This window comes from Streptomyces sp. PKA51 (genome assembly GCF_057552455.1).
The window spans coordinates 1-55992 of sequence record NZ_BAAJPZ010000007.1; the positions used below are offsets into that span (position 1 = coordinate 1).

Annotated in this window: 54 protein-coding genes (1 of these 54 only partly in view); 35 read left to right on the forward strand and 19 right to left on the reverse strand. The window is 71.4% G+C overall.

Going from position 1 to position 55992, the window contains the following annotated elements:
- The 6 genes from AC27L3_RS13040 to AC27L3_RS13065 all read left to right on the forward strand — a co-directional run.
- Nucleotides 1-1163, forward strand: a 1163-nt coding sequence (locus AC27L3_RS13040) for an acetoin utilization protein AcuC (protein WP_487234199.1), incomplete at its 5' end; no start/stop codon positions are given.
- A 107-nt stretch (nt 1164-1270) separates the two neighbouring features.
- A complete protein-coding gene (locus AC27L3_RS13045) occupies nt 1271-2089 on the forward strand; it encodes a phosphatase (RefSeq protein ID WP_487234200.1) in 819 nt (272 codons plus the stop codon).
- A gap of 128 nt (nt 2090-2217) precedes the next feature.
- Entirely contained in the window at nt 2218-2427 is a 210-nt protein-coding gene (locus tag AC27L3_RS13050) for a helix-turn-helix domain-containing protein (protein WP_154080489.1), read from the forward strand.
- A gap of 110 nt (nt 2428-2537) precedes the next feature.
- Nucleotides 2538-2636 carry a 30S ribosomal protein bS22 gene (locus AC27L3_RS13055; RefSeq protein ID WP_003948845.1) on the forward strand — a complete coding sequence of 33 codons (99 nt, stop codon included), beginning with the start codon at nt 2538-2540 and terminating at the stop codon, nt 2634-2636.
- 251 nt (nt 2637-2887) lie between these two features.
- A complete protein-coding gene (locus tag AC27L3_RS13060; RefSeq protein WP_487234201.1) occupies nt 2888-3934 on the forward strand; it encodes an NAD-dependent epimerase/dehydratase family protein in 1047 nt (348 codons plus the stop codon).
- Nucleotides 3935-3948: 14 nt separating this feature from the next.
- Complete coding sequence (locus AC27L3_RS13065; protein WP_487234202.1) at nt 3949-5028, forward strand: lysophospholipid acyltransferase family protein; 1080 nt, start codon at nt 3949-3951, stop codon at nt 5026-5028.
- 64 nt (nt 5029-5092) lie between these two features.
- Here AC27L3_RS13065 and AC27L3_RS13070 read toward each other — a convergent pair whose 3' ends face one another.
- The 4 genes from AC27L3_RS13070 to AC27L3_RS13085 all read right to left on the reverse strand — a co-directional run bounded on the left by AC27L3_RS13070 (nt 5093) and on the right by AC27L3_RS13085 (nt 9118).
- A complete protein-coding gene (locus tag AC27L3_RS13070; protein WP_487234203.1) occupies nt 5093-6268 on the reverse strand; it encodes a DUF5667 domain-containing protein in 1176 nt (391 codons plus the stop codon).
- Nucleotides 6269-6538: 270 nt separating this feature from the next.
- Entirely contained in the window at nt 6539-7333 is a 795-nt protein-coding gene (locus tag AC27L3_RS13075; RefSeq protein ID WP_344438440.1) for an ECF subfamily RNA polymerase sigma factor, BldN family, read from the reverse strand.
- A 451-nt stretch (nt 7334-7784) separates the two neighbouring features.
- Complete coding sequence (locus AC27L3_RS13080) at nt 7785-8732, reverse strand: HAD family hydrolase (RefSeq protein WP_487234204.1); 948 nt, start codon at nt 8730-8732, stop codon at nt 7785-7787.
- Between the two features lie 107 nt (nt 8733-8839).
- Nucleotides 8840-9118, reverse strand: a complete 279-nt coding sequence (locus tag AC27L3_RS13085) for a glutaredoxin family protein (protein ID WP_487234205.1) — start codon at nt 9116-9118, stop codon at nt 8840-8842.
- A gap of 357 nt (nt 9119-9475) precedes the next feature.
- Between AC27L3_RS13085 and AC27L3_RS13090 the strand changes: the two genes are divergently transcribed.
- The 6 genes from AC27L3_RS13090 (at nt 9476) to AC27L3_RS13115 (ending at nt 15944) form a co-directional block, all read left to right on the forward strand.
- The gene (locus AC27L3_RS13090; protein ID WP_487234206.1) at nt 9476-10261 is read left to right on the forward strand and encodes a redox-sensing transcriptional repressor Rex; all 786 of its coding nucleotides are present in this window, start codon (nt 9476-9478) and stop codon (nt 10259-10261) included.
- Entirely contained in the window at nt 10258-11637 is a 1380-nt protein-coding gene (locus tag AC27L3_RS13095) for a glutamyl-tRNA reductase (protein ID WP_487234207.1), read from the forward strand. Before AC27L3_RS13090 ends, AC27L3_RS13095 begins: the two co-directional genes overlap by 4 nt.
- Nucleotides 11634-12608 carry a hydroxymethylbilane synthase gene (hemC, locus tag AC27L3_RS13100; protein ID WP_487234208.1) on the forward strand — a complete coding sequence of 325 codons (975 nt, stop codon included), beginning with the start codon at nt 11634-11636 and terminating at the stop codon, nt 12606-12608. The genes AC27L3_RS13095 and hemC overlap by 4 nt, the downstream gene beginning before the upstream one ends.
- Nucleotides 12605-14254: a bifunctional uroporphyrinogen-III C-methyltransferase/uroporphyrinogen-III synthase gene (locus AC27L3_RS13105; RefSeq protein WP_487234209.1), complete on the forward strand. Its 1650-nt coding sequence runs from the start codon at nt 12605-12607 to the stop codon at nt 14252-14254. Before hemC ends, AC27L3_RS13105 begins: the two co-directional genes overlap by 4 nt.
- On the forward strand, nt 14251-15243 hold the full coding sequence (hemB, locus tag AC27L3_RS13110) for a porphobilinogen synthase (RefSeq protein WP_487234210.1): 993 nt from the start codon (nt 14251-14253) through the stop codon (nt 15241-15243). The genes AC27L3_RS13105 and hemB overlap by 4 nt, the downstream gene beginning before the upstream one ends.
- A 260-nt stretch (nt 15244-15503) precedes the next feature.
- A complete protein-coding gene (locus tag AC27L3_RS13115; protein ID WP_344438422.1) occupies nt 15504-15944 on the forward strand; it encodes an ATP-binding protein in 441 nt (146 codons plus the stop codon).
- A 4-nt stretch (nt 15945-15948) separates the two neighbouring features.
- Here AC27L3_RS13115 and argS read toward each other — a convergent pair whose 3' ends face one another.
- Nucleotides 15949-17706 (reverse strand): arginine--tRNA ligase, encoded by a 1758-nt coding sequence (gene argS, locus AC27L3_RS13120; protein ID WP_487234211.1) that lies wholly within the window; start codon nt 17704-17706, stop codon nt 15949-15951.
- A gap of 157 nt (nt 17707-17863) precedes the next feature.
- Here argS and lysS point away from each other — a divergent pair, with 157 nt between their 5' ends.
- Entirely contained in the window at nt 17864-19585 is a 1722-nt protein-coding gene (lysS, locus tag AC27L3_RS13125; RefSeq protein WP_487234212.1) for a lysine--tRNA ligase, read from the forward strand.
- 87 nt (nt 19586-19672) lie between these two features.
- Here the strand turns inward: lysS and AC27L3_RS13130 are convergent, their stop codons facing one another.
- Both AC27L3_RS13130 and AC27L3_RS13135 read right to left on the reverse strand, forming a co-directional pair.
- Nucleotides 19673-20410, reverse strand: coding sequence for a hypothetical protein (locus AC27L3_RS13130; protein WP_487234213.1), 738 nt, complete (start codon nt 20408-20410; stop codon nt 19673-19675).
- A gap of 137 nt (nt 20411-20547) precedes the next feature.
- Entirely contained in the window at nt 20548-21417 is an 870-nt protein-coding gene (locus AC27L3_RS13135; RefSeq protein WP_487234214.1) for a hypothetical protein, read from the reverse strand.
- A gap of 162 nt (nt 21418-21579) precedes the next feature.
- On the opposite strand from AC27L3_RS13135, the gene AC27L3_RS13140 reads away from it, so the two are divergent.
- A complete protein-coding gene (locus AC27L3_RS13140) occupies nt 21580-22773 on the forward strand; it encodes an RtcB family protein (protein WP_487234215.1) in 1194 nt (397 codons plus the stop codon).
- A gap of 64 nt (nt 22774-22837) precedes the next feature.
- Here AC27L3_RS13140 and AC27L3_RS13145 read toward each other — a convergent pair whose 3' ends face one another.
- The 4 genes from AC27L3_RS13145 to AC27L3_RS13160 all read right to left on the reverse strand — a co-directional run bounded on the left by AC27L3_RS13145 (nt 22838) and on the right by AC27L3_RS13160 (nt 25101).
- Nucleotides 22838-23218 (reverse strand): VOC family protein, encoded by a 381-nt coding sequence (locus tag AC27L3_RS13145; protein ID WP_487234216.1) that lies wholly within the window; start codon nt 23216-23218, stop codon nt 22838-22840.
- A 113-nt stretch (nt 23219-23331) separates the two neighbouring features.
- Nucleotides 23332-24093 (reverse strand): SDR family NAD(P)-dependent oxidoreductase, encoded by a 762-nt coding sequence (locus AC27L3_RS13150; protein WP_487234217.1) that lies wholly within the window; start codon nt 24091-24093, stop codon nt 23332-23334.
- A 61-nt stretch (nt 24094-24154) separates the two neighbouring features.
- On the reverse strand, nt 24155-24490 hold the full coding sequence (locus tag AC27L3_RS13155) for a YnfA family protein (protein ID WP_487234218.1): 336 nt from the start codon (nt 24488-24490) through the stop codon (nt 24155-24157).
- 32 nt (nt 24491-24522) lie between these two features.
- A complete protein-coding gene (locus AC27L3_RS13160) occupies nt 24523-25101 on the reverse strand; it encodes a hypothetical protein (RefSeq protein ID WP_344438402.1) in 579 nt (192 codons plus the stop codon).
- 127 nt (nt 25102-25228) lie between these two features.
- Between AC27L3_RS13160 and hemL the strand changes: the two genes are divergently transcribed.
- The 8 genes from hemL (at nt 25229) to AC27L3_RS13200 (ending at nt 33704) form a co-directional block, all read left to right on the forward strand.
- Nucleotides 25229-26554 carry a glutamate-1-semialdehyde 2,1-aminomutase gene (hemL, locus tag AC27L3_RS13165; RefSeq protein ID WP_487234219.1) on the forward strand — a complete coding sequence of 442 codons (1326 nt, stop codon included), beginning with the start codon at nt 25229-25231 and terminating at the stop codon, nt 26552-26554.
- Between the two features lie 38 nt (nt 26555-26592).
- A complete protein-coding gene (locus AC27L3_RS13170) occupies nt 26593-27240 on the forward strand; it encodes a histidine phosphatase family protein (RefSeq protein WP_487234394.1) in 648 nt (215 codons plus the stop codon).
- A gap of 194 nt (nt 27241-27434) precedes the next feature.
- Nucleotides 27435-28784 carry a polysaccharide deacetylase family protein gene (locus tag AC27L3_RS13175; protein ID WP_487234220.1) on the forward strand — a complete coding sequence of 450 codons (1350 nt, stop codon included), beginning with the start codon at nt 27435-27437 and terminating at the stop codon, nt 28782-28784.
- A 23-nt stretch (nt 28785-28807) separates the two neighbouring features.
- Complete coding sequence (locus tag AC27L3_RS13180; protein ID WP_487234221.1) at nt 28808-29431, forward strand: TlpA family protein disulfide reductase; 624 nt, start codon at nt 28808-28810, stop codon at nt 29429-29431.
- Between the two features lie 88 nt (nt 29432-29519).
- Nucleotides 29520-30224, forward strand: a complete 705-nt coding sequence (locus AC27L3_RS13185) for a cytochrome c biogenesis CcdA family protein (RefSeq protein WP_344438508.1) — start codon at nt 29520-29522, stop codon at nt 30222-30224.
- A gap of 3 nt (nt 30225-30227) precedes the next feature.
- The gene (gene resB, locus AC27L3_RS13190; protein WP_487234222.1) at nt 30228-32012 is read left to right on the forward strand and encodes a cytochrome c biogenesis protein ResB; all 1785 of its coding nucleotides are present in this window, start codon (nt 30228-30230) and stop codon (nt 32010-32012) included.
- On the forward strand, nt 32009-33088 hold the full coding sequence (gene ccsB, locus AC27L3_RS13195) for a c-type cytochrome biogenesis protein CcsB (RefSeq protein WP_487234223.1): 1080 nt from the start codon (nt 32009-32011) through the stop codon (nt 33086-33088). The genes resB and ccsB overlap by 4 nt, the downstream gene beginning before the upstream one ends.
- Nucleotides 33089-33182: 94 nt before the next feature.
- On the forward strand, nt 33183-33704 hold the full coding sequence (locus AC27L3_RS13200; RefSeq protein WP_487234224.1) for an SRPBCC domain-containing protein: 522 nt from the start codon (nt 33183-33185) through the stop codon (nt 33702-33704).
- 179 nt (nt 33705-33883) lie between these two features.
- On the opposite strand, the gene AC27L3_RS13205 is transcribed toward AC27L3_RS13200, so the two are convergent.
- Nucleotides 33884-34174, reverse strand: coding sequence for a PLD nuclease N-terminal domain-containing protein (locus AC27L3_RS13205; protein WP_487234225.1), 291 nt, complete (start codon nt 34172-34174; stop codon nt 33884-33886).
- Nucleotides 34175-34284: 110 nt separating this feature from the next.
- Here AC27L3_RS13205 and AC27L3_RS13210 point away from each other — a divergent pair, with 110 nt between their 5' ends.
- Complete coding sequence (locus tag AC27L3_RS13210; protein WP_487234226.1) at nt 34285-35736, forward strand: menaquinone biosynthesis decarboxylase; 1452 nt, start codon at nt 34285-34287, stop codon at nt 35734-35736.
- Nucleotides 35733-36638, forward strand: coding sequence for a menaquinone biosynthesis prenyltransferase MqnP (mqnP, locus tag AC27L3_RS13215; RefSeq protein WP_487234227.1), 906 nt, complete (start codon nt 35733-35735; stop codon nt 36636-36638). The genes AC27L3_RS13210 and mqnP overlap by 4 nt, the downstream gene beginning before the upstream one ends.
- 74 nt (nt 36639-36712) lie before the next feature.
- Here the strand turns inward: mqnP and AC27L3_RS13220 are convergent, their stop codons facing one another.
- Nucleotides 36713-37792: a hypothetical protein gene (locus AC27L3_RS13220; RefSeq protein ID WP_487234228.1), complete on the reverse strand. Its 1080-nt coding sequence runs from the start codon at nt 37790-37792 to the stop codon at nt 36713-36715.
- Between the two features lie 228 nt (nt 37793-38020).
- Between AC27L3_RS13220 and AC27L3_RS13225 the strand changes: the two genes are divergently transcribed.
- On the forward strand, nt 38021-38710 hold the full coding sequence (locus AC27L3_RS13225; RefSeq protein ID WP_487234229.1) for a UbiX family flavin prenyltransferase: 690 nt from the start codon (nt 38021-38023) through the stop codon (nt 38708-38710).
- On the opposite strand, the gene AC27L3_RS13230 is transcribed toward AC27L3_RS13225, so the two are convergent.
- Nucleotides 38707-38838, reverse strand: a complete 132-nt coding sequence (locus tag AC27L3_RS13230; RefSeq protein ID WP_344438516.1) for a hypothetical protein — start codon at nt 38836-38838, stop codon at nt 38707-38709. The genes AC27L3_RS13225 and AC27L3_RS13230 overlap by 4 nt on opposite strands.
- A 141-nt stretch (nt 38839-38979) precedes the next feature.
- Here AC27L3_RS13230 and AC27L3_RS13235 point away from each other — a divergent pair, with 141 nt between their 5' ends.
- From AC27L3_RS13235 to AC27L3_RS13250, 4 genes are all read left to right on the forward strand, one after another.
- Nucleotides 38980-39435: an Lrp/AsnC family transcriptional regulator gene (locus AC27L3_RS13235; protein ID WP_126914801.1), complete on the forward strand. Its 456-nt coding sequence runs from the start codon at nt 38980-38982 to the stop codon at nt 39433-39435.
- A gap of 80 nt (nt 39436-39515) precedes the next feature.
- Nucleotides 39516-40679 (forward strand): aminofutalosine synthase MqnE, encoded by a 1164-nt coding sequence (gene mqnE, locus AC27L3_RS13240; protein ID WP_487234230.1) that lies wholly within the window; start codon nt 39516-39518, stop codon nt 40677-40679.
- A gap of 80 nt (nt 40680-40759) precedes the next feature.
- Nucleotides 40760-41041, forward strand: a complete 282-nt coding sequence (locus AC27L3_RS13245) for a DUF4229 domain-containing protein (protein WP_487234231.1) — start codon at nt 40760-40762, stop codon at nt 41039-41041.
- Between the two features lie 197 nt (nt 41042-41238).
- A complete protein-coding gene (locus AC27L3_RS13250) occupies nt 41239-42567 on the forward strand; it encodes a dicarboxylate/amino acid:cation symporter (RefSeq protein WP_487234232.1) in 1329 nt (442 codons plus the stop codon).
- Between the two features lie 66 nt (nt 42568-42633).
- Here AC27L3_RS13250 and AC27L3_RS13255 read toward each other — a convergent pair whose 3' ends face one another.
- Nucleotides 42634-43668 carry an ETX/MTX2 family pore-forming toxin gene (locus AC27L3_RS13255; protein ID WP_487234233.1) on the reverse strand — a complete coding sequence of 345 codons (1035 nt, stop codon included), beginning with the start codon at nt 43666-43668 and terminating at the stop codon, nt 42634-42636.
- A gap of 352 nt (nt 43669-44020) precedes the next feature.
- Between AC27L3_RS13255 and AC27L3_RS13260 the strand changes: the two genes are divergently transcribed.
- Both AC27L3_RS13260 and AC27L3_RS13265 read left to right on the forward strand, forming a co-directional pair.
- Entirely contained in the window at nt 44021-44665 is a 645-nt protein-coding gene (locus AC27L3_RS13260; protein ID WP_487234234.1) for a TetR/AcrR family transcriptional regulator, read from the forward strand.
- A gap of 303 nt (nt 44666-44968) precedes the next feature.
- Nucleotides 44969-46843, forward strand: a complete 1875-nt coding sequence (locus AC27L3_RS13265) for an AMP-dependent synthetase/ligase (RefSeq protein WP_487234235.1) — start codon at nt 44969-44971, stop codon at nt 46841-46843.
- 28 nt (nt 46844-46871) lie between these two features.
- On the opposite strand, the gene AC27L3_RS13270 is transcribed toward AC27L3_RS13265, so the two are convergent.
- Complete coding sequence (locus tag AC27L3_RS13270; RefSeq protein ID WP_487234236.1) at nt 46872-48023, reverse strand: lipase family protein; 1152 nt, start codon at nt 48021-48023, stop codon at nt 46872-46874.
- Nucleotides 48024-48109: 86 nt separating this feature from the next.
- Nucleotides 48110-49198, reverse strand: coding sequence for an AraC family transcriptional regulator (locus AC27L3_RS13275; RefSeq protein ID WP_487234237.1), 1089 nt, complete (start codon nt 49196-49198; stop codon nt 48110-48112).
- Nucleotides 49199-49344: 146 nt separating this feature from the next.
- Between AC27L3_RS13275 and AC27L3_RS13280 the strand changes: the two genes are divergently transcribed.
- Entirely contained in the window at nt 49345-51126 is a 1782-nt protein-coding gene (locus tag AC27L3_RS13280) for an AMP-dependent synthetase/ligase (RefSeq protein WP_487234238.1), read from the forward strand.
- A 103-nt stretch (nt 51127-51229) separates the two neighbouring features.
- Here the strand turns inward: AC27L3_RS13280 and AC27L3_RS13285 are convergent, their stop codons facing one another.
- The gene (locus tag AC27L3_RS13285) at nt 51230-51433 is read right to left on the reverse strand and encodes a cold-shock protein (protein ID WP_182313849.1); all 204 of its coding nucleotides are present in this window, start codon (nt 51431-51433) and stop codon (nt 51230-51232) included.
- 282 nt (nt 51434-51715) lie between these two features.
- On the opposite strand from AC27L3_RS13285, the gene AC27L3_RS13290 reads away from it, so the two are divergent.
- Complete coding sequence (locus AC27L3_RS13290; protein ID WP_487234239.1) at nt 51716-52570, forward strand: menaquinone biosynthetic enzyme MqnA/MqnD family protein; 855 nt, start codon at nt 51716-51718, stop codon at nt 52568-52570.
- A 71-nt stretch (nt 52571-52641) separates the two neighbouring features.
- Here AC27L3_RS13290 and AC27L3_RS13295 read toward each other — a convergent pair whose 3' ends face one another.
- The gene (locus AC27L3_RS13295; RefSeq protein ID WP_487234395.1) at nt 52642-53610 is read right to left on the reverse strand and encodes an alpha/beta hydrolase; all 969 of its coding nucleotides are present in this window, start codon (nt 53608-53610) and stop codon (nt 52642-52644) included.
- A gap of 598 nt (nt 53611-54208) precedes the next feature.
- Here AC27L3_RS13295 and mqnC point away from each other — a divergent pair.
- Nucleotides 54209-55405 carry a cyclic dehypoxanthinyl futalosine synthase gene (gene mqnC / locus AC27L3_RS13300; protein ID WP_487234240.1) on the forward strand — a complete coding sequence of 399 codons (1197 nt, stop codon included), beginning with the start codon at nt 54209-54211 and terminating at the stop codon, nt 55403-55405.
- 4 nt (nt 55406-55409) lie between these two features.
- Nucleotides 55410-55992: the 5' portion of an amidohydrolase family protein gene (locus AC27L3_RS13305; protein ID WP_487234241.1), read on the forward strand. 50 nt of this gene lie beyond the right edge of the window; the window shows 583 of its 633 coding nt (coding positions 1-583); it begins with the start codon at nt 55410-55412; the stop codon falls past the right edge of the window.

A 55992-nucleotide genomic window follows, 5' to 3' on the forward strand; every position in this document is an offset into this window, starting at 1 on the left:
AGGCGCACGTGATGTGGGACGAGGCGGTCACGGGATACGACTTCGGGTCGGGACATCCCATGGATCCCGTGCGGCTTTTCCTCACCATGCGCCTGGTCGAGGCATATGGGTTGGACAAGGCGGCCCGGGTGGTCGCCGCGCCGGCGGCGGGGGAGTCGACGCTCGGGCTGGTGCACCGCGCCGACTACATCGACGCCGTGCGGCGGGCTTCCGCCGATCCGCGGTCGGCCGACACCGCGTACGGGCTCGGTACCCCGGACGATCCGGCCTTCGCCGGCATGCACGACGCCGCCGCGCTGATCGCGGGGCAGTCGGTGGCCGCAGCCGAGGCCGTGTGGCGCGGGGAGGCCGTGCACGCGGTCAACTTCAGTGGTGGGCTGCACCATGCGATGCCGGGGTCCGCGTCGGGTTTCTGCGTCTACAACGACGCCGCCCTCGCCGTGGCCCGGCTGCTGGAGCTGGGGGCGCAGCGCGTGGCGTACGTGGACGTGGACGTCCATCACGGCGACGGCGTCCAGGCGGCCTTCTGGGAGGATCCCCGCGTCCTGACGATCTCGCTGCACGAGCATCCGCGCACGCTCTTCCCCCAGACGGGCTGGCCCGAGGAGACGGGCGCCCCGGGGGCCGAGGGCAGTGCGGTCAATGTGGCCCTGCCGGCGGGCACGGGGGACGCCGGCTGGCTGCGGGCCTTCCATGCCGTCGTACCGGAGCTCCTGGCGGCCTTCCGGCCGCAGGTGCTGGTGACGCAGCACGGGGCCGACACGCACTTCGAGGACCCGCTGGCGCATCTGGCGGTCTCGCTGGACGCCCAGCGCCTGGTGGCCGAGGCCTGCCACGACCTGGCCCACCGTCACGCCGACGGGCGCTGGGTGGCACTCGGGGGCGGCGGGTACGCCGTGGTGGACGTGGTGCCGAGGTCCTGGGCGCATCTGGTGGGCATCGCCGCGGGCCGGCCGGTGGATCCCGCGTCGCCGGTGCCGGAGGACTGGCGCCGGGAGGTCTTCCGGCGGACGCAGCAGCTGGGGCCGCTGCGGATGACGGACGGTCTGCGGCCGTCGTGGCGGGACTTCGCGGAGTCGGGGTACGACCCGGCGGACCGGCTGGACCAGGCGGTCCTGGCGACGCGCCGGGCCGTCTTCCCCTCCCACGGCCTGTTGCCCTAGCCCCACGCACGACCCTGGCCCCTCCTGCCCCGGCGCGCGGTCACCACATGGGCTGATTCGCCGTCGTTCGGTCGCCGGAGCCGCCGGCCTTCGGCCAGCATCGGGCCGTGTCCTGCGCGCGCGACGACCTGATCGCCCATCTGCTCGCCACCGGGATCGCGGGCCGTGTCGCCACGTCCCGGGAGGGCAGTCTGGCGCGGTACCGGCGGTTCGCCGCGCGGGATCCCCGGGTGCTGATCGGTCTGGAGCCGGAATACGACTGGCGCTTCGCGGATTTGTTGCGTCTGATGGGCCAGAGGTGTGGTGTTTCGGTCGATCCCAGGGAAACTTCCGGGCAGGATGTGATTGATCCGGACCGGACGATGGTGGCACTCGATGCCTTCGCGGACCGGCTCGCCACGGTGGCCGCGACGGGGGCGCCGGTGCTCATCGGCACGGGTCACCCGCACCGTCTCCTGGGCTTCTACGCCGGTTTGGCCGCCGGTCTGTCGGCGGCGGGATGTGCTGTCCTCACCCCGGCGCAGGGTCGAAGTGTCGACATGACGACCCGGTTCGGCGTACGCACATACAACCTTCACTACGCCGGAGGAGTCGCGATGGTGCGCGAACCCGGCGCACGGCCGTCTGCGAGTGAGCCGGGCGCACATACGCATTCGCCCCTCCCGCTTCGGGCTGCGCTGGCCGGCGTCGCGGAGGGCGGCGGACCCTTGCCGGCCCTGGTCGTCGGGGACCACGGATGGCTCTGCGGAGCAGGTCAGCTGGGCATTGAGGCCATCGGCCTGGCGGACTCGGACGACCCCGCGCCGTTCGTCGGCGAGGCCGAGGGGCGGGTGTCCGTGGCCGTTCCGCTTGATGACACTGTGCGGTCTGATTACTACCGACCGCTTACTCGCTATGTACTCAATCGAGCGTGTCTGTCACAGTAGGCGGCCGATGGCTGCTCCTCTTCCCCACTCGCATCACCCGCCCCTAACCTGGGGAGTGAGCGCGCAGCGACGAGGAGTCACCGGAGGGGAAGCCGGTGCGCGTCATGTGCGGAAGGTTCAGGTGTGTCATGGCTGCTGGCGAAAGGCCTCTCAACGAGGTCGTGTTCCTGACCGTGGCGGAAGTCGCCGCGGTGATGCGAGTCTCCAAGATGACCGTGTACCGGCTGGTGCACAGCGGTCATCTGCCGGCGATCCGGGTGGGCAGGTCCTTCCGGGTCCCAGAACAAGCGGTGCACGAGTACCTCCGAGAGTCCTTCGTGGGGGTGGAAACGGCCTGACGGGGACCCCGGATTACGCTGTTCGCCCGGTGGCGGGTACGCTGACCCGATGTAGGTCGTGTGGGCTCGGACGCCCCGCACCGAGTGAATCGATGTAAGCGAGGGTAGTCGTGGGCTCTGTTATCAAGAAGCGGCGCAAGCGGATGGCCAAGAAGAAGCACCGCAAGCTGCTCAAGCGCACGCGCGTTCAGCGTCGCAACAAGAAGTAAGCACGCCGCTGTGCTCGTCCCGCAGCCCTCCCGCCTCACGGCGGGAGGGCTGCGGTGCATTCGGCCCCATCCTCCGCCGCCCCGCCCCGTCGCTCCTCGCCGCCGCCCCTCAGCTGACGTAGCAGTAAGTGAAACCGTCGCTACGGCTTGAAATGACGGTCCGCCCCACCGGTGGTCATCACAGTGCAACAACGACCCGCTACGGTGGCCGCGACAGGGCTTGGAGCTCGGTGGGAAGGAAGGCGCTGATCTTGGGCAAGGTCGTGCTCGTCACCGGAGTCGCACGGCAACTGGGCGGCCGCTTCGTCCGCCGCATCCAGCGCGAGCCCGACGTCGACCGCGTCATCGGGGTGGACGCAGTGCCACCCGAGCACCGTCTGGGCGGGGCCGATTTCATACGGGCGGACATCCGCCATCCCACGATCGGCAGGGTCCTCGCGGAGCACTCCGTCGACACGGTCGTCCATATGGACGTCAACGGCACGCCCCTGGGCAAGCGCGGCAGCCGGGCGACGGTCAAGGAGACCAACGTCATCGGCACGATGCAGCTGCTCGGCGCCTGCCAGAAGACGCCCTCCGTCAAGCGGCTCGTGATCAAGTCGAGCACCACGGTGTACGGTTCGGCGCCCCGCGACCCGGCCGTCTTCACCGAGTCCACGCCGCCGAAGTCGCTGCCGAGCGGGGGCTTCGCCAAGGACGTGGTGGAGGTCGAGGGCTATGTGCGCGGCTTCGCCCGGCGCCGGCCCGACGTGGCCGTGTGCGTCCTGCGCTTCGCGAACGTGCTCGGGCCCTGCGCGGACTCGCCGCTCGCCGAGTACTTCTCGCTGCCCGTGCTGCCCACCGTCCTGGGCTTCGACCCCCGGCTGCAGTTCGTCCACGAGGACGACGCGATCGAGGTGCTGCGCATCGCGGCCGGCGAGCCGGTCCGCGGCACGCTCAACAGCGGCACCTTCAACGTCGCGGGCGACGGCGTGCTGCTGCTCTCGCAGGCCGCACGGCGCCTCGGGCGCCCCACGCTCCCCTTCTTCCTGCCGACGGTGACCTGGGTCGGCTCCGCGCTGCGTTCGGTGGGGGCGCTGGACTTCTCGCCCGAGCAGATCCGGCTGCTCACCCACGGCCGGGTCGTGGACACCGCGCAGCTGCGCGACACGCTGGGGTTCCACCCCCGCTACTCCACGCCCGCGGCCTTCGCGGACTTCGCCCGCAGCCGCGGCCCGGGGCTGCTGCCGCCCGACTCCCTCGCCCGTACCGTCGACCGGATCGCCGCGCTGATGCCTGCGGGCAGCGGCCAGAACTGAGGAGCGCACGCACGATGGCCGATGCGAAGGTGATTCCGTTCGGCGAGGAGCCGCGGTCCAAGCGGCGGCCCAAGCGCGCCGGCCTGGCCCGTACGGAGCGGGCCGCGCTGGCGCCCGTACCGGCCCAGCGCGAGGACGACGGGCCCGGACCGGGCACCCGGCCCCGGCGGGGCCCCGTGGGCGGCGCTGCGGGCGCCGAGGAGGCGGCGAAGGACGGCGGCGAGGCCGGGGCGGCCGAGGAGCGGCAGGGCGCGGACGGCTGGGAGCGGAAGGTGGCCCACGGGCTGAACTTCCTGCGCCGGCGGATCACGGGCGAGTACGAGGTCGACGACTTCGGCTACGACCAGGAGCTCACCGATCAGCTGATCATGTCGGTGCTGCGGCCGTTCAAGGAGAAGTACTTCCGGGTCGAGGTGAAGGGCATCGAGAACATCCCGGAGAAGGGCTCGGCGCTCATCGTCGCCAACCACTCCGGCACGCTGCCCGTGGACGGCCTGATGCTGCAGGTGGCGGTGCACGACCACCACCCGGCCGGGCGCAATGTGCGGATGCTCGCGGCGGACCTGGTCTTCGTGCTGCCGCTGATCAACGAGCTGTCGCGCAAGCTCGGGCACACCCTGGCCTGCGCGGAGGACGCGCAGATGCTGCTGGAGCGCGGGGAGCTGGTCGGGGTGATGCCGGAGGGCTTCAAGGGGATCGGGAAGCCCTTCTCCGAGCGGTACAAGCTGCAGCGCTTCGGGCGGGGCGGCTTCGTGCAGACGGCACTGCGTGCCGGGGCACCGATCGTGCCGTGCTCGATCGTCGGGGCCGAGGAGATCTACCCGATGATCGGCAACTCCAGGACGGTGGCGCGACTGCTGGGCATCCCGTACTTCCCGGTGACGCCGACGTTCCCCTGGCTCGGGCCGCTGGGGCTGGTGCCGCTGCCGACGAAGTGGACGATCCAGTTCGGTGAGCCGATCCCGACCGACGGCTATTCGCCGGAGGCGGCGGACGACCCGATGCTGATGTTCAACCTGACCGACCAGGTGCGCGAGACGATCCAGCACACGCTCTACAAGCTGCTGGTGCAGAGGCGGTCGGTGTTCTTCTGAAGCGGTGTTCTTCTGAAGAACCTTCTTCGGAAGAATCTTCAGAAGAACACCGACCGCCGGATGCCTACTTCTCGTCCTCGCCGTGGATGCCCAGACCCGGGAGGATGTTGGGCAGCAGCGGCGGGATGGTGACGTCCGGCTGCTTGGACGGCCTGCCGTCCTTGCCGTGCGCCTGCCGGTCCGCACCGGTGCCCTCGGACGGCGGCTGCAGCAGCCCCGTACCGCCGAGGAGCCCCTCGTGCTCCTCCGGACCGCTCGGCGAGGACTGGGCGGGCTTGCCGCCGGAGCGCTTGCCGTCGGCCGACGAGGAGGCCTTCGCGGACGGCGAGGACTGGCTGCCGGCATTGCCGGGCGTGCCGTGGTGCGAGGCGGTGCCGCCCGTGGGCGAGCCGTGCTTGCCCTGGTTGTTGTGCAGCAGCGACCGCAGCGGCTCGACCTCTTCGTCTATGGCGGCGAAGACCGAGGTGACGCCGTTGCCGACGTCGCTGAGCTGGACGGGCAGCTTCTCGCGCAGCTGGCTCCAGCTCTCCCGGTGGGACGAGGCGAACGAGGACAGCCGCTGGATGGCGCCGAGCGAGCCGTCCCGCTGGTAGACGCCGTGCAGCAGCCGGTGGCCCTCGGCGACGTCGTGCTGCATGCCCGCGAGGGTGCGGCGGATCTCGGTGAGCGACTCGTGGTCCAGCGCGCCGGCGCGGCCGCGCTCCATCAGCCGGCGGGCCTCCTGCATGCGCGTCGACGCCTGGTCGAGGAACAGGCCGCCGCGTGCGGCATCGCCGTCCGCCATGCCGAGCTTGAGGTCCTCCATGCCGCGCTTGAGGCCGTAGAGCGTGTCGCCGGGCAGGGCATTGGTGCTCGCGGCCGCCACGCCGCCGAACGCGCCCGCTGCCACGCCCACGGTGAGCCCGCCGGCGGCGAGCCCCTTGGACCAGCGGGAGCGGGGGCGCAGCCGGGAGAGCCGGCCGGCCCGGTGCGCTCCGCGGCCCGGGCGCTGTGCGGGGATGCCGCCGGCGAACTGCGCCTCCATGGCGGCGATCAGCTGCGCCCGCTGCACGGTTTTGACCTCGGGGTCCAGCTCGGGGCCGGGCAGTGCGCCGAGCCCGCCCGCCAGGGCCAACAGCTTTGCCTGCTCGGTGTCTTCCACCGACGGGCCGGACTGTGCGGCCGCAGCACCCTGGGCATCCTGGTCCAGGGCCTGGGCGAAGGCGTTCGCCCGCCGGTGCGCCGATACATTCGCGATCACAGGCGGCACCTCCTCTCGTCATGACGGTCGACTCCCCTGGGCACATGAAGGGTTGCACGCCGGGGGAGCATCCACTCGATCGAGTGAGTGAATACCGGCATGACGTGGCATCGGGAAGTCTGCACCCCGGACAACGAGCGGCGCGGCAGTCGGGTTACGCGGCCGCGGTGAGGTGGCCGCCGGTGAGTGATTGCGGACATCACATCGAAAATCGGGGGTTCGGGGGTCGGAAGGATGCTCGGCCGTGGGGCCGGGCGGGGCCGGGCACGATCAGCGGGCGTCGTCCGGCAGGAGCCGGGCGAGGGTGCGCACGGCCCGGTACTGCAGGGTCTTGATGGCGCCCTCGTTCTTCCCCATGACGCGGGCGGTCTCGGCGACCGACAGGCCCTGGAGGAAGCGCAGGGTGACGCACTCCTGCTGCTGGGGGTTGAGCTTGCGCACCGCCTCCAACAGGGCGGCGTTGGAGAGGGATTCGAGGACGGAGTCCTCGGGGCTGCGCTCGACCTCGTTGGCGTCGAGCATCTCGCCGGTGGTGACCTCCAGCCGGAACCGGGACGACTTGAAGTGGTCGGCCACCAGGTTGCGGGCGATGGTCACCAGCCAGGCGCCGAAGTCGCGGCCCTGCCAGGTGAAGGTGCCGATGCGGCGCAGGGCGCGCAGGAACGTCTCGCTGGTCAGGTCCTCGGCCGTGGCCCGGCCGCCGACGCGGTAGTAGATGTAGCGGTAGACGGTGTCGGCGTACTGGTCGTAGAGCCGGCCGAAGGCCTCGGCCTCGCCGGCCTGGGCCCGTTCGACGAGGTCGAGCATGCGGGCGCTGTCGCTGTCCGCGCTCGGACGGCGGGTCGTCGTGGCGGCGCCGGCCGCCCGGCGGGTGCGTCTGCCGACGGCCGCGCTGCTCTCGGCGAGGGCGTAGCAGGGGCCGGCAGGGCCGCCCACCCCCGCGAGGGCGGGCGTGGCGAAGGCGGGGACGGCGTACGCGGTGGGGACGAAGCCGCGCAGACGGTCGAGGACCGCTGCGCGCAGCGTAGCCAGGCCCGAGGCGTCAACCCCGACGTGTGGGTACACGGGACTCCCAGAGGCAGAGCTTCCATCACGTGCAGCGCGGGACCGTTCACTCGTCGTAGGGACAAGCGGGTACCGGCTTGCGTTTGAGGAGAATAACCCTTCGTACAGGCAGCGCTACACCGAGTTGCCTAAATCATCGTTTCCGTTCGTTATGGGCGCGGTTCATGCCCGTTCAAATATCGAACTACGAACGGAAGTTGACAGGAATTGGCGAAGGTGTGGCCGATTGGGCAGCGTGTTGTGGCAATCCGGACACGTAAGGAGTGTCGAACCCTTCACATGGGTACGACAAAAAGATTGCCTGTTCGGGCAGTCCGATTACGGCGCGTGGCGAGGAGGCGCGCCGCGGCGTCGCCCGTTCCGGTGATGGGCGGCAGGTGGACGGCGCCGCGGACGGCACGGTCGGTGAGCACCTGACGGAAACGGCCACGGGCGCCCCCGCGGCCGGGCTTCAGCGACGGCGGCGGTGCAGGGCGATGCCCGCGGCGGCGCCGCCCGCGAGGGCGCCCAGGCCGGCCGCGGCGGGAATGCCGATCTTGGCGGCCTTGCGGCCCGTGCGGTAGTCGCGCAGCCGCCAGCCGTGCTCGCGCGCGTGCTTGCGCAGCCGGCCGTCGGGGTTGATCGCGTAGGGGTGCCCGACGAGCGAGAGCATCGGGATGTCGTTGGCGGAGTCGCTGTACGCCGCGCAGCGGGCGAGGTCCAGACCCTCGGCGGCGGCCAGCGCCCGGACGGCCTCGGCCTTGGCCGGGCCGTGCAGCAGCTCGCCGACCAGCTTGCCGGTGTAGACCCCGCCGACGGACTCGGCGACGGTGCCCAGCGCGCCGGTCAGCCCCAGCCGGCGGGCGATGATCGTCGCCGTCTCCACGGGGGCGGCGGTGACCAGCCAGACCTTCTGCCCGGCGTCCAGGTGGGCCTGGGCCAGGGCGCGGGTGCCGGGCCAGATGCGCTCGGCCATGTACTCGTCGTAGATCTCCTCGCCGATGGTCATCAGCTCGGAGACGCGGTGGCCCTTGACGATCGACAGGACGCTGTCGCGGGCGTCCTGCATGTGCTCGGGGTCCTCGATGCCGGCCAGCCGGAACCACGCCTGCTGCCAGGCGAAGCGCGCGAGCTCGCGCTTGCCGAAGAAGTGCCGCTTGTACAGCCCGCGGCCGAAGTGGAAGATGGCCGCGCCCTGCATGACGGTGTTGTCCAGGTCGAAGAACGCGGCCGCCCGCTCGTCGCCCGCGACCGGGAATTCCGGCTCGCCCGGCGCCTGGGCGGACGCCGCCGACGCCTCCTGCTCCTGGGCGTTCTCCTGCGCGGACTTGCGGGCTGCCTCCGCCGCCGCTTCGCCTGCCAGCACGCTGCGTGCCGTGGCGGAGCGCCTGCGCGGGGTGAGCCATCCGAGTGCGGCCATGCCGCGAGCATAGCCAGTTTGTTCGGGGTAACCGGAGCCCCGAGTGATGCGATGGCGTGAACTCTGCGCGGCGGGGCGGTTACTCAGCGGCCCCTTCGGCCCGGGCCTCAGGCGCCCAGGGCCTTGCGCAGGCGGTCGGGGTTCACCCGCCAGAAGTCGTGCTGCGCCCCGTCGACGAGGACGACCGGGATCTGCTCCCAGTACTTGCGGTGCAGCTCCTCGTCCTGGGTGATGTCCTTCTTCTCCCAGCGCGCCCCGAGTTCCGCGCAGACCTGCGCGATCACCGCTTCGGCGGCGTCGCACAGGTGGCAGCCGGGCTTGCCGACCAGGGTGACGACGCGGTCGGCGGGGTTCTTGCGGGCGCTGCGGCGCAGGAGCGGGCTCATGGCGGCCATTGTGCCCCGTTCGCTCCCGTTCGCGGCGCCCGATTGGGTGCCTGAGTCGACTAACATCGTGGGCGTTTTGTTCGAGTCCGCAAGGAGTGAGCGCCCGTGTCCCGGTGGGTCTGCGCGTGGCGCTCCTGTGGCAGGTGTGGTGGACAGTCGGGGTACCCGACCGGCCTTCGGGGCACCCGGCCGAACGGTTCCCGGAAGGGGCCGAATCGCCGCGTGACACCCATCACGTTGGCCGGGCAAATCGGACACCATCTTTGTGCACGCGTTCACAAAGGCATAGCCTGCGTTCAACAGGGCGGTTCTGGGACAAGGCGCTGCCCGCAGCCCCGCTCTACCCGCAGGAGCACCGTGGCAACTGGCCGAACTCACCGACCGGCGACCCGAAGCCGAGGGATCCCCGAGGCCACCGTCGCCCGGCTACCGCTGTATCTGCGCGCGCTGACCGCGCTCTCCGAGCGCTCGGTCCCCACCGTCTCCTCCGAGGAGCTGGCCAGTGCGGCCGGCGTGAACTCCGCCAAGCTGCGCAAGGACTTCAGCTACCTGGGCTCGTACGGCACCCGCGGCGTGGGCTACGACGTCGAGTACCTCGTGTACCAGATCTCCCGCGAGCTGGGCCTGACCCAGGACTGGCCCGTCGTCATCGTCGGCATCGGCAACCTCGGCGCCGCCCTGGCCAACTACGGCGGCTTCGCCTCCCGCGGCTTCCGCGTCGCGGCCCTCATCGACGCCGACCCCGCCATGACCGGCCGGCCGGTCGCCGGGCTGCCCGTGCGCCACACCGACGAACTCGAGTCGATCATCCGGGACAACGGGGTGTCCATCGGCGTCATCGCCACCCCCGCCGGCGCCGCCCAGCAGGTCTGCGACCGCCTCGTGACCGCCGGCGTCACCTCGATCCTGAACTTCGCGCCGACCGTGCTCGCCGTGCCCGACGGCGTCGACGTGCGCAAGGTCGACCTGTCCATCGAGCTGCAGATCCTCGCCTTCCACGAGCAGCGCAAGGCCGGCGAGGAGCCCGGTCAGGGCCCCGCGGCCGTCGCCGCCGCCGGCGGTGCCCCGCAGGCTCCGGGCCGTGCGACCCCGGGCGGCCGGAAGGGACCGGAGGGGGACGTCCCCGCCGTGATGCCGGCATGAGCCTCCTCGTCGTCGGTCTCAGCCACCGCAGCGCCCCGGTCAGCGTGCTGGAGCGGGCCGCGCTCACCCGCGAGAGCCGGGCCCGGCTCGCGCACGACGTGCTGGCCGCCGAGCCCGCCACCGAGGCGGCGGTGCTCGCCACCTGCAACCGCATCGAGGTGTACGCCGACGTGGACAAGTTCCACGCGGGCGTCGCCGAGCTGTCCACGCTGCTCGCCCGGCACTCGGGCGTGGCGCTGGAGGAGCTCACCCCCTACCTGTACGTGCACTACGAGGACCGGGCCGTCCACCACCTGTTCTCGGTGGCCTGCGGGCTGGACTCGATGGTCGTCGGCGAGGGCCAGATCCTTGGCCAGATCAAGGACGCCCTCGCCCTCGGCCAGGAGCTGCACACCGCCGGCCGACTGCTGAACGACCTGTTCCAGCAGGCCCTGCGGGTCGGCAAGCGCGCCCACAGCGAGACCGGCATCGACAAGGCCGGCCAGTCCCTGGTCACCTTCGGCCTGGAGCAGCTGGCCGCCGCCACCCCCGTCGCCGACTGGGCGGCGGGCCGCCGCGCCCTGGTCATCGGCGCGGGCTCGATGTCCTCGCTGGCCGCCGCCACCCTCGCGCGCGCCGGCGTCGCCCACGTGGCCGTCGCCAACCGCACCCTGGAGCGGGCCGAGCGGCTCGCGGCCATCCTGACCGAGCCCGGCGGGCCCGGCGCGTCCGGCTTCACCGCCTCGGCCGTGCCGATGGACGCCGTCCCCGGCGAGCTGGCGCTCGCCGACATCGTCGTCTCCTGCACCGGCGCCACCGGCCTCGTCCTGACCGCCGACGCCGTACGGGCCGCCCTCACCGGCCGCACCAGCGGCACGGGAGCGGCCCTGGCCCTGCTGGACCTGGCCATGCCCCGCGACGTCGACGCCGCCGTGCACCGGCTGCCCGGCGCCCGGCTCGTGGACATCGAGTCCCTCGCCGAGGCCTCTGCGGACGCCCCCATGGCCGCCGACGTCGACCAGGTGCGCACCATCGTCTCCGACGAGGTCGCCGCCTTCGGCGCCGCCCAGCGCGCCGCGCACATCACGCCCACCGTGGTGGCGCTGCGCACCATGGCCGCCGACGTGGTGGCCAGTGAGATGTCCCGCCTCAACGGGCGGCTGCCGGACCTGGACGACAAGCAGCGCGCGGAGATCACCCAGACCGTGCGCCGCGTCGTCGACAAGCTCCTGCACGCCCCCACCGTGCGCGTGAAGGAGCTGGCCGCCACCCCGGGCGGCGCCGGCTACGCCGACGCGCTGCGCGAACTCTTCGACCTCGACCCGCAGGCGGTCGCCGCCGTCAGCAGGGCCGACACGCGTGCCGACAGGCACACCACGGCACGGGAGCCGGCATGAACGACACCTCTTCGACGCGGCGCACCCTGCGGTTGGGCACCCGCCGCAGCAAGCTCGCGATGGCTCAGTCCGGCCAGGTGGCCGAGGCGGTCCACCAGGCCACCGGGCACCCGGTGGAACTGGTGGAGATCACCACCTACGGCGACGTCTCGCGCGAGGCGCTGGCGCAGATCGGCGGCACCGGCGTGTTCGTCTCGGCGCTGCGCGACGCGCTGCTCGCCGGCGAGATCGACTTCGCCGTCCACTCGCTGAAGGACCTGCCGACCGCGCAGCCCGACGGGCTGCTGCTGGCCGCCGTCCCCCGGCGCGAGGACCCGCGCGACGTGCTCGTCGCCCGCGACGGGCTCACCTTCGAGCAGCTCCCCGACGGGGCGCGCATCGGCACCGGTTCGCCCCGGCGGATGGCCCAGCTCAACGCCTGGGCCCGCGAGGCGGGCCGGCGGATCGAGACCGTGCCCGTGCGCGGCAACGTCGACACCCGGCTCGGCTTCGTCGCCAAGGGCGAGCTGGACGCCGTGGTGCTGGCCGCGGCGGGCCTGACCCGCCTGGGCCGGCTGGACGAGGTCACCCAGTACCTGCCGGCCGACCGGATCCTGTCCGCCCCCGGCCAGGGGGCCCTGGCGATCGAGTGCGTCGCGACCAACGCACCGCTCGCCGCTTCGCTCGCCGTGCTCGACGACCCGGTCACCCGGGCCGCCGTGACCGCCGAGCGTTCCCTGCTCGCCGCCCTGGAGGCCGGCTGCAGCGCGCCCGTGGGCGCGTTGGCCGACCTGTTGGTCGAGGAGCAGGCTGTCACCGAAATGCGCCTGCGCGGCGTCGTCGGCACCACCGACGGCTCGACGCTGGTGCAGCTGTCCACCACCGGTCCCGTACCCGCGTCCGAACAGGACGCCCTTGCCCTCGGCCGCGAACTCGCCGCCGAGATGCTCGACAAGGGTGCGGCCGGTCTTATGGGGGAGCGAGCACATTGAACCCCACCGCCCCGAACCACTCCGCGCACGGGCACGTCACCTTCCTCGGCGCAGGCCCCGGTGACCCGGGTCTGCTGACGCTGCGTGCCGTGGAGGCACTGGCGGCAGCGGACGTCCTGATCGCCGATCCGCAGGTGCTCGACGTGGTGCGCACGCACGCCCGCAGCACCGTGGACGTGCCCCTCCACACGGTTACTGACGAGGCATCAAAGGCCGCGGACGTGCCCGTCCTTCGGGACACCGCCAATCTTGTCATGGCGTCCGCGCGCGCCGGCAAGCGGGTCGTGCGTGCCGTGCACGGCGACCCCGGCCTCGACGGCGACGCCGCCGAGGAGATGCTGGCCTGCGCCGCCGAGGGCATCACCTTCGAGGTCGTCCCCGGCATCGCCACCGCCGTCGGCGTGCCCGCCTACGCCGGCGTCCCGCTGCGCGACGGCAACGGCGGCGACGTCCGTTTCGTCGACGCCCGCACCGCGGACGCCACCTGCTGGGCCGAGGTCGGCGCCAGCGAGGTGACCGCGGTCGTCTCCACCACGCTGGAGAACGTCGTCGCCACCGCCGGGCAGCTGGTCGCCGCCGGGCGCAAGCCCGACACCCCCTTGAGCGTCACGGTCGCCGGCACCACCACCCGCCAGCGCACCTGGACCGCCACCCTCGGCACGCTCCAGCAGGTGCTCAAGGCCGCCAAGGTGCTGCCCTCGGCCGACGGCGCCCAGCCGGTCATAGCCGTGGTCGGCGAGCGCAGTGCCGCCGACCGGCGCGAGCAGCTGTCGTGGTTCGAGTCCAAGCCGCTCTTCGGCTGGAACGTGCTCGTGCCGCGCACCAAGGAGCAGGCCGCCTCCCTCTCCGACCAGCTCCGTTCGTACGGCGCGGTGCCGCACGAGGTGCCCACCATCGCGGTGGAGCCCCCGCGCACCCCGCAGCAGATGGAGCGCGCCGTCAAGGGCCTGGTCACCGGCCGCTACGAGTGGATCGCCTTCACCTCCGTCAACGCCGTCAAGGCGGTGCGGGAGAAGTTCGAGGAGTACGGGCTCGACGCCCGTGCCTTCGCCGGCATCAAGGTCGCCGCGGTCGGCGAGCAGACCGCCGCCGCCCTGGTCGAGTTCGGCGTCAAGCCCGACCTCGTGCCCTCCGGCGAGCAGTCCGCCGCGGGCCTGCTGGAGGACTGGCCGCCCTACGACCCGGTCTTCGACCCGATCGACCGCGTCTTCCTGCCGCGCGCCGACATCGCCACCGAGACCCTGGTCGCCGGCCTGATCGAGCTGGGCTGGGAGGTCGACGACGTCACCGCCTACCGCACCGTGCGGGCCTCGCCGCCGCCGGCCGAGACCCGCGAGGCGATCAAGGGCGGCGGTTTCGACGCCGTGCTCTTCACTTCCTCCTCCACGGTGCGCAACCTCGTCGGCATCGCCGGCAAGCCCCACAATGTCACCGTCATCGCCTGCATCGGCCCGGCCACCGCGAAGACCGCGGAGGAACACGGCCTGCGGGTGGACGTGCTGTCGCCCGAGCCCTCGGTGCACAAGCTGGCCGAGGCGCTCGCCGAGTTCGGCGCGGCCCGCCGCGACGCCGCCCTGGAGGCCGGTGAAGCGGTCACCCGCCCGAGCGAGCGGCGGCCCGGATCACGTAGGAGGGCACGCAGTTGAGCACCACGTACGGCAGCTTCCCGGGGTCGCGGCCCCGGCGGCTGAGGACCAGCCCCGCCATGCGCCGCATGGTCGCCGAACACCGGCTGCACCCGGCCGACCTGATCCTTCCCGCCTTCGTGCGGGAGGGCATCGGCGAGCCGGTGCCGATCTCGGCGATGCCGGGCGTCGTCCAGCACACCCGTGACACCCTGCGCAAGGCCGCCGTCGAGGCGCTGGAGGCGGGCGTCGCCGGGATCATGCTCTTCGGCGTTCCCGAGGACGCCAAGAAGGACGCGCTCGGCACCGCCGGCACCGACCCCGACGGCATCCTGCAGGTCGCCATCCGCGACGTGAAGGCCGAGGTCGGCGACGAGCTCGTGATCATGTCCGACCTGTGCCTGGACGAGTACACCGACCACGGCCACTGCGGCGTCCTGGACGCCGCCGGCCGCGTCGACAACGACGCCACCCTCGAGCGCTACGCCGAGATGGCCCAGGTCCAGGCCGACGCCGGCGTCCACGTCGTGGGCCCCAGCGGCATGATGGACGGCCAGGTCGGCGTCGTTCGCGACGCCCTGGACCAGACCGGCCACGAGGACGTGGCGATCCTGGCCTACACCGCCAAGTACGCCTCGGCCTTCTACGGCCCCTTCCGGGAGGCCGTCGGCTCCTCGCTGACCGGCGACCGCAAGACCTACCAGCAGGACCCGGCCAACCTGCGCGAGTCCCTGCGCGAGCTCGCCCTCGACCTGGACGAGGGCGCCGACATGGTCATGGTCAAGCCGGCCCTGCCCTACCTCGACGTCCTCGCGAAGATCGCCGACGCCGTCGACGTGCCCGTCGCCGCGTACCAGATCTCCGGCGAGTACGCGATGGTCGAGGCGGCCGCCGCCAACGGCTGGATCGACCGCGACCGGGCCATCATGGAGACGCTCACCGGCATCAAGCGCGCCGGGGCGAACATGATTCTCACGTACTGGGCGACGGAGGTCGCGCGGCAGCTGTAGCCGCCTCCCTCCGCCCCCTCGTTACGCAGCGCAATGGCGGCGTCCTGCGGGAATCCCGGCCTCCGGGACCGCACGGCGCCGCCTGCGTGTATCCGCCCGGTGCGAAGACATCGCGTTTGCGCAGCTCACGCGAGAGTGGGCGCATAGTTCACGATCGTCACCCACACAGGTCGTCTCTTGCTGAAAACCCCGAGGGGCGGGGTATGTGCTCCGACCATGACTACCGTGTGTGTCAGGTCGCTTACTCCACGGAGGCGTGCATGAGTCATGACCCCGAACCCACGGACGACTGGGAGTACACCCTCCAGGTCCCCTCGGACCCCATGGCGCCGTGCATCGCCCGGCGCACCCTGCGCACCATCTTCGAGGAACACGGCTTCCTCGAACTCGCCGACACCGCCGAGCTCCTCACCTCGGAGCTCGTCACCAACGCCTACCGCTACTCCGACGGCCCCGCCTCCGTACGCGTCAAACGCGAGGGCGACCGGGTGCGCGTCGCCGTGTGGGACACCAACCCCCGCATGCCCGCGCTCGACCGCGTCGCCCTGCCCGACGCCGCCGACAACGGCGCCGAACAGGGCCGGGGCCTGGGCCTGGTCCAGTGGTGCGCCGACAGCTGGGGCGGCTTCGCCCTGCGCGACCAGCCCCAGGGGCTGGTCGGCAAGCTGATCTGGTTCGAGCTCGGTGCCGGCGCGGGATGAGCCCTTACAGGCGCTCGGGCGTCCGGATGCCCAGCAGCGCCATGCCCTGGCGCAGCGTGCGGGCCGTGAGGTCGCACAGGAACAGGCGGTTCTCCACCAGCTCCGGCGACTCGGCGCGCAGCACCGGGCACTGGTCGTAGAACGTCGTGTACAGCGAGGCCAGCTGGTAGAGGTACCCCGCCAGCTTGTGCGGCGCGTACTCCCCGGCCGCCTCCGCCACCGTCGCCGCGAACTGGTCCAGGTGCAGACCCAGGGCGCGCTCCGCCGGAGCCAGCGCCAGCTCAGGGTGCGCCACCGGACCCGCCTCGCCCGCCTTGCGCAGGATCGACTGGATGCGCGCGAAGGCGTACTGCAGGTAGACCGAGGTGTCACCGTTGAGCGAGACCATCTGGTCGAGGTCGAACTTGTAGTCGCGGGCCGCCGACGTCGACAGGTCCGCGTACTTCACCGCGCCGATGCCCACCTGGGCGCCGCGCTCGGCGATCTCCTCCTCGCTCAGGTCCTGGGCCTTCTCCCGCACGATCGCCGACGCCCGGGCGACGGCCTCGTCCAGCAGGTCCACCAGCCGCACCGTCTCGCCCTCACGGGTCTTGAACGGCTTGCCGTCCTTGCCCAGCACCGTGCCGAAGCCCAGCTGCACGGCCGTGACCTCGTCGGTGAGCCAGCCGGCCCGGCGCGCGGTCTCGAAGACCATCTTGAAGTGCAGCGACTGCCGGGTGTCCACCACGTACAGCAGCGTGTCGGCCTTGAGGTTGAAGACGCGGTCGCGGATCGCGGACAGGTCGGTCGCGGCATAGCCGAAGCCGCCGTCGGACTTCTGCACGATCAGCGGGACCGGGTTGCCCTCCGGGCCCTTCACGTCGTCGAAGAAGACGCACAGCGCGCCCTCCGAGCGCACCGCGACGCCCGACTCCTCCAGCAGGCGGCAGGTCTCGGCGAGCATGTCGTTGTAACCCGACTCGCCGACGATGTCCTCGTCGCGGATCTCCACGTCCAGCTTGTCGAACACCGAGTAGAAGTAGATCTTCGACTCGTCGACGAACTTCTGCCACAGCGCGAGCGTCTGCTCGTCACCCGCCTGCAGGTCCACCACCCGGCGCCGGGCCCGGGCCTTGAACTCCTCGTCCGAGTCGAACAGCGCACGCGAGGCCTTGTACAGCCGGTTCAGGTTCGACATGGCCTCCTCGCCGGAGGTCTGCTCGTCCTTGTGGTCCAGCTCGTGCGGGTGCTCGATCAAGTACTGGATGAGCATGCCGAACTGCGTGCCCCAGTCGCCGATGTGGTGGCGGCTGACCACCTTCTCACCGGTGAACTCCAGCAGCCGCACGACCGAGTTGCCGATCACCGTGTTCCGCAGGTGACCGACGTGCATCTCCTTGGCCACGTTCGGCTGCGCCCAGTCGATCACGGTCGTGCCCGGGTGCTCCTTGAACGGCACGCCCAGGCGCTCGTCCGCCGCGCGGGCCGCCAGGGTGCCGGTGATCGCGGCATCGGTGACGGAGATGTTCAAAAAGCCGGGGCCCGAGACCTCGACGTCCTTGATCAGCTCGTCCGCCGGCAGGGACTTCACGACCTCGGCCGCCAGCTCCCGCGGGTTGCCCTTCAGCTTCTTCGCCAGCGCCAGCATGCCGTTGGCCTGGAAGTCCGCCCGGTCGCTTCGTCGCAGCAGCGGGTCGGCGGCGCCGGCCTGCGGCACGGCGGCCGCCAGGGCGTCCGCGATGCGCTGGTGAAGCGTGGAAGCGAGCGAAGGAACCGAAGCCATGGAAAGGTGCCATTCCGGTAGGCGGCATTTCGACACCCCGAGTATCCCATGCGTGTACCACGGCCCCCACGGAATTCGCGCCCCCCTCGGGCAACCCTCGGAGCACCCCGTCCGTCTGGGACAATGGTCATGCCAGGACCGTAAGGAAGGAAGTGCCGTGGCTCAGGCTCAGAGCACCGAGGCCGACTGGGTCTCCCGTTTCGCCGACGAGGTCATCGCCGAAGGTGAGCGCCGCGCTCCCGGCAAACCGATCGTCGTCGCCTCGGGCCTGTCCCCCTCCGGCCCCATCCACCTCGGCAACCTCCGCGAGGTCATGACCCCGCACCTGGTCGCCGACGAGATCCGCCGCCGCGGCCACGAGTGCATCCACATCCTCTCCTGGGACGACTACGACCGGTACCGCAAGGTCCCGGCCGGCATCGACCCCTCCTGGGCCGAGCACATCGGCAAGCCGCTGACCTCCGTGCCCGCCCCGCCCGGCAGCACCCACGGCAGCTGGGCCGAGCACTTCAAGGCCGCCATGATCGAGGCCCTGGACGAGCTCGGCGTCGAGTACCGCGGCATCAGCCAGACCGCGCAGTACACCTCCGGTGCCTACCGCGAGCAGATCCTGCACGCCATGAAGCACCGCGGCGACATCGACGCGATCCTCGCCCAGTACCGCACCAAGGCCAAGCCCGCCACTGCGGTCAAGAAGCAGCAGAAGCCCGTCGAGGAGGCCGAGCTGGAGGCCGCCGAGGGCTCCGGCGCCGCCACCGAGGACGACGGCAGCAGCAGCACCGGCTACTACCCGTACAAGCCGTACTGCACCGTCTGCAACAAGGACCTCACCACCGTCACGGCGTACGACGACGAGACCACCGAGCTGTCCTACACCTGCCAGTGCGGCCACGCCGAGACCGTGCTGCTCAAGGAGTTCGACCACGGCAAGCTCGTCTGGAAGGTCGACTGGCCCATGCGCTGGGCCCACGAAGGCGTGATCTTCGAGCCCTCCGGCGTCGACCACTCCTCCCCGGGCTCCTCCTTCCAGGTCGGCGGCCAGATCGTCGGCCCGATCTTCGGTGGCGAGCAGCCCATCGGTCCCATGTACGCCTTCGTCGGCATCAGCGGCATGGCCAAGATGTCCTCCTCCAAGGGCGGCGTCCCCACCCCCGGCGACGCCCTGCAGATCATGGAGGCCCCGCTGCTGCGCTGGCTGTACGCCCGCCGCAAGCCCAACCAGTCCTTCAAGATCGCCTTCGACCAGGAGATCCAGCGGCTCTACGACGAGTGGGACAAGCTCGCCGCCAAGGTCGCCGACGGCACCGCCCTGCCCGCCGACGTCGCCGCCTACAACCGCGCCGTCCGCACCGCGGCCGGTGAGCTGCCGACGACCCCCCGCCCGCTGCCCTACCGCACGCTGGCCTCCGTCGTCGACATCACCGCCGGCCACGACGAGCAGACCCTGCGCATCCTCGGCGACCTCGACCCGGCCAACCCCGTCACCAGCCTCGACGAGTGCCGCCCCCGCCTCGACCGGGCCGAGCACTGGATCAACAACCAGGTCCCCGCCGACCAGCGCACCATCGTCCGCGCCGAGCCCGACACCGAGCTCCTCGCCTCCCTCGACGACACCGGCCGCGAGTCGCTGCGCCTGCTGCTGGAGGGCCTGGACGAGCACTGGTCCCTCGACGGCCTGACCCACCTCGTCTACGGCGTGCCGAAGATCATGGCCGGCCTGGACCCCGAGGCCAAGCCCACCCCCGAGCTCAAGGTCGCCCAGCGCCAGTTCTTCGCGCTGCTCTACCACCTGCTCGTCGGGCGGGACACCGGCCCGCGCCTGCCCACGCTGCTGCTCGCCGTCGGCGCCGACCGGGTGCGCAAGCTGCTGAGCGCGTAACCGGTCGCCGCTACGGAAGCCGATACGGAAAAGGGCCCCGGTTCCGGTGAGAGATCACCGGAACCGGGGCCCTTCCCCTTTTTGCGCCTACTGCTTGCCGTTGGCCGCGCCGACCGCCTTCACGACCTCCTTGGTCGCGTCCTGCGCCGACTTCTTCAGCTCGTCCGCGTCCGGCGTCTTGGCGCCCTCGTAACCGGCACCGCTGTACTTCACGGTCACCACCACGTTCTGGGTGCGCGCGACGACCGTCTCGTTCTTGAACTCGTTGTCGTCCTTCTTCGTCGTCGAGCTCACCACCGACGCCGCGTCACCGATGTCCGAGACCTTCTCCGACTTGGCGTCCTTCGCACCGTCCTGCGTCGTCGCCGCCTGCACCTGCTTCGTCATGAAGTCGTCGGCACGCTTCTCGCCCGAACCCAGCGTCGGGTCCGAGGAGAACCGCTTCAGCGACACGGTCAGCGTGCGGAACTGCAGGTCCTTGACGTCCTTGTCGTTCAGACCGCTCCAGATGCAGCTGGCGGAGTCATTGGTGTCGGACGAGGGCAGCGCCTTGCCCTCCTTCTTCTCCGCCTTCGGCACCATCTTGTCGATGGTGTCGCCGGACAGCGTCTTGCACACCTCCGGCAGCTTGGCGAACGTCGCCGCCTTCGCGGAGGCGGACGCCGAGGCGCTCGGCTTCGCCGAACCCGGGGCCGCGGACGACGGCTTCTTCTCCGGCTCCTTCTTCTCCCCGCCGTCGTCCGAGCAGCCGGTGGCGACGAGCATCACCGGAACTGCGGCGCAGGCGAGGAATCGGGCGAGTCGCGGGGCTGTACGTCGGTGCATGGGTCCTTCGCTCATTCGAAAGTAGTGACGGCGGGGGCAGTACCGGATGGATACGAGCACGGTTTTACACGGGCACGGTACGCGGCCCGGGCGCGGCGGGCGCCGCATTGCGGCCTCGCGCCCGGGCTAATCACCCGCTAATTCCCGAAGTGCCCCGCGTCGAGTTCACGGGCCAGGTCCTGGGCCTTGCCCTGCAGGTCCTGGCTGGCGGGCACGTGCCGCGGATCCGTCGTCCACTGGTCGTACGCGATCGTCACCAGCACATTGGACGAACGGAAGACCACCGTGACGTCACGGTGCACCCCCGAGCCCGCCGTGACCAGCTTGTCGTTGACGAACGCGTCGTCGCCCAGATCGTCCAGCACCCGCGGCGCCAGCCGCGGATCCGCCGACGGCGGCGCCGAGGACGCCCCGCCGGAGGGCGCCGCAGCGGACGCCGGCGGGGAGGAGGGCGCCGGCGTGGCGCCGCGCAGCTGCGGGGCCGGGCCGGTGCTCGGGGAGGCGCCGCCCGCCGAGGCGGACGGCGCGGCGGACGCCGACGGCGTCGCGACGGCGATGTGCGCCTCGGCCGCCTGCCGGGCGTACAGCTGCCGGGCCCGGTTCTCGTCGCTGATCCCCGGCTGGTACGACACGACGCGCTCGAAGTCCACCGTCAGATGCCGGGTGCCCTCCGGGGTCTCCAGCTTCCAGCGGCAGCCCACCCGGCGGTCCGTGTCGTACGTGATCGCGGCCTGGCCGCGCAGCAGGCGCTTGGCCTCCTCCTCGTCGCCCTGGTCCACGCCCGGCAGCATCCGCCGGATCGTCGCGGGGCTCACGTAGCCGCAGGGCTCGGGCAGGCTGTGGTACTTCCCCGGCTCCGCCGAGCCGGCCGACGAACCGCCCGGCCCGGGCTTGGCGTCCTGGCCGTGGCCGTCGGCCCCGGCGCCCCCGCCGCACCCGCCGAGCAGTGCCGACAGCACCGCCACCGCGGCCAGTGCTGCTGCCGGTGCGTACGCCCTTCGCTGCACTGTCCGTGGCTCCCTTCGCCGGAAAACGGGTTGTCGCCGCAAGGTGGCGACTGAACACAATGTGTACCGCACGGGCCGCCGCATCCGCCGGTTCCCTGTCGACTATCAGCGAATACGTCCGCTGTTTGCTTTATCTGCTCTATTCGGGGGAATGAACCCAATATGTCCTACACCGAGGTGCCCGGCGCCCGGGTGCCGATCCGCATGTGGGCCGACCCGGCCACCGTCGAGCCCGTCGCCCTGCGACAGCTGCAGAACGTGACGACACTGCCGTGGGTGCAGGGCCTCGCCGTGATGCCGGACGTCCACTTCGGCAAGGGCGCCACGGTCGGATCCGTGATCGCGATGCGCGGCGCCGTCTGCCCGGCGGCGGTCGGCGTCGACATCGGCTGCGGCATGTCCGCGGTCAAAACCTCCCTGCGCGCCGAGGACCTCCCCGGCGACCTCTCCCCCCTGCGCCGCAAGATCGAGGACGCCATCCCGGTCGGCTTCGCCATGCACGACGACCCGGTCGACCCGGTCCGCCTGCACGGCCTGCCGACGGCGGGCTGGGACGCCTTCTGGGGACGCTTCCAGGGGGTGGCGGAGGCGGTGAAGTTCCGGCAGGGACGGGCGCTGAAGCAGATGGGAACGCTCGGCGGAGGAAACCACTTTGTGGAGCTCTGCATAGACGAGTCCGGTTCGGTGTGGCTCATGCTGCACTCCGGCTCCCGGAACATCGGCAAGGAGCTGGCCGAGTACCACATCGGCCAGGCGCAGAAGCTCTCGCACAACCAGAACCTGGTCGACCGCGACCTCGCCGTCTTCCTCGCCGACACCCCGCAGATGGCGGCCTACCGGCACGACCTGTTCTGGGCACAGGAGTACGCGCGCCACAACCGCGAGATCATGATGGCGCTGCTGAAGGACGTCGTCCGCAAGCAGTTCAAGAAGGCGAAGCCCACCTTCGAGCCCGAGATCTCCTGCCACCACAACTACGTGGCCGAGGAGACCTACGAGGGCGTGGAGCTGCTGGTCACCCGCAAGGGCGCGATCCGCGCGGGCGGCGGCGAGTACGGCATCATCCCCGGCTCCATGGGCACCGGCTCGTACATCGTGCGCGGCCTGGGCAACGAGGACTCGTTCAACTCCGCCTCGCACGGCGCCGGCCGCCGCATGAGCCGCAACGCCGCGAAGAAGCGATTCTCCGCCGAGGACCTGGCACACCAGACGCGCGGCGTCGAGTGCCGCAAGGACTCCGGCGTGGTCGACGAGATCCCGGCCGCCTACAAGCCCATCGAGCAGGTCATGGAGCAGCAGCGGGACCTCGTCGAGGTCGTGGCCCACCTCAAGCAGGTCATCTGCGTGAAGGGCTGAGCCGGCTCGGCCGAGCCGGATCGGCCGAGCCGGATCGAGGGCCGGGCCGGCGACCGGTTCCGGCTCAGGCGTCCTGCGGGTACCAGCGCAGTTCGACCGTGTTGCCGTCCGGGTCGCGGACGTAGAGGGACTCGGCGTTGCCGCGGGCGCCGAAGTTGGTGCTGGGGCCGCGGACGACGTCGAAGGTGCCGGAGTCGATGACCGTCTGCCAGTCGAGGGGCTCGACGACCAGGCAGATGTGGTCGACGTTGGTCTCGCCGCGCGGGCCCTCGACCAGGTCGATGATCGTGGTCGGGGTGACGCGCACGGAGGGGAAGGGCACCGTGCCGGCGCGCCACTCCTCCACGCGGACCGGCTCCAGGCCGAGGGGGCCGGTGTAGAAGGCGAGGGCGCGCTCGGGGTCGGCGACGTTGAGGACGAGGTGGTCGAAATCGATGACGCGCATGGTTCCCGGTCTCCGGTCTTTCTGCGTGGGGCGGGTGCTGTGCGTCGAATCTAGGCCAGCTTGATCGTTTCGGCTATCGGTCGCCGGTCCTCGGTCCCCGGTCCGATGGCCGGTCAGGACTCGCGGTGGACCTTGTAGTTGGAGGCCTGGGCGCGGGGACGGACGACGAGCAGGTCGATGTTGACGTGGGGCGGGCGGGTGACGGCCCAGGTGATGGTGTCGGCGACGTCGTCGGCGGTGAGGGGTTCGGCGACGCCGCTGTAGACGGCGGCGGCCTTGTCCCGGTCGCCGCGGAAGCGGGTGAGGGCGAACTCCTCGGTGCGCACCATGCCGGGGGCGATCTCGATGACGCGGACGGGCTGGCCGCACAGCTCCAGGCGGAGGGTCTCGGCGAGGACGTGGGCGCCGTGCTTGGCGGCGACGTAGCCGCCGCCGCCCTCGTAGGTGGCCAGGCCCGCGGTGGAGGACAGGACGATCACGGTGCCCTCGGCCGCCGTGAGGCGGGGCAGCAGCGCCTGGGTCATGTGGAGGGTGCCGAGGACGTTGACCTCGTACATGGTGCGCCAGTCGGTGGGGTCGGCGGTGGCGACGGTCTCGGTGCCGATGGCGCCGCCGGCGTTGTTGACGAGGACCTCGATGGGGCCCTGGCCGTCCAGCCAGTCGCCGAAGGCGTCGACGGCGGTGCGGTCGGTGACGTCGAGGGCGTAGGCGACGGCCTGGTGGCCGGCGGCGGTGAGCTCCTCGGCGAGGGCGGTGATGCGGTCCTCGCGGCGGGCGGTGAGCACCACGCGGTAGCCGGCGGCGGCGAGCTGCCGGGCGGTGGCGGCGCCGATGCCACTGCTGGCGCCGGTGATCACTGCGGTGCGGGTGCTCATGACTGGGCCTCCTGGGGCGGCTGGGATCGCTGGGACCTATGCCGCAGCATAGGCCGGGCCCTCACCGGCCTCGCGGCCCGTACATGATCAGGGCGACGCCGGCGAGGCAGACCAGGGCGCCGGTCACGTCGTAGCGGTCGGGGCGGTAGCCGTCGGCGACCATGCCCCAGGCCAGCGATCCGGCGACGAAGACACCGCCGTACGCGGCGAGGATCCGGCCGAAGTGGGCGTCGGGCTGGAGCGTGGCGACGAAGCCGTACGCGCCCAGCGCGATGATCCCCGCCCCGATCCAGGCCCAGCCGCGGTGTTCGCGGGCGCCCTGCCACACCAGCCAGGCGCCGCCGATCTCCAGCAGGGCGGCGAGGAGGAAGAGGGCGATGGAGCGGGCGATGAACATGCTCGTACGGTATTACGGGGGATCGTCCGGATTTACGGCCAGACCAGGCAGTACGGCTGGTGGCCGGCCTCGTGCAGGCGGTGGGAGAAATCCTGCCATTCGTGCAGCAGCCGGTAGACGGTGAAGGCGTCGCGGGGGCCGCCGCGGTCCGGGACGGTGGACCAGATGAACGCCGCCGCGCCCACCGATTCCTCGCCGATGCCGCGCAGCGGGTCGACGACGGTCATGGGCAGCTTGACGACCGCGTAGTCGGGGTGGAGAACCACCAGCTCGAGTGGGGGCACCTTGTGCAGGGGTATGCCCTGGATGCCGGTGAGGACCATGGCGGCCACGGTCTCCGGCTTGATCCTGGTAAACATCCCGCCCATGCCCAGCTCGTCACCGCCGAGCTCCTCGGGGCGCATGGAAAGGGGCACGCGGGCAGCGGTGGCGCCGTTCGGCGCCCCGAAGTACTTGTAGGTCACCCCCACCCGGCCACTCCTGCTCGCGCTGTGTTCCTCACGGCTCTCGCCGCTTTTGTCCGCGCGCCGGTGTCGCCCCTTGTGGGTCCGCTCTGCTCGCTCGGGCCCCAGGTCGTCCGTGCCCTCGCCCAGTCCGCCACCGCGATGCATATCTCCACCCGACCGCACTTTTGGGCAGCACAGCCCCCGCCGCGCAACCCGATCATCGTCTCAGAGACCTCCCCCGCTGCGGACGCGCGAAACGCCCGGACGCGACCGGTGGGAGCGCTCTGAGACCATGGCTAGCGTGAGCTACCCATATGACGCCCCAGTCTCCCAGATGCTCTTCGACCGTGCGTCGGCCGTGACGCCCGGTGGCGTGAACTCTCCCGTGCGCGCGTTCCGCGCCGTGGGGGGTACGCCCCGGTTCATGGTTTCGGGCACCGGTCCGTACCTGACGGACGCGGATGGCCGGGAATATGTGGACCTCGTGTGTTCCTGGGGACCGATGATTCTCGGCCATGCGCACCCGGAGGTGATCGCCGCGGTCCAGCAGGCCGTGGCGCGCGGTACGTCGTTCGGCACGCCCGGCGAGGGCGAGGTCGCCCTGGCGGAGGAGATCGTCTCCCGGGTGGAGCCGGTCGAGCAGGTGCGCCTGGTGTCCTCGGGCACCGAGGCGACCATGTCGGCGATCCGGCTGGCGCGCGGCTTCACGGGCCGGTCCAAGGTGATCAAGTTCGCCGGGTGCTACCACGGTCACGTGGACGCGCTGCTGGCCGCGGCCGGTTCCGGGGTGGCGACCTTCGGGCTGCCGGACACCCCGGGCGTGACCGGGGCGCAGGCCGGGGACACGATCGTGCTGCCGTACAACGACCTGGAGGCCGTGCACGCGGCGTTCCACGCCCACCCGGGTGAGATCGCGTGCGTGATCACCGAGGCGTCGCCGGGCAACATGGGCGTCGTCCCGCCGCTGCCGGGCTTCAACGAGGGGCTGAAGACGGCGTGCGCGCAGAACGGCGCGCTGTTCATCTCCGACGAGGTGATGACGGGCTTCCGTGTCTCGAAGGCCGGCTGGTACGGCATCGACGGCGTGAAGCCGGACCTGATGACCTTCGGCAAGGTCATGGGCGGCGGCTTCCCGGCGGCGGCGTTCGGCGGCCGGGCGGACGTGATGGCGCAGCTGGCGCCGGCCGGCCCGGTGTACCAGGCGGGCACGCTGTCGGGCAATCCGGTGGCGACGGCCGCGGGCCTGGCGCAGCTGCGGCTGCTGGACGACGCCGCGTACGAGAAGGTGGACGCGGTGGCCGCCGAGATCGGCTCCCTGGTGACGGAGGCGCTGGCGAAGGCGGGGGTGGCCCACCGCCTGCAGACGTCGGGGAACATGTTCTCGGTCTTCTTCACCGAGACGCAGGTCACGGACTACGAGAAGGCCCGTTCGCAGGAGGCGTTCCGTTTCAACGCCTTCTTCCATTCGATGCTGGCGCAGGGCGTGTACCTGCCGCCGTCGGCGTTCGAGTCGTGGTTCGTCTCCACGAGCCACGACGCGGCGGCGATCGAGCGGATCGCGGCGGCGCTGCCGGCGGCGGCGCGGGCGGCGGCCGAGGCGACGGAGGGCGAGAAGTGAGCGCGAAGGGCGCGGACGACATCACCGTCGTCCATCTGATGCGGCACGGCGAGGTGCACAACCCCGACGGCGTGCTCTACGGCCGCCGGGCGGGCTACCACCTCTCCGAGCTGGGCCGGCGGATGGCCGACCGGGTGGCCGAACACCTGGCGGAGCGGGACGTGACGTACGTGGTGGCCTCGCCGCTGGAGCGGGCGCAGGAGACGGCGACGCCGATCGCGAAGACGCACGGCCTGGAGCTGGCGACGGACGAGCGGCTGATCGAGGCGGCGAACGTCTTCGAGGGCAAGACCTTCGGCGTGGGCGACGGCGCGCTGCGCAAGCCCGCGAACTGGCGGCACCTGACGAACCCGTTCCGTCCGTCGTGGGGCGAGCCCTACGTGGAGCAGGTCGTGCGGATGATGGGGGCGCTGGACGCGGCGAAGGACGCGGCGCGCGGGCACGAGGCGGTGCTGGTGAGCCATCAGCTGCCGATCTGGATCGTGCGCAGTTTCGTGGAGAAGCGCAGGCTGTGGCACGACCCGCGCAAGCGGCAGTGCACGCTGGCGAGCCTGACGACGTTCACCTACCGGGGCGACCGGATCGTCTCGGTGGGGTACAGCGAGCCGGCGCGGGACCTGGTGCCGGCGCATCTGCTGGCGGGTGCGAAGCCGGTGAAGGGCGGCCAGAAGGCGTTCGGGGCCTGAGAAGGCCGCGGGGAGTGCGCGTCGGGTGCGGTGCGCCCGGCGCGCGCCGTACGCCTGGCGGAGCGCCAGAACACCCCCAGGGGGCGGGAAATCCCTCGATAACTGCGCAACCGTCGTAATCCGGCGCGCCCTCATACTCAATGTCCATTTATATGGACGGCGTATGGTATGGGGGCAAATCGGATGGAGCCGACATGCGCGACATCAGCCGCCGGGACCTGCTCGGCATGGGGATGGGAGCAGGTGCGGCCGCGGCGCTCGGCGGGGTCGCGGGCTGTTCGCAGTCCGGGGACGACGAGGTGGTGGCCACCGGCCCGGGGCCGCGGCAGCGCGGCCACGAGGCCAAGGCGAAGGCGCGGCTGATCGGCGACGGCTCGACGGCGGACACCGGCACGCAGCCGGAGCAGCCGCCGAAGCCGGTGCCGCTGGAGCCGGGGGAGAAGCCGCCGCAGTTCGTGATCTTCTCGTGGGACGGGGCCGGCGAGGTCGGCAACGGCCTCTTCCCGCGCTTCCGCAAGCTCGCCCGGGACCACGGCGTGAAGATGACCTTCTTCCTCTCGGGCATCTACCTGCTGCCGGAGTCGCGCAAGCGGCTGTACGAGCCGCCGAACAACCCGGTCGGCGCCTCCGACATCGGCTACCTGTCCGACGAACACATCAAGGCGACGCTCAAGAACCTGCGGGCGGCCTGGCTGGAGGGGCACGAGGTCGGCACGCACTTCAACGGGCACTTCTGCACCGGGCACGGTTCGGTGGCCCGCTGGACGCCGGAGGACTGGGCCTCGGAGATCGACCAGGCCGTCTCCTTCGTCACCCAGTGGCGCACCCACACCGGCTTCACCGACCTGGAGCCGCTGCCCTTCGACTACCGCAAGGAGCTGATCGGCGGCCGGACGCCGTGCCTGCTCAACCAGGAGGGGCTGCTGCCGACGGCGGCGCGGCTGGGCTGGCGCTACGACGCGAGCTCCTCGGGCGGCGAGCAGGTCTGGCCGCGCAAGAAGCACGGGCTGTGGGACCTGCCGCTGCAGCAGATGCCCTTCCCGGGTCACTCCTTCGAGGTGTTGTCGATGGACTACAACATCCTCGCCAACCAGTCGAAGAACACCACCCGCGGCGTGCCCGACCACTACCCCTCCTGGCGCCGGCAGGCGACCGAGTCGTACATCGCCGGGTTCGACCGGGCGTACGAGACGAACCGGGCGCCGTTCTTCGTGGGCAACCACTTCGAGGACTGGAACGGCGGGATCTACATGGACGCCGTGGAGGAGGCGCTGAAGTACATCGCCGACGACAAGCGGCGCGACGTGCGGCTGGTGTCCTTCCGGCAGTTCGTCGACTGGCTGGACGTGCAGAAGCCGGAGGTCCTCGCGCACCTGCGGTCGCTGGACGTGGGAGAGAAGTGGCACGGCAAGGCGGCCGCGGCCGGGAGCCGCCCCAAGCCGCGCCCGCAGGCCACTCCCGAGCGGGAAAAGGAGAAGGAGCCGCCCGCCGGCTGGGAGCGGGAGTCCTCCGACGAGACCGAGGGGGGTGCGGAAGATCCCTAAACTGCCCATGCGAAACTTTTCACATGAGTGCCTGCCGCGCCCTTCGACGCCCACTTCCACGCCGTCGTACCACCGTGCCGGCGATCGGCGCGGCCCTCGCGGCGCTGATGCTCAGCGCCTGCGGCTCCCACGACTCCGCGGGAGGCGGCGGGCAGACGCAGTTCGTGCAGGGCACGGGCGGTGTGGACGTCGTCAAGGAGCGCAGCGGCCGGCAGGCGGCGCCCGAGCTGTCGGGCAGGACGCTCGACGGCAAGGACCTCGACGTCGCCAAGGAGTACAAGGGCAAGATCGTCGTCCTTAACGTGTGGGGCTCGTGGTGCGCGCCCTGCCGGGCCGAGGCCAAGAACCTCGTCGCCGTCGCGAACGACTTCAAGGACAAGGGTGTGCAGTTCGTCGGGCTCGACACGCGCGACCCCGACCCGGCGCCCGCGATCGCCTTCGAGAAGGAGTTCAAGGTCCCCTACCCGAGCCTGTACGACTCCTCCGGCAAGCTGCTGCTGCGCTTCCCCAAGGGCAGCCTGAACCCGCAGTCGATCCCCTCGACCGTCTTCATCGACCGCGACGGCAAGATCGCCGCCCGCGCCATGAAGGCCCTGAGCGAGGACGAGCTGCGCCAGACGCTCGCCCCCCTGGCAGCGGAGAAGTGACCCCGTGAGCACCGGGTCCCCCACCGCCGTGCACGTGCTCGCCGCCGTGACCGACACCAACCAGACCGTGCTGTCCGGGGCGCTGCTGATGGCGCTGCCCGTGGCCGTGCTCGGCGGGCTCATCTCCTTCTTCTCGCCCTGCGTGCTGCCACTGGTGCCCGGCTACCTCTCCTACGTCACCGGCGTCAGCGGCGCCGACCTGGCCGAGGCCCGGCGCGGCCGGATGGTGGCCGGCTCCTCCCTCTTCGTGGCCGGCTTCTCCGCCGTCTTCGTCTCCGCCGGCGCGTTCTTCGGCTACTTCGGCCGGACGCTGCAGGAGTACAAGGGGACGATCTCCATGGTGCTCGGCGCCCTGACGATCGTGCTCGGCCTGGCCTTCATGGGCGCGCTCGGCTTCTTCGGGCAGCGCGAGTTCCGCTTCCACACCAAGCCGGCGCTCGGCCTGGCCGGCGCGCCCGTGCTCGGCGTGCTCTTCGGCCTCGGCTGGACGCCGTGCATCGGCCCGACGCTCGCCGCCGTGCAGTCGCTGTCCTTCAACCAGGCCAGCGCCGGCCGCGGCGCGCTGCTGACCGTCGCCTACTGCCTGGGCCTGGGCCTGCCCTTCGTCGTGACCGCGGTCGCCTTCCGGCGCGCCCTCGGCGCGTTCGGGTGGGTCAAGCGGCACTACGCCTGGGTCATGCGGGCCGGCGGCGGGATGCTCGTCGTCGTCGGCGTGCTCCTGGTCACCGGGGTGTGGGACAGCATGGTCGGCGAGCTGCAGACGTGGTCGAGCACCTTCACCCCTGGGATCTGATCGATGGCCAAGACGAACGGCCCCGCCGGCACCGAAGCCGGCCCGGACGCCCCTGACACGACGGAGACCGTGGACACTGCGGCCGCCGCCGCGCTGTCCACGGCGCCCGTCGACGACGACGCCGAGGGCGGCCGCGCCGTACCCGGCTCCTTCGGCGGCGTCCGCCGGCCCGGCGCGCTCGGCGCGCTGGCCTGGGCCGGGCGCGAGGCGCTGGGCTGGGTGCGCTGGTGCTGGCGGCAGCTGACCTCCATGCGGGTCGCGCTGATCCTGCTGTTCCTGCTCTCCCTGGCCACCGTCCCCGGCTCCCTCGTGCCGCAGACCGGCGTCGACGAGCTCAAGGTCGAGCAGTGGCGCGACAAGCACGGCACCCTCGCGCCGATCTACGACAAGCTCGGCCTCTTCCACGTCTACAGCTCGGTGTGGTTCTCCGCGATCTACATCCTGCTGTTCGTCTCCCTGATCGGCTGCATCGTCCCGCGCACCTGGCAGTTCGTCGGCCAGCTGCGCAGCCGCCCGCCGGGCGCGCCGCGCCGGCTGACCCGCATGCCCGCCCACGCCACCTGGCACACCTCCGCCGAGCCGGAGCAGGTGCTGGCGGCCGCCGAGCGGCTGCTGCGCCGGCGCCGCTTCCGCGTCGAGCGCGCCGCCGACTCCGTGGGCGCGGAGAAGGGCTACCTGCGCGAGGCCGGCAACCTCCTCTTCCACGTCTCGCTGATCGTGATGCTGGTGGCCTTCGCCTCCGGCCAGCTGTTCAAGTCCGAGGGCGGCAAGCTGGTCGTCGAGGGCGACGGTTTTTCGAACACGCTCACGCAGTACGACGACTTCAAGTCCGGCTCGCTGTTCAGCGCCGACGACCTCGACCCGTTCGGGTTCCGCCTCGACAGCTTCTCCGGGTCCTACGAGCGCACCGGCCCGCAGAAGGGCACCCCGCGCGACTACGCCGCCCACATCACGTACTGGGACGGGCCCGACGGCACGCCCCGCAAGGCCACGGTCAAGGTCAACGAGCCGCTGGAGACGGCCGGCTCGAAGGTCTACCTCATCGGCCACGGCTACGCGCCGATGGTCACCGTCCGCGACGGCAAGGGCGACGTGGCCTTCCGCGGCCCGATGCCCTCACTGCCGCTGGACAGCAACGTCACCGAGACGTCCGTGCTGAAGGTCCCCGACTACCGGGACAAGGACGGCAAGGAGTCCGACCTCGGCTTCAAGGGCAACTTCGTGCCCACGCTCGACCTGCGGGCCGGCACGATGCTCTCCCAGTTCCCGGCGCTGGACAATCCGCGCCTGGTGCTGACCGCCTACCGGGGCAACCTGGGCCTGGACTCGGGCGTGCCGCAGAGCGTCTACCAGCTCGACGACTCCAGGATGAAGCAGTTCACCGACCCCGACGGCTCGAAGTTCGCGCAGATCCTCAAGGTCGGCGACACGATGACGCTGCCGGACGGGGCGGGCACGCTGCACTTCGACGGCATCCGGCAGTGGGCGACCTTCCAGGTCTCCCAGAAGCCCGGCAACGGCCTGGCGCTGGCCGGCGCGGTCGGCGCCCTGGTGGGCCTGGCCGGCTCGCTGTTCGTCCAGCGCCGCCGCGTGTGGGTGCGGGCCCTCGCCGGCGAGGACGGGCGTACGGTCGTGGAACTGGCCGGCCTGGCCCGCAGCGAGTCCGCCCGGCTGCCCGAGGAGCTCGCCGCGCTGGCCGCCGGCCTGCAGCCCGACGCGCCGCCCGTCGCCCCCGAACCCGGCACCCCAGCCGACACAGCCGAACCGTCCGAAGGAGCGCGCGCGTGACCCTCGCGGCTGCAACCAACGAGAACCTGGCCCACATCAGCAACTGGCTGGTCTATTCGGCCATGGCCGTCTACACCCTCGCCTTCCTCGCGCACATCGCCGAGTGGGTCTTCGGCAGCCGCAGCGCCGTCGGGCGCACCGCGGCGGCGATCACCGCCGAAGCGGCCGCGGCCCCCGCGGTGAGCGTGACGGTCAAGCAGTCCGGCGGCGGCACCGCCGTCCTGGAGCGGCCCAAGGTCGTCACCCGGTCGGCCCCCGGCAGCCGGGACGTGCCCGACGGCCCGGGTGCGGCCGGCACCAGCGAGAAGGGCGACCTGTACGGCCGCATGGCCATCTCGCTGACGGTGCTCGCCTGGGCGCTGCACGCCGGTGGCGTGCTCACCCGCGCGCTGTCGGTGCAGCGGGCGCCGTGGGGCAACATGTACGAGTTCTCGACGACGTTCGCGATGGTCGCGGTCGCCGTCTACCTCGCGCTGCTGGTGGCGAAGAAGAACATCCGCTGGCTGGGCCTGCCCCTGATCACCACGGTCCTGCTGGACCTGGGCCTGGCCGTCTCGGTGCTCTACACCGCCAGCGACCAGCTGGTGCCCGCCCTGCACTCGTACTGGCTGTGGATCCACGTCTCCTGCGCCATCCTCTCCGGCGCGGCGCTGTACGTGGGTGCGGTCTCGACGTTCTTCTACCTCTTCCGCGACGGCTACGAGGCCCGGCTCGCGGAGGACCGCCCCCTGCGGAAGATCGACAACGCCCTCTCGCGGCTGCCCTCGGCGGCGACGCTCGACAAATTTGCCTACCGCATCAACGCCACCGTCTTCCCGCTGTGGACGTTCACGATCATCGCGGGCGCGATCTGGGCCGAGGCCGCCTGGGGCCGCTACTGGGGCTGGGACCCCAAGGAGGTCTGGTCCTTCATCACCTGGGTCGCCTACGCCTGCTACCTCCACGCCCGCGCCACCGCCGGCTGGAAGGGCCGCAAGGCCGCGATCCTGGGCCTGCTGGCCTTCTCCTGCTACCTGTTCAACTACTACGGCGTGAACATCCTGCTGAGCGGCAAGCACTCGTACGCGGGCGTCTGACCACGCAGCACGCGCACCGAGGCCCGCTTCCCCGTTCGGGGGAAGCGGGCCTTTGCGCGCGCGCCGCGCCCCCGGGCGTGCTAGAGGTGGACCCATGGAGATCCCCTCCCCCTACGGCGCGGCCGAGTCCCAGGGCGACATCCACACGCTGCGCTACGAGCTGTCCATCCCCTACCCCGTCGACGAGGTGTGGGACGCGATCGCCACGCCCGAGGGACTGCCGACGTGGCTGGCGGTCGCCGAGCCGTTCGAGCAGCGCGAGGGCGGGGCGATCACCCTGCGGTGGCAGAACACCGACGCACAGGGGAACGCCACCGTCGCGCCCGGGCGGGTGACGGCGTGGCAGCCCAAGCGGGTGGCGGAGTACACCGTGGAGATCCACGGGCGGATCCGCTTCGAACTGGAGCCGGGGCCGCTCGGGGTCGGCGGCACGCTGCTGCACTTCACCAACGAGATGACCGGCACCGAGGACGTGCGGCTGGACTGCCTCGCGGGCTGGCACCACCACTTCGAGTACCTGCTGCAGGCCCTCGGCGGAAACCCGGCCGACTGGTCGGCGTGGACGACGGAGCGGTGGCGGCAACTGCGCGACGAGTACCGCGGCAAGCACGGTTAGGCGCAGTGCCCCGTAGGGCGCGGGGAACTGCGCGATCGGCCACCGACGGCCCGCAGCCGACGCACCACCCCGGGCGCACACGGCACCTCGTCCGCGGGCGCGTCGTGGCTTGTCGCGCAGTTCCCCGCGCCCCTACGGGGCGCCGTGGTGGCGCGTAACGAAGACCCGCCGGACAGGCGCTAGCGCTGCGGGCCCTCGTCCTCGTCTCGCTTGAGCGAGCGCAGGAATTCGGGGTTGTCGTCGGGCGCCACCCAGCGGCCGCCGCCGGCCGTGGGGCGGGTCGCGGCGCGCGGGCGGCCGGCGATCAGCCAGGCCACCGGGCCGAGCAGTACCTCGCCGAAGAGCAGGATGATCAGCACCCAGGCCATCTTCGGCAGGTTGCGGACCTCGTCCTCCGGCGTGTTGAGGCAGTCGATGAACGCGTAGATCCACAACGCCAGTACCAGCAGGAACGGCAGATACCTCAGCATCGGGAAGCCCCCCGGAGTACGGCGTGGACACGGCGCGGGAACGGCGTGCGCGGGCCGCAGGAGCGGCCCCGTGACCGCTCCAGCCTAGTGCGTGCTCGATACTGGAACGCATGGCTTACGACGATCTTCGCTCCTTCCTGCGGGCCCTGGAGCGCGACGGCGATCTCAAGCGCATCACGGCCGAAGTCGACCCGTACCTGGAAATCGGGGAGATCGTCGACAGAGTGAACAAGTCCGGCGGGCCGGCGCTGCTCTTCGAGAACGTCAAGGGCGCCTCCATGCCGCTCGCGATGAACGTCTTCGGCACCGACCGCCGCCTGCTGAAGTCGCTCGGCCTGCGCTCGTACGACGAGATCGGCGAGAAGATCGGCGGTCTGCTCAAGCCGGAGCTGCCGCACGGCTTCACCGGGGTGCGCGAGGCGTTCGGCAAGCTGGGCGCGATGGCCCATGTGCCGCCGCGCAAGATCAAGGACGCCCCCGTCCAGGAGGTCGTCCTCACCGGCGACGACGTCGACCTGGAGCAGCTGCCGGCGTTGTTCACCTGGCCCGAGGACGGCGGCTCCTTCTTCAACCTCGGCCTGACCCACACCAAGCACCCCGAGACCGGCGTGCGCAACCTCGGCCTGTACCGCCTGCAGCGGCACGACAAGCGCACCATCGGTATGCACTGGCAGATCCACAAGGACAGCCGCAACCACTACCAGGTGGCGGCCAAGCGGGGCGAGCGGCTGCCGGTCGCCATCGCCTTCGGCTGCCCGCCGGCGGTGACGTACGCGTCGACGGCGCCGCTGCCCGGCGACATCGACGAGTACCTCTTCGCCGGCTTCGTCCAGGGCAAGCGCATCGACATGGTCGACTGCAAGACGGTGCCGCTGCAGGTGCCGGCCAATGCCGAGGTCGTCCTGGAGGGCTGGCTGGAGCCGGGGAAGATGCTGCCGGAGGGGCCCTTCGGCGACCACACCGGTTTCTACACGCCGCAGGAGGACTTCCCGGCGCTGACGATCGACTGCGTGACGATGCGGCGCCGGCCGCTGCTGCAGTCCATCGTCGTGGGCCGGCCGCCGACGGAGGACGGCCCGCTGGGCCGGGCCACCGAGCGGTTCTTCCTGCCCCTGCTGAAGATCATCATCCCGGACATCGTGGACTACCACCTGCCCGAGGCCGGCGGCTTCCACAACTGCGCGATCGTCTCGATCGACAAGAAGTACCCCAAGCACGCGCAGAAGGTCATGCACGCCATCTGGGGCGCGCACATGATGTCGCTGACCAAGCTGATCGTGGTCGTCGACGCCGACTGCGACGTCCACGACCTGCACGAGGTGGCCTGGCGGGCGCTGGGCAACACCGACTACGCCCGCGACCTGACCGTCGTCGAGGGCCCGGTCGACCACCTCGACCACGCCTCGTACCAGCAGTTCTGGGGCGGCAAGGCGGGCATCGACGCGACCGCCAAGTGGCCCGAGGAGGGCTACACGCGTGACGGCGGCTGGCCGCACATGGTGGAGTCGGACCCGCAGACGGCCGCCAAGGTCGACCGCCGCTGGAAGGAGTACGGGCTGTGAGCTCCGCTGCCGCCGCCGTCCCGCAGCCCGGGCGCACCAGGGCCTTCCTGCGCCTGGTGATGATCGAGCACTCGGTCTTCGCGCTGCCCTTCGCCTACATAGCGTCGCTGACGGCGATGTACTTCAAGAACGGTCACATCGGCTGGTGGCGGCTGCTGCTGGTGACCGTCGCCATGGTGGGCCTGCGCACCTTCGCGATGGCCTGCAACCGCATCATCGACCGCGAGATCGACGCCCGTAACCCCCGCACCGCCGGCCGCGAGCTGGTCACCGGCGCGGTCTCGGTGCGCTCGGCGTGGACGGGTGCGCTGGTGGCCGTCGTCTTCTTCCTGGGCGCGGCCGCCCTGCTCAATCCGCTGTGCCTGGCGCTGGCCCCCATCGCGGTGATCCCGATGGTGGTCTATCCGTACGGCAAGCGCTTCACCGATTTCCCGCACGCGATCCTGGGCCTGGCCCAGGCCATGGGGCCGGTCGGCGCGTGGCTGGCGGTGACGGGCGCGTGGTCGTGGGACGCGGTGGTGCTGGGCCTGGCGGTGGGCGTGTGGATCGGCGGCTTCGATCTGATCTTCGCCTGCCAGGACGTGGCGGCGGACCGGGCGCACGGGGTGAAGTCCACCCCGGCCCGCTTCGGCATCCCGGCGGCCCTGTACGGCGCCCGTGCGTGCCACGTCGTCACGACGGCCCTGCTGGTCTGGTACGCGCTGCTGACGCACGCGGGGGTGTTCTTCTGGACGGGCCTGCTGGTGGTGGCCGCGGCGTTCGTCTACGAGCACTCCATCGTCACGCCGCGCGACCTGTCCCGGCTGAACCGGGCCTTCTTCACGGTCAACGGGTTCATCGGCATCGCTCTTTTCCTGTGTGCGCTGCTGGACCTGCTGGTGCGGGGCCTGGGCGTGCTCTGACGGGCGCCTCGCGTACGACGAGAGGGCGGCACCCCCACCGGGGTGCCGCCCTCTCGTCGTGTCGTACGAGGACGTCAGACGTCCTTGCTGCCCTTGCCGGCGCCCATGGCGAACATGGCGGCGCCCATCAGGTCCTGCGGCTTGAGCTCCTTGGCCCCGGCGGGGGCGGTGAGAGCGGCGGCGCCGTTCTTGAACGTGATGGCGATCGGCAGCGGGCCGTGGAGCTTGTCCTCGGCCTTGGCGTCGTCGTTGAACTGGGCGGCGTCCAGGCTCAGGCCGGCGAGCATGCCGTCCTTGATCGACAGGTCGAAGACGAGGTTCTTGTTCTTCTTCTTGTCGAGCTCGTCGAGGTCCTTGTTGAGCTTGTCCAGCGACGGGGACTTGTCGCCGAGCTTGTCCTTGAGCGGCTTGAGGCCCTCGGCGAAGTCCTTGGCGACCTTGTTCGCCGGGACGGTGGCGGTGACGTGCTCGACGCCGTTCTTCTTGCCCGCGTCCTTGACCTCGGCGTTGTCGACCAATGCGCGCTGCAGGACCTCGTAGACCTTCTTCTGGGTCTCGGGGTCGGGCTGCGTGCTCTTTCCGCTGCCGGACTTGTCCATCGACTTGGCGAATTCCTCGAAAGTCGCCTTGTCGAGGCTGACCCACTCGCCCTTGAGGGCGTTCTTGGCGCCGCCCAGGGAGTCGGGGAGCTGGTCGGCCTGCCCGATCAGCTTCTCCATCGTCCGGCCTTCGGCGCCACCCGAACCGGGCTTCTTGCCGTGCTTCTCCGCGAAGGCCATGACGGCCTTGAGGTCGACGCGGAAGTAGCTCTTGTCGCCGAGCTGGCGGGCCTCGAAGACGGGCTTGTCGCCGCCCTGGCCGAGCTGCATTCCGTACCTGAAGCTCTTGTCGTCCGCCTTGGCGTCCTTCAGGGCCGTGTCGGAGCCGAAGGAGTAGTCGAGCTTCAGCTTGGCGAGCATCGCGGCGTCGTCACGGGTGAAGTCGTCCTGGCCCTGCATGGCCTTGAAGATCTGATCGGCATTGGCGTCGAATCCGATCTCCATGGAGAGCGACTTCTGCTTGCCGAGCTTGTCGAAGGCCTGCTTGACCTTGGCGGCCGTGCTGAGGCTGTTGCTCGGGTCGCAGGCCGTGGAACCCGCGGCGATGATCGCCACGACGCCGGCGGCGGCCAGAGCCTTTCGCGTGGTGTGGATGGTGCGCTCCCCCGTAGACGGAACTTGGCAAAAGATAACTAAAGTGCAAAACGATCGATCATGTCAAAGCTCTTTTACGACATCCTGACAGGGCTCAACTCGCCTTTCGCACAGGCCCCCTCCGTTACCGTTCCCCGGCCGGACCGCCTGGTCAGGACCGCAGTGGGAGGCGCCGGATAGGCTCGGGGCGTGGAGCCGTACGAACACACAGCGCAGCGCCGGCCCTGGGTCGTGGGGGTCTCCGGTGCGTCCGGGACGCCGTACGCCGCGGCCGTCGTGCGGGGGCTTCTGGCGGCGGGGCAGTCCGTGGACCTCGTGGTCAGCCGGGCCGCGCGGCTGACGCTGCTGGACGAGACCGGCATTCGCTTCCGGGACGCGCACTGGCAGGAGGACCTGCGCAGCTGGCTGGCCCTGGGGGCGGACGGCAAACCGCACGCCTTCGACGCGGACGTCTCGGACGTGCGGTACTGGGCGGCCGGTGACCTGGCCGCGGGTCCCTCGTCCGGGTCGTACCCCGTGCGGGGGATGCTGATCGTGCCCGCGAGCACCGCCTGTGTGGCCGGCGTGGCGCTGGGACTGTCGAAGGACCTGCTGCAGCGGGTGGCGAGCGTGACGCTCAAGGAGCGCCGGCCGTTGATCGTCGCGGTGCGGGAGACGCCGCTGAGCGGGCAGACGCTGCGCCAGCTCGTGGCGCTCGACGATGCGGGAGCCGTGGTGCTGCCCGCTTCGCCGGCGTTCTATGCGGGGGCGACGCACATCCAGGATCTGGTGGACTTCGTCGCCGGGCGGGTGCTGGACGCGGCAGGGGTGCCGCACCGGCTGTACCGCCGTTGGGAAGGAGAGCTCGGTGGTGCGAGCGGTGCTCGCGAGAGCGGTTAGCGCTTCTTGTCGCGCGCCAGGCGGAGCTTGGAGGCGCGGCGCGGAGCGGCGGACTGGTGGGCACGCGAGCGGTTGGCCAGGTCCTGCAGCTCGCGCATACGGGCGTAGGCCATCTCGATCGAGTACACGGGTGCTTCACTCCTGAGAGATCGAAGGATCGTCGTTGATTCGCTGATCTGGTGAAAGATTTACGGGGTCTGGCGCCCCGTACGCCTTAGATTCTACACGTAAACCGGCGAGATCGCTGATTATTTGAAAGGTTCCAGGCTATGGACGCGGTGGACAGGCAGCTCATCCAGGCGCTGCGGGAGAACGGCCGGGCCTCGTACGCCGAACTGGGCAGGCTGGTGGGCCTGTCCGGGCCGAGCGTGACGGACCGGATCAACCGCCTGGAGGCGGCCGGTGTCATCACCGGCTACCGGGCGACCGTCAACGCCGCCTCGCTGGGCCTGGGCGTCACCGCCCTGATCGGCATCCAGCTCTCCGACGCCGCCGACCACGAGGACGTGGCGCGCCGGCTGCGCGACCTGGAGGAGATCGAGGACTGCTGGTTCATCGCCGGCGACGACTCCTACATGCTCAAGGTCCGCGTCGGCGACGTGGACGGGCTGGAGCGCACCATCCGCCGCCTGTCCGGCACCAAGGGCGTCAGCCGCACCCGTACCACCATCGTGCTGTCGACCAAGTGGGAGAACCGGGTGGGAGAGCTGCCCGAGGACGTCTGAGGGCGGGGGAGTAGGCTCGATCCGGTTGCGAGGGGACAACCGGACCGAACCTTGTCGGATGTAGCGAAAGAGGCGGACGCATGGACGCTGGGCTCAAGCGCGAGCTCGAGGAGAAGGTCTTCGCCGGTGAGCGGCTGACCCGCGAGGACGGCATCGCCCTCTACGAGTCCGACGACCTCGCCTGGCTCGGCGGGCTCGCCCACCACGTCCGGACGAAGAAGAACGGCGACGTCGTCCACTTCAACGTCAACCGGCACCTCAACATGACCAACGTGTGCACGGCTTCGTGCGCGTACTGCTCGTTCCAGCGCAAGCCGGGCGAGAAGGACGCGTACACGATGCGCATCGAGGAGGCCGTTCGCCTGGCCAAGGCCATGGAGAACGAGAACCTCACCGAGCTGCACATCGTCAACGGCCTGCACCCCGCGCTGCCCTGGCGCTACTACCCCCGCTCGCTGCGGGAGCTGAAGAAGGCGCTGCCGAACGTCTCGCTCAAGGCGTTCACCGCCACCGAGATCCACCACTTCGAGAAGATCTCCGGCCTGTCCGCCTCCGAGATCCTCGACGAGCTGATCGACGCCGGCCTGGAGTCGCTGACCGGCGGCGGCGCGGAGATCTTCGACTGGGAGGTGCGGCAGCACATCGTCGACCACGAGACCCACTGGGAGGACTGGTCGCGCATCCACCGCCTGGCGCACTCCAAGGGCCTGAAGACGCCCTGCACCATGCTCTACGGGCACATCGAGGAGCCGCGCCACCGCGTGGACCACGTGCTGCGGCTGCGTGAACTGCAGGACGAGACCGGCGGCTTCCAGGTCTTCATCCCGCTGCGCTACCAGCACGACTTCGTGGACATGAAGGACGGCAAGGTCCGCAACACCCTGCAGGCCCGCACCACCATGGCCACGGGCGCCGAGGCGCTGAAGACGTTCGCCGTCTCCCGGCTGCTGTTCGACAACGTCCCGCACGTGAAGGTCTTCTGGGTCATGCACGGTGTGCAGACCGCCCAGCTCGCCCTGCAGCACGGCGCGGACGACATGGACGGCTCGGTCGTCGAGTACAAGATCACGCACGACGCCGACAACTACGGCACGCCCAACAAGCTCACCCGCGACGACCTGCTGGAGCTGATCCGCGAGGCCGGCTTCCGCCCGGTCGAGCGCAACACGCGCTACGAGGTCATCCGCGAGTACCCCGGCCCCGACGCCTCGCTGCGCGAGACGCCGCAGCCGATGCGTGCGTGACCGGTACGCGGGGGGCGTGTTTGACTGGATGCGGCCCGTCGGGCCGTCCGTGAGAAGTGCTGGAGAAGAAGGTCCCGCCCGTGAGTAGCCACAAATACGCCTCGCTCCGTTACACCGCCCTGCGTATCGGCCTGCTCGTCGCATGCTTCGCCGTCGTGTGGGTGCTGTGCTACGTCCGCCTCGTCCCGCTCGGGATCGGCGGCTCCAACATCTTCTGGATGCTGCTGCTCGCCCTGATCATCTCGGCGCCGCTGAGCCTGGTGCTGCTGCGCAAGCAGCGCGACGCGATGTCGGAGCAGATCGTCGACCGCGTGGACCGGGCGAAGGCGAAGATGGCCGCCAACGCCGGCCAGGAGGACTAGGACCGGAGACAACGAGAGGGGCAAATCGCCCTTTTCGTGTAACTCTCCTCACATCGCGCCTCGCTCGCACCCTGCGCCCCGCCGTGGAACCACCGCTCCACGGCGGGGCGCAGGCGTGTTCCGGGGCGCTTTTTGCATGCGCGCTCCTCAAAGTCAACCTTTGGGGTGCTCAAAGCATGGGTGTTAGGGTGACCGGCATGTCCACGTCCCCGTCTCCCGCCGCCCCTCCGCGCGGCCGCACCGCCCGCTTCCCCTCCATACCCTTCTGGGCCCAGATCCTGCTCGGCCTGGTCCTCGGTGCCCTGCTCGGCTGGGTCGCCCGGAGCGGCGACATCGGCTGGCTGCAGACCACCCTGGCCAAGACGGGTGACCTGTTCATCCAGCTGCTGATGGTCGTGGTCGCCCCGCTGGTGTTCTTCGCCATTCTGGTCTCGATCACCAATTTGCGGAACGTCTCCAACGCGGCCCGGCTGGCCACCCGCACCCTGCTGTGGTTCATGATCACGTCGCTGATCGCGGTCGTCATCGGCCTCGCCATCGGCCTGCTCACCGACCCCGGCTCCGGCACCGGCCTGACCGCCGCCGACGGCGCCGACCCGAAGAAGAAGGGCTCCTGGCTCGACTTCCTCACCGGCATCATCCCCACCGACGTCATCACGCCCTTCACCGAGCTGAACGTCCTGCAGATCGTCTTCATGGCCGCCGCCGTCGGCATCGCCGTCCTGCAGGTCGGCGAGAAGGCCCGCCCGCTTCTCACCCTCAGCGAGTCCGTCCTCGAACTGCTGCAGAAGGTCCTGTGGTGGGTCATCCGGCTCGCCCCGCTCGGCAGCCTCGGCCTCGTCGGCAAGGCCATCTACAAGTACGGCTGGGACCTGCTCGGCAAGTACGCCACCTTCACCGCCGACATCTACGTCGGCTGCGCCCTGGTGCTGTTCGTCGTCTACCCCGTGCTGCTGGCCACCGTCGCCAAGGTCAACCCGCTGCGCTTCTTCCGCGGCGCCTGGCCCGCCATCCAGCTGGCCTTCGTCTCCCGCTCCTCCGTCGGCACCATGCCGCTGACCCAGAAGGTCACCGAGCGGCTCGGCGTGCCCAAGGAGTACGCCTCCTTCGCGGTGCCCTTCGGCTCCACGACCAAGATGGACGGCTGCGCCTCCATCTACCCGGCCATCGCGGCGATCTTCGTCGCCCAGGTCTTCGGCGTCCACCTCGACGTGCGCGACTACGTCCTGATCGCCTTCGTCTCCGTCATCGGCTCCGCCGCCACCGCGGGCCTGACCGGCGCCACGGTCATGCTGACCCTGACCCTCTCGACGCTGGGCCTGCCCATGCAGGGCGTCGGCCTGCTGCTGGCCATCGACCCGATCCTGGACATGATGCGCACCGCCACGAACGTGGCCGGCCAGTCGGTGATCCCGATCATCGTCGCCGCGCGGGAGAAGATCCTCGACCGCGAGGCGTACGACACGGCCGACGGCTCCAAGCTCGACGCCGACCCCGAGCCGCAGCCGGCCCTGGCCACGGCCTGAGCCTCCCGATCGCCGAACGCCCCCGGCTCCGCAGTGGAGCCGGGGGCGTTCGCCGTGGCACCCGCATCACCGGCCGGGCGCCCCGGCCTTGAGAGCGGCCACCGTGTACGCGTACGGGTGGGAGACGGCCGCCGGGGCGGGGGCGGGGCCGTTGGGCCGGTAGCCGACCGTCACCTCGAACTCGGCGCCCGTCTGGGCCGTGTAGGTGCCCAGGCCCGGGACGGCGACCGTGTGGTGGTCGGTCAGGTAGACGCCCGGCGGCAGGGGAACCGCGGCAAGAGCCGTGTCGTACACCGGTTCCGTCGTCGAGCGGACCGTGTGGCCCGGGGCGCAGGCGCCGTCGCTGTTGCAGTCCGTGCGGATCAGGGATCTGGTGAAGCTTCCGCCCAGGTCGCCGACGAGGTGCACCGTGCCCGTGCTCTTCGTCTGCAGGAGCACGACCCGGACGACGGCGGTGGTGTGGGCCGGCACGGGGACCTGCTGGGGCGTGGCGGTGTACGTCTGCTCCTCCGACGTCGTCCGGGTGCCGGACTCGCCCCACGTCCACGTCGCGGTGAACTCCGCACCACCCTTGAGGGCGTCGCCGAGCCGGGCCTCCGCGGAGACCTTGGTCGAGGTGGCGAACTGCCGGGTGACGGTGGTCGACACCGTCTGCGTCACCGCCTTGCTGAAGCCCTGGCTGGTGAGCGTCATCGGGCTGTCGGTGGTGTTGGTCAGCTCCGAGGTGCCCACGAACCAGCTGGCGCCGGGTCCGGTGACCGGGTCGCCGTCCGGGATGACCTGCAGGTGGGAGAAGGTGACGCCGGAGGCGTCGTTGCGGGTCGAGACATGGCTGGTCGTGGGGATGCTGCCGCGGCCCCACTGGTAGCTCCAGTGGCGGTTGTCCCACGTGGCCGCGTAACTCCGCTCGGCGTCCCAGGTGGCGGCATCGCCGTACTGCACCAGGTCGGTCAGCAGACCGTCGAGGTCGGCGGGGTACGGCGGGGCGCCGTGGCCGGCGGCGAAGGCGTTGCCGGGTGCCGCCGCGACGGCGAGGGCCGCCATGGCGGCGACCGGCACCACGAGGCGGGCGAGGCCCCTGGGGCGCATGGACTTCTTCACGGGTTGCTCCCTGGATCACGCGGCTCCGCCCGCATCGCTCGGGATGCCTGTCGGCAGGAGCCGTTGGTCTCAGCCAACCCCCGGTAACCGTGACGACCGGAGTTGTTGATGCTTTCGATGCGGCCGTGCGGCCTGCCCTGACGCGTTCCTTGCGGGGCCGACGGGGAGGCGGTGTCCGCGGCTTGATCCACGCCCTTGACGTTTTCGGGGCCTGTGATATTACCTGCCCGTAGCGTGACGGGGGAGGGAGGGATTTTTTGTCATGACGGTCGCGAGTGACGCACAAACCGTTCCGGCCACGCCGGCCCCGGGGCCCGCCGGACGCAGGCGCGCAGGGGGAAAGGTGCGGCGCATGCCGCGCGAGGTACGGGAACGGCAGATGCTCGACGCCGCCGTGGAGGTCTTCGCCCGGCGGGGCTACCGGGCGGCCTCCATGGACGAGATCGCCGAACTGGCCGGGGTCTCCAAGCCGTTGGTCTACCTCTACCTGCAGTCCAAGGAAGAGCTCTTCGGCGCCTGCATCCGGCGCGAGGCGCACGCCCTGATGGAGGCGGTCACGGCAGCCGTCGAACCCGACGCCCCGGCGGACGCCCGGCTGTGGAACGGGCTGCGCGCCTTCTTCGCGCACACCGCCGACCACCCCGACGGGTGGGCACTGCTCAGCTGCCAGGCCCGCACGCACGGCGAGCCGTTCACGCCGGTGGTGGCCGAACTGCGACAGCAGATCGTGGACGTGGTCACCCGGCTGATCGCCGCCACCTGCGAAGGCGCGGGCGAGGCCGGGGCGCCGGCCGACCACGAGATCTCCGGGCTCGCGCACGCGCTGGTGGGCGCCGCGGAGTCACTGGCCGGATGGGCCAACTCGCCGAACGGCGCGCAACCGTCGGCGAAGGAGACCGCGGCGACGCTGATGGATGTGGCGTGGGTGGGCCTGGAGAACCTCGTCTCCGGACGACGCTGGTCGCCCACGACTTCTCCTCCGGAGGAGGCCCCGTAGGGGCACGGGCTGCCGTCCGCCGACTGCGGGCCGCCGGTGGCTGATCGCGCAGTTCCCCGCGCCCCTTACGGGGCACTGCCCCAGGGCCTGTCCGGCGGATCTTCGTCGCGGGGCACCACGGCGCCCTATAGGGGCGCGGGGAACTGCGCGGCGAGCCGCCACGCGGCCGCAGGCGCAGGTTGGGGTTGGCCCGCGGGTCTACGGGCGCGGTCTGGTGGGGGGCTTGGGGGCGGGCGTACATTTGCGGCCACGTCCTACCGCCGGGTAGGCGATCGCATGTGGGTCTTTGAACAGGAGCCGCACATGTCCGCATCCGTGCCACCCCGCACCACCACCGTTGCCGGCGTCGTACGGGAGGCGGCCGTGCCGGCCCTGGTGGCGCCCGTCCTGCACGGTTCGCTGGGGGATCTGCCGTTCGACAACGCCGAGGCCGACCCGTGTTTCGTCGCACTCGGCCGCAAGGAGGCCGGCGGGTTGTGGCGCGAGGTGACCTCGGCCCGTTTCGCGGCCGAGGTGCGTGCCGTCGCCAAGGGGCTGGTTGCGCACGGCCTGCGCCCGGGCGACCGGTTGGCGCTGATGGCCCGTACCCGCTACGAGTGGACGCTGCTGGACTTCGCCGGCTGGGCGGCGGGTCTGGTCACCGTGCCGGTCTATCCGACGTCCTCCGCCCGCCAGGTGCACTGGATACTGAAGGATTCCGGGGCCGCGGCGTGTCTGGCGGAGACCACGGAGCAGGTGCGGCTGATCGCCGCCGCCCGCCCGGATCTGCCGGCGCTGGCCCACGTGTGGCAGTTCGACGCGGGCGCGGTGGAGCGGCTGATCGCCGCCGGGCGGGGGCTGCCGGACAGCGTGATCGACGAACGGCGCGCCACCCGCGGCCCGGAGGACATCGCCACCCTCGTCTACACCTCCGGCACCACCGGCCGTCCCAAGGGCTGCGTCCTGACGCACGCCAACTTCTTCGCCGAGGTCGACAACGCCACCGAACTGCTGCACCCGGTCTTCCGCACCCTCAGCCGCCGGCCCGCCTCGACCCTGCTGTTCCTGCCGCTGTCCCACATCCTGGGCCGCATGGTCGCCGTCGGCTGCCTGCGCGCCCGGGTGCGGCTGGGGCACACCGCATCGATGGCCGCCGACGACCTGCGTGCCGACCTGGCCACCTTCCGGCCCACGTTCCTGCTGGCGATCCCCTATGTGCTGGAGAAGATCTACAACACCGGCCGGGCCACGGCCGAACGCATGGGCCGCGCCGCCGCGTTCGACCGCGCCTCGGGCGTCGCGACCCGCTACGGCCAGGCGCTGGCCGCGCGGCAGCACGGCACCGGGCCGGGCCCGGGCCTGCGGCTGCGTGCCGCCCGCGCGCTGTACGACCCGCTGGTCTACCGGCAGGTGCGCGGGGCGCTCGGCGGCCGGGTCCGCCATGTCATCAGCGGCGGTTCCCCGCTGGGGGTGCGGTTGACCGCGTTCTACGCCGGTGCCGGCATCGAGGTCGTCGAGGGGTACGGGCTGACGGAGACCACCGCGGCCAGCACTCTGACCCCGCCGGACGCCCCGCGCCCCGGCACGGTGGGCCGGCCGCTGCCGGGCAGCGCGGTGCGCATCGCGGACGACGGCGAGGTGCTGCTGCGCGGGGCGCACGTCTTCGCGGGCTACTGGGACGCCGCGAAGGAGGAAGCGGTCCGGGAGGGCGAGGGGGAGTGGTTCGCCACCGGCGACCTGGGTGCCCTCGACGCCGACGGCTATCTGACGATCACCGGCCGCAAGAAGGAGATCATCGTGACGTCCGGGGGCAAGAACGTCGCCCCCGCGCCGTTGGAGGACCGTGTGCGGGCCCATGCGCTGGTGGAGCAGTGCGTGGTGGTGGGCGACGACCGGCCGTACGTCGCCGCCCTGATCTCCCTGGATCCGGACGGGCTGGAGCACTGGGCGCGCATGCACGGCCTGGACGGCGTGCCGGTGGAGGAACTGGTGCACGATGCGGGCCTGCTGGCCGAGGTGCAGGCGGCGGTGGACGCGGCGAACGAGGGGGTCTCGCGGGCGGAGTCGATCCGGCGGTTCGCGGTGCTGGAGGGGGAGATCTCCGAGCGCAGCGGCCATGTGACGCCCTCGCGCAAGCTGAAGCGGGAGGTCATCGCGCGGGACTTCGCGCAGGTGATCGCCGGGTTGTACGAGCGCTGAGCGCGCCCGTACGACCCGGCGGCGGGCGTCAGCAGTTGCCGTCGGTCGGCCGCCCGGCGAAACGATCCGCCAGCCAGTCGGCGGCGGGGATCGCCTCGGCGACGGCGCCCACGACGTGTTCGGCCAGCGGCAGGGACTTCCACTGGACGGTGGCGCCCTTGGCGCACCAGCCGGCGCGCAGCCCGGTGCCGACCTCGTAGGGGATCAGCTCGTCGAGCACGCCGTGGTAGAGGTACACGGGGCGGTCGGGGGCGTGGGTGCCGAGGGCGGAGGAGCGCAGGGCGCGCTGCCAGTCGCCCTCCTTCAGCGGGTTCTTCACGGTCACGTCGGCGATCTTCTTGAAGAGGCCGGCGGCGACGTCGACGACGACGCAGTGCTGCGTGAAGTAGTCGATGTACCGGCGGCCCTCGTCGTTGAGGTACCTCTCCAGGTGCAGCTCGGGGAAGGCCGCGTTCTGGCCGGCCGCGGCCATGAGGATCAGGCCGGCGCCGACGTTGCCGTCGTTGTACTCGGCGGTCCTGAGCAGGTCGGCGGGGACGCCGCCGGCGGCGGTGCCGCGCACGTCGAGCTCGGGCGCGTACGAGTCGTGCAGTTCGGCGGCCCAGCTGCCGGCCTGGCCGCCCTGGGAGTAGCCCATGATGCCGACCGGGGACGCGCCGAGCCCGGCCTGCGGCAGCCGCCGGGCGGCCCGGGCGGCGTCGAGGACGGCCTGGCCCTCGGCGCGGCCGACGGCGTAGGTGTGGTCGCCGGGGGTGCCCAGGCCCTCGTAGTCGGTGACGACGACGGCCCAGCCGCGGGCGGTGAGCAGCTGGATGAGGTTGGCCTCGACCGTCGTGCCGTACGGGAAGCCGGCGGAGGGCGCGCACCGGTCGGCCAGGCCCACGGTGCCGACCGCGTAGGTGATCAGGGGGCGCGGCCCGGTGCGGCCGTCCCGGGGGACGATCACGGTGCCGGAGACGACGTTGGGCGTGCCCTTGGCGGTGGTGGAGCGGTAGGTGATGTGCCAGGCGCGGGTGTTCGTGGGCTGGCCGGGCAGGGGGTGGAAGGAGGTGGGGGCGGCGCTGACGATGTCGCCGGGGGACCCCGTGGCCGCCTCGGCGGCCGTGGCGGTGCCGCCCGTCAGGCCGAGGACGGCGGTCAGGGCGGCGAGGGCGGTGAGGGCTCTGGTGCGCAGGCGCATGCGGCTCTCCCAACATCCGTGGGATGACGTTCGGTTGGGGTGAGACCGTAGTGACCGGTGAGTAAACGGGGGGCTGGCCGGGACGCTCAGCTTTCCTGGCCGCGGTGGTCGGCGGGCTGCCGGTGGGTGCGTACGGCGCCGCGCAGCCGGTAGGCCCCCGGCGTGGTGCCCGTCCAGCGGCGGAAGGCGCGGTGGAAAGCGGTGTCCTCGGAGTAGCCGAGGCGGGCGGCGAGTTCGGCGATCGGTGCACGGCCCTCGGTCAGATGGGCCAGGGCCGCCTCCCGGCGCACCTGGTCCTTCAGCCGCTGGTAGGAGGTGCCCTCCTCCTGCAGCCGGCGCCGCAGGGTGGCGGGGCTGACCGCGAGGCGGGCGGCGAGCTGGGCGACCTCGGGCAGCCGGGCGGGCCGGCCCTCGCGCAGCGCGTGGACGAAGGCGCGGCGCACCTGTTCGGCGACGGTGACGGCGGCGGCGGGACCGGGCCGGCCGATGAGGCCGGCGGGCGCCCGGCGCAGCAGCTCGCGCAGGGCCTCCTCGTCGCGCACGGCGGGCGCGCTGAGGTGGCGGGCGTCGAAGGCGGCGGCCGCCGCGGGGCCGGTTCCGGGGCGGCCGAACCGTACGGGGCAGCCGAAGACCAGGGCGTACTCGGCGGCGTACGGGGGCGGGGGGCAGGCCAGGCGCACCCAGCGCAGCGGCAGGGGCCGGCCGGTCAGCCAGCTGGCCAGCCGGTGGAAGACCACCAGCGCGCTCTCGGCAAAGAACCGGCCCTCGGGGTCGCCGCCCAGATCGTTGCGGACGACGAACACCGCCTCGCCGCCGTGCCGTTCGAGGGCGAGGTCGGGGCCGCCGGGGAAGAGCCCGTAGAAGCGGGCCGCCCGGCGCACGGCCGTGCCCAGGTCCGCGCAGCCCACGCACAGGTGGCACATCATCGCGAACGTGCCCGGCCGGCTGGGGGCGGATCCCAGGCCCAGGAACTCGTCGCCCGTGGCCTCGTGCAGCTCGCGCACCAGGTGGGCGAAGCGCTCGGGCGCGACGCGCGCGGCGTCGTCGCCCAGCAGCAGGGGCGGGATGCCGGCGCGCTGCAGCAAGGGCGCGGTGTCGATGCCGAGCCGGCGGGCGCCGCCGAGGGCGGCGCGGACGTGGTGCACGGTGACCGAGCGGCTGCCGATGCTCCCCATGCCCGAACGGTAGCGGCGGGTGAGCGCCGCGGTCAGTGGTGCTGACGCTTCCGGTCATCCCTGCCGGCCGGGCGCGGTGCCTAGCGTCGCCGTAGTCCCCGTTTTTTACGTCCGCATGCGGCAAGCAGTCTGTCCCAGGAGGCGTGATGCGTCTGCAACGGCCCGATACGCTCGCGGAGTTCACCGAGTGGACCGCGGAGCTCTTCGGCGCGCTCCCCGCGCTGCGCCACCGCCGGCGGGGCGGGCAGGGGGCCGGGGAGTGGACCGAGGTGGGTCACCATCAGCTGCGCGAGAGCGTCCGGGAGATCGGGCGCGGCCTGATGGGCCTGGGGGTGGCGCCCGACGACCGGGTGGCGATCCTGTCGGAGACGCGCCCGGAGTGGACGCTGGCCTACTTCGCGGTCCTGGCCGCCGGCGCGGTCGTGGTGCCCGTCTACCCGACGGCCGGGCAGGAGGAGCTGGCCTGGGTGCTCGGCGACTCGGGCGCCTGCGTGGTGATCTGCGAGGACGCCGCCCAGGCGGAGCGGGTCGCGGCCGTGCGGGAGCGGCTGCCGGCACTGCGGCACGTGGTCCTCGTCGACGGCGGCCCCGGCGACCTGCGGCTCGCGCAGCTGCCGGACCGGGCGTCGCCGGCCGCGCTGCGGGCCCGGGCGACCGCGCGCCGGCCGGAGGACCTGTGCATGATCGTCTACACCTCGGGCACCACGGGCCTGCCCAAGGGCTGCCGGCTCACCCACGGCAACATGGTCTCCAACAACGACGCCACCAGCGGCCTGACCGAGAGCGCCCCGGGCGACGTGACGTACCTGTACCTGCCGCTGGCGCACATCATGGGACAGCTGGTGCAGCTGTCGGCCCTGCGACAGGGCGGCACGCTGTGCTACTTCGGCGGGCGGGTGGAGGACGTCGTCGCCGAGCTGGCCGAGGTGCGGCCCACGCACCTGCCGTCCGTGCCCCGCCTATTCGAGAAGGTGCACGCGGGCGTCCTCGCGCGGGCCGAGGCCGCCGGCCCGGACGGCGTGGCGCGGCTGGCGGCGGCGGTGCGCACCGGGCTGGAGATGGCCGAGGCCGAGGAGCGCGGGGACAAGCCCCACGACGAGCTGAGAGCGGCCTGGCAGGAGGCGGAGGAGCGGGTCTTCGCGCCCGTGCGGCGGATCTTCGGCGGCCGGCTGCGCTGGGCGCTGACGGGGGCCGCCCCCATCGCGCCGCAGACCCTGGACCTGCTGCGCGCCTGCGGCATCGGGATCTTCGAGGGGTACGGGATGACCGAGGCCGCCGGGGTGGTCACCCTCAACCACCGGGCGGCCGTGCGCCACGGCACGGTGGGGCGGCCGGTCGCCGGCTGCGAGCTGCGCATCGCGGACGACGGCGAGGTGCTGGTCCGCGGGCCGGGGGTGTTCGCCGGCTACCACGGCGACGCGGCCGCGACCGCCGCGGCCGTCGACGCGCAGGGGTGGCTGCACACCGGCGACGTCGGCAGCCTCGATGGGGACGGCTACCTGAGGATCACGGGCCGCAAGAAGGACCTGATCATCACCTCCAGCGGCAAGAACCTCGCGCCCGCGCCCGTGGAGGCCGCGCTGCAGCAGTCGCGCTGGATCTCCCGTGCGGTCATGATCGGCGACCGCCGCCCGTACCCGGTGGCGCTGCTGACCCTGGACGCCGAGGAGATCGCGGCGTGGGCCGCCCGGGAGGGCGTGGTGTTCGGCGCCGCGGGGCCGGCCGGTCACCCCGAGGTGCGCCGGCTGTGCCGGCAGGCCGTGGACGCGGCCAACGAGAAGATCTCCCGGCCGGCCCGCATCCGCTCCTTCGCGATCCTCCCCGAGGACTTCTCGGTCGCCACCGGGGAGCTCACGCCGACGCTCAAAATGCGCCGTGCGGTGATCGAACGGCGGTACGCCGCGGAAATCGCCGAAATGTACGAATGAAACCGGCGGGGAAGGGCAGGGAAAGGCCCGGAAAAAGGCAGGAGCCCCGCCCCCGCCGAAGCGGGGCAGGGCTCCTTGGAGTGGATCCCGGAGGATCCCAAAATCACGCCGGGGTGACGTTCTCCGCCTGCGGGCCCTTCGGGCCCTGCGTGACGTCGAAGGTCACCGGCTGGTTCTCCTCGAGGGAGCGGAAGCCGGAGGCGTTGATCGCGGAGTAGTGGACAAAGACGTCGGGGCCCCCGCCGTCCTGGGCGATGAAGCCAAAGCCCTTTTCAGCGTTGAACCACTTCACGGTTCCGGTAGCCATAAGCCCTCCTTGGGCCAAAGGGTTGCCCTGCTCCAGAACCTGCAAAGGAGTCTGAAAACTACAAAAGCCTGCGGGTCACATGCTCCGCAGGCTCTGTACTGCAAGGGAAACCAAACTGCAACTTGCGGCGAGCCTAGCACGCGAGGTTCTTCCGGGGAAGGAGTCGAAGATCACGCGTGTGGCGGGTTTTCCGGGCCCGGCGCCCGGAAAAGATCGCAGGTCGGGCACCGCCGCACGGACCCCGGTCCGGCGGCCTCCGAGAGCCGGGGCTAGCCTCCGGATGTGGACAATTCAGCCTCACCGGCCCGCCCCCGCGTGGGCCACATCCAGTTCCTCAACTGCCTGCCCCTGTACTGGGGCCTCGCCCGGACGGGCACGCTGCTCGATCTCGACCTGACCAAGGACACCCCGGAGAAGCTCAGCGAGCGGCTGATCGCCGGGGACCTGGACATCGCGCCGGTCACCCTCGTCGAGTTCCTCAGACACGCCGACGAGCTCGTCGCCCTGCCGGACATCGCGGTGGGCTGCGACGGCCCGGTGATGTCCTGCGTGATCGTCTCGCAGTTGCCGCTGGACCGGCTGGACGGGGCGCGCGTCGCCCTGGGCTCCACCTCCCGCACCTCCGTGCGCCTGGCGCAGCTGCTGCTCGCCGAGCGCCACGGCGTCCACCCCGAGTACTTCACCTGCCCGCCCGACCTCGGCGCGATGATGCAGGAGGCCGACGCCGCCGTCCTCATCGGCGACGCCGCGCTGCGGGCCTCCCTGCACTACGCGCCCAAGCTCGGGCTGGAGGTGCACGACCTCGGGCAGATGTGGAAGGACTGGACGGGCCTGCCGTTCGTCTTCGCCGTCTGGGCGGCCCGCCGCGACTACCTGGCCCGCGAGCCGCGCCTGGTCTCCCAGGTGCACCGGGCCTTCCTCGCCTCCCGCGACCTGTCGCTGGAGGAGGTCGGCAAGGTCGCCGAGCAGGCGGCCCGCTGGGAGGCGTTCGACGCCGAGCTGCTGCAGCGCTACTTCACGACGCTGGACTTCCGCTTCGGCCCGGCGCAGCTCGCCGGCGTGACGGAGTTCGCCCGCCGCACCGGCCCGAACACCGGCTACCCGGCCGACGTCCGGGTGGAACTGCTGAAGCCCTGATCCCCCCGCCCGAGGGATCGGGCCGGGGGATCAGGGCTTCGGGCCGGTGCGCGGCACCGGGGCGTGTGCGATCAGGAGGAGGGCGTGGGGCCTTCCATGTGCTGACTGATGTACTGGATCAGGCCCTCGCCCATGTTCGGCACGTACGTCTTGGCGTTGTGCTTGCCGCCGGGGATCTCCCGCAGCATCGTGTGCACCGGCCCCTTGCCGTACTGCGCCTGGAACTGCTTGACCTGGCTCATCACGATCGGCGGCTCGGCCGTGCCCACCTGGAAGGCGACGTAGACGTCCGGGCCCTTGGTGTCGATCAGGTGCTGGGCGAGCTTCTGCGGGTTGTTCTCCTGCTTCTCCTTCTCGTGCCCGTTCCACAGCGGGGAGTCGGGGACGATGTCGGGGCCGGAGGCGATGACGGCCTTGAACTTGTCCGGGTGCTTCAGCACGGCCTTGAAGCCCGCGAAGCCGCCGGAGGAGGAGCCCATGAAGCACCAGCCGTCACGCGACTTCAGCGTGCGGAAGTTCTGCTTGATCAGGTCCGGGACGTCCTCGGACAGCCAGGTGCCCATCTTCGGCTGGTTGGGGATGTCGCTGCCGTCGTAGTAGTGCTTGTCGTCCGGGTTCAGGATCGGCATCGCCAGGATGAACGGCAGGGACTTGCCCTCCTGGGACCACTTGCTGATGCTCGACTGGAGGTTGAGGTCGGTGCCCATCCAGTAGTTGTTCGGGTAGCCGGGGCCGCCCGGGAGCGCGATCATCACCGGGAAGCCGCTCTTGGCGTACTTCGGGTCCTTGTACTGCTTGGGCGCCCAAACCCAGACCTTGCCCGTGAAGCCCGACTTCTTGCCCGTGATCGTCACCACGCCGATCTCGGTGCCGTCACCGAGCGTGTTGGCGTTCTTGAACTGTGCCGCCGGGCCCGTCGGCATCAGCGTCTTGGAGTCCGCGCCCTGGGCGTCCGTGCCGCCCGCCTGACCACCGCCGTTTTTGTTGTCCTGACCGAAGCTGACCGGGTCGCCCTTCTTCGAGAAGGGACCGATCTCCATGTACTTCAGGACACCGCCGGTGATCAGCCCGAGTATCGCTATGGACGCCGCCACGATCACCCAGATCTTGGCGCGCGACGCGCGACGGCGGCCCTGCGACTGGTACTCCCCGTCGGGGTCGTGGTCGCCGTGGCCGTGCGGCGGCCAGCCACCCGGGCCACCGCCCTGACCGTAGCCGTCGTACGACTGCTGGGGCGCCCGGCCGTAGCCGTCCGGCTGCCGACCGTAGCCGCCCTGGCGGCCGTAGCCGTCGGTCTGTGGGTAGCCACCCCCCTGGGGGTGGCCACCGCCCTGCTGGTACCCCGCGTCGGGCCGGTAGCCCCCGCCTGGTGAGTGCGTCATCGCGTCGCTCCGGATGATGATGCTGCTGCCCCGAAGGACATGACGGTTCGTTCCGCCCTAGGGGATGGCCGAACGACGGTGCGAGGTTCCTGGGACACCCCGTGAATTGAGTCATAACTTCGCATCAGGGCCGGAAGGCCCGCGTCCGGGGAGGGCGAAAGGCCCGATGCCGCCTTTGTCGCCCCCGTGACCGCGGCCCGAAGCCCTCGACTAGGCTGGCGGCACCTGCTCCACACCCCCTTCGAAGGGACGCCCGGTGACCGAGAACGCCGACCTCGCAGCCGTCCTCGACCGCGCCGCAGCCGGCGGCCGGATCACCCCGGAGGAGGCGCTCGAGCTCTACCGCTCCGCCCCGCTGCACGCCCTCGGCGCGGCCGCCGACGCCGTGCGCCGTAGGCGCTACGCCGGCACCGAGCACATCGCGACGTACATCATCGAGCGCAACATCAACTACACGAACGCCTGCGTCACGGCGTGCAAGTTCTGCGCCTTCTACGCCGCGCCCAAGAGCGACAAGGTGTGGACCCGCCCGCTCGACGACATCCTGCGCCGCTGCGCGGAGACCGTGGAACTGGGCGGCACGCAGATCATGTTCCAGGGCGGACACCACCCCGACTACGGCGTGGAGTACTACGAGGAGCACTTCGCGGCGATCAAGAAGGAGTTCCCGCAACTCGTCATCCACTCCCTCGGCGCCTCCGAGGTCGAGCACATGTCGCGGATCTCCGGCGTCAGCGCCGAGGAGGCCATCCGCCGCATCCACGCCGCCGGCCTGGACTCCTTCGCCGGCGCCGGCGCCGAGCTGCTGCCGGAGCGCCCGCGCAAGGCGATCGCCCCGCTCAAGGAGTCCGGCGAGCGCTGGCTGGAGATCATGGAGCTCGCCCACAACCTGGGCGTGGAGTCCACCTCCACCATGCTCATGGGCACCGGCGAGACCAACGCCGAGCGCATCGAGCACCTGCGCATGATCCGCGACGTGCAGGACCGCACCGGCGGCTTCCGCGCCTTCATCCCGTACACCTACCAGCCCGAGAACAACCACCTGAAGGGCCGCACGCAGGCCACGATCTTCGAGTACCTGCGCATGATCGCCGTCGCGCGGCTCTTCCTCGACAACGTCGCCCACATCCAGGGCTCGTGGCTGACGGTCGGCAAGGAAGCGGGCCAGCTCTCGCTGCACTACGGCGCGGACGACCTGGGCTCGGTCATGCTGGAGGAGAACGTCGTCTCCTCCGCCGGCGCCAAGCACCGCTCCAACCGCATGGAGCTCATCGACCTCATCCGCAAGGCAGGCCGCGTGCCGGCGCAGCGCGCCACCACCTACGAGCACCTCGTGGTGCACGACGACCCGGCGAACGACCCCGTCGACGACCGCGTCGTCTCCCACCTGTCCTCGACCGCCATCGAGGGCGGCACCGCCCACCCCGAACTGCAGATCGTCGAGGCGAGCTGACCCCTTGCTGACGCTGCACGCGGCCGACCTGCTGATCGCCGACCCCGGCACGGACCCCGTGCCGGACGGCGCGGTCGCCGTCGACGGCGAGGCGATCGCGGCGATCGGCCCGTACGAGGAGGTCGCCGCGGCCTTCCCGCAGGCCCGGGTACGCCGCTGGCACGGCGTCCTCACGCCCGGCCTGCGCCAGCCCGCCGCGGGCGCCCTGCTGCGCGGCGCCTACCACCCGGACCCGCGCGAGCACGCCGAACTCGGCGAGCGCCCGCTGACCGGCGAGCGGCTCGCGGCCCTGCCGATGGACGAGACCCGCTGGTCCGGCAGCATCCGCCGGGGCCTGCAGCAGATGCTGCGGCACGGCACGACGGCCCTCGCAGGCCCCTTCCCGGACCCCCTCACCGCGACCGCGGTGACCCGCTCGGGCCTGCGCGTCCTGCCCCCGGCCCCACCCGCCGAGGCGGACCTCGACCCCTTGCGGCACACCCCGCTGGCCGACGCCGTCACCGGCCCCCTGACCGTCGGCGCCCGCGCCGACTTCGCCGTCTTCGACGCCCCGGACGTCCCCGCCCTGGAGGCCGCCGGCGCGGCCA

What these genes read in the sequence shown, in the direction of transcription:
- AC27L3_RS13050 (WP_154080489.1), top strand. Translation starts at nt 2,218, where the DNA reads ATGGCTGCTGGCGAAAGGCCTCTCAACGAGGTCGTGTTCCTGACCGTG.
- AC27L3_RS13065 (WP_487234202.1), top strand. Translation starts at nt 3,949, where the DNA reads ATGGCCGATGCGAAGGTGATTCCGTTCGGCGAGGAGCCGCGGTCCAAG.
- AC27L3_RS13080 (WP_487234204.1), bottom strand. Translation starts at nt 8,732, where the DNA reads ATGGCCGCACTCGGATGGCTCACCCCGCGCAGGCGCTCCGCCACGGCA.
- AC27L3_RS13085 (WP_487234205.1), bottom strand. Translation starts at nt 9,118, where the DNA reads ATGAGCCCGCTCCTGCGCCGCAGCGCCCGCAAGAACCCCGCCGACCGC.
- AC27L3_RS13095 (WP_487234207.1), top strand. Translation starts at nt 10,258, where the DNA reads ATGAGCCTCCTCGTCGTCGGTCTCAGCCACCGCAGCGCCCCGGTCAGC.
- hemC (WP_487234208.1), top strand. Translation starts at nt 11,634, where the DNA reads ATGAACGACACCTCTTCGACGCGGCGCACCCTGCGGTTGGGCACCCGC.
- AC27L3_RS13115 (WP_344438422.1), top strand. Translation starts at nt 15,504, where the DNA reads ATGAGTCATGACCCCGAACCCACGGACGACTGGGAGTACACCCTCCAG.
- argS (WP_487234211.1), bottom strand. Translation starts at nt 17,706, where the DNA reads ATGGCTTCGGTTCCTTCGCTCGCTTCCACGCTTCACCAGCGCATCGCG.
- AC27L3_RS13130 (WP_487234213.1), bottom strand. Translation starts at nt 20,410, where the DNA reads ATGCACCGACGTACAGCCCCGCGACTCGCCCGATTCCTCGCCTGCGCC.
- AC27L3_RS13140 (WP_487234215.1), top strand. Translation starts at nt 21,580, where the DNA reads ATGTCCTACACCGAGGTGCCCGGCGCCCGGGTGCCGATCCGCATGTGG.
- AC27L3_RS13145 (WP_487234216.1), bottom strand. Translation starts at nt 23,218, where the DNA reads ATGCGCGTCATCGATTTCGACCACCTCGTCCTCAACGTCGCCGACCCC.
- AC27L3_RS13150 (WP_487234217.1), bottom strand. Translation starts at nt 24,093, where the DNA reads ATGAGCACCCGCACCGCAGTGATCACCGGCGCCAGCAGTGGCATCGGC.
- AC27L3_RS13155 (WP_487234218.1), bottom strand. Translation starts at nt 24,490, where the DNA reads ATGTTCATCGCCCGCTCCATCGCCCTCTTCCTCCTCGCCGCCCTGCTG.
- AC27L3_RS13160 (WP_344438402.1), bottom strand. Translation starts at nt 25,101, where the DNA reads ATGCATCGCGGTGGCGGACTGGGCGAGGGCACGGACGACCTGGGGCCC.
- hemL (WP_487234219.1), top strand. Translation starts at nt 25,229, where the DNA reads ATGGCTAGCGTGAGCTACCCATATGACGCCCCAGTCTCCCAGATGCTC.
- AC27L3_RS13170 (WP_487234394.1), top strand. Translation starts at nt 26,593, where the DNA reads ATGCGGCACGGCGAGGTGCACAACCCCGACGGCGTGCTCTACGGCCGC.
- AC27L3_RS13175 (WP_487234220.1), top strand. Translation starts at nt 27,435, where the DNA reads ATGCGCGACATCAGCCGCCGGGACCTGCTCGGCATGGGGATGGGAGCA.
- AC27L3_RS13180 (WP_487234221.1), top strand. Translation starts at nt 28,808, where the DNA reads ATGAGTGCCTGCCGCGCCCTTCGACGCCCACTTCCACGCCGTCGTACC.
- AC27L3_RS13185 (WP_344438508.1), top strand. Translation starts at nt 29,520, where the DNA reads ATGGCGCTGCCCGTGGCCGTGCTCGGCGGGCTCATCTCCTTCTTCTCG.
- resB (WP_487234222.1), top strand. Translation starts at nt 30,228, where the DNA reads ATGGCCAAGACGAACGGCCCCGCCGGCACCGAAGCCGGCCCGGACGCC.
- AC27L3_RS13200 (WP_487234224.1), top strand. Translation starts at nt 33,183, where the DNA reads ATGGAGATCCCCTCCCCCTACGGCGCGGCCGAGTCCCAGGGCGACATC.
- AC27L3_RS13205 (WP_487234225.1), bottom strand. Translation starts at nt 34,174, where the DNA reads ATGCTGAGGTATCTGCCGTTCCTGCTGGTACTGGCGTTGTGGATCTAC.
- AC27L3_RS13210 (WP_487234226.1), top strand. Translation starts at nt 34,285, where the DNA reads ATGGCTTACGACGATCTTCGCTCCTTCCTGCGGGCCCTGGAGCGCGAC.
- AC27L3_RS13235 (WP_126914801.1), top strand. Translation starts at nt 38,980, where the DNA reads ATGGACGCGGTGGACAGGCAGCTCATCCAGGCGCTGCGGGAGAACGGC.
- mqnE (WP_487234230.1), top strand. Translation starts at nt 39,516, where the DNA reads ATGGACGCTGGGCTCAAGCGCGAGCTCGAGGAGAAGGTCTTCGCCGGT.
- AC27L3_RS13250 (WP_487234232.1), top strand. Translation starts at nt 41,239, where the DNA reads ATGTCCACGTCCCCGTCTCCCGCCGCCCCTCCGCGCGGCCGCACCGCC.
- AC27L3_RS13260 (WP_487234234.1), top strand. Translation starts at nt 44,021, where the DNA reads ATGCCGCGCGAGGTACGGGAACGGCAGATGCTCGACGCCGCCGTGGAG.
- AC27L3_RS13265 (WP_487234235.1), top strand. Translation starts at nt 44,969, where the DNA reads ATGTCCGCATCCGTGCCACCCCGCACCACCACCGTTGCCGGCGTCGTA.
- AC27L3_RS13270 (WP_487234236.1), bottom strand. Translation starts at nt 48,023, where the DNA reads ATGCGCCTGCGCACCAGAGCCCTCACCGCCCTCGCCGCCCTGACCGCC.
- AC27L3_RS13275 (WP_487234237.1), bottom strand. Translation starts at nt 49,198, where the DNA reads ATGGGGAGCATCGGCAGCCGCTCGGTCACCGTGCACCACGTCCGCGCC.
- AC27L3_RS13280 (WP_487234238.1), top strand. Translation starts at nt 49,345, where the DNA reads ATGCGTCTGCAACGGCCCGATACGCTCGCGGAGTTCACCGAGTGGACC.
- AC27L3_RS13285 (WP_182313849.1), bottom strand. Translation starts at nt 51,433, where the DNA reads ATGGCTACCGGAACCGTGAAGTGGTTCAACGCTGAAAAGGGCTTTGGC.
- AC27L3_RS13295 (WP_487234395.1), bottom strand. Translation starts at nt 53,610, where the DNA reads ATGGAGATCGGTCCCTTCTCGAAGAAGGGCGACCCGGTCAGCTTCGGT.